55 protein-coding genes, 1 tRNA gene and 1 pseudogene are annotated in these 52708 nt (G+C 37.8%); 50 read left to right on the forward strand and 7 right to left on the reverse strand.

Annotated features, from left to right (window positions below; genetic code table 11):
- Positions 1-24: 24 nt before the first annotated feature.
- The 22 genes from spoIIIAC to spo0A all read left to right on the forward strand — a co-directional run bounded on the left by spoIIIAC (position 25) and on the right by spo0A (position 20102).
- Positions 25-231: a stage III sporulation protein AC gene (gene spoIIIAC / locus ACHABW_RS10230; protein WP_110936596.1), complete on the forward strand. Its 207-nt coding sequence runs from the start codon at positions 25-27 to the stop codon at positions 229-231.
- A 15-nt stretch (positions 232-246) separates the two neighbouring features.
- A complete protein-coding gene (gene spoIIIAD / locus ACHABW_RS10235) occupies positions 247-651 on the forward strand; it encodes a stage III sporulation protein AD (protein WP_110936595.1) in 405 nt (134 codons plus the stop codon).
- Positions 651-1841, forward strand: coding sequence for a stage III sporulation protein AE (spoIIIAE, locus tag ACHABW_RS10240; RefSeq protein WP_435755217.1), 1191 nt, complete (start codon positions 651-653; stop codon positions 1839-1841). The genes spoIIIAD and spoIIIAE overlap by 1 nt, the downstream gene beginning before the upstream one ends.
- 18 nt (positions 1842-1859) lie before the next feature.
- The gene (gene spoIIIAF, locus ACHABW_RS10245; RefSeq protein ID WP_435755218.1) at positions 1860-2513 is read left to right on the forward strand and encodes a stage III sporulation protein AF; all 654 of its coding nucleotides are present in this window, start codon (positions 1860-1862) and stop codon (positions 2511-2513) included.
- The gene (gene spoIIIAG, locus ACHABW_RS10250; RefSeq protein WP_223292288.1) at positions 2506-3183 is read left to right on the forward strand and encodes a stage III sporulation protein AG; all 678 of its coding nucleotides are present in this window, start codon (positions 2506-2508) and stop codon (positions 3181-3183) included. The genes spoIIIAF and spoIIIAG overlap by 8 nt, the downstream gene beginning before the upstream one ends.
- Positions 3180-3794, forward strand: coding sequence for a SpoIIIAH-like family protein (locus ACHABW_RS10255; RefSeq protein ID WP_435755219.1), 615 nt, complete (start codon positions 3180-3182; stop codon positions 3792-3794). Before spoIIIAG ends, ACHABW_RS10255 begins: the two co-directional genes overlap by 4 nt.
- A gap of 319 nt (positions 3795-4113) precedes the next feature.
- A complete protein-coding gene (locus tag ACHABW_RS10260; protein ID WP_435755220.1) occupies positions 4114-4437 on the forward strand; it encodes a hypothetical protein in 324 nt (107 codons plus the stop codon).
- Between the two features lie 205 nt (positions 4438-4642).
- Complete coding sequence (gene accB / locus ACHABW_RS10265) at positions 4643-5164, forward strand: acetyl-CoA carboxylase biotin carboxyl carrier protein (RefSeq protein ID WP_110936590.1); 522 nt, start codon at positions 4643-4645, stop codon at positions 5162-5164.
- A 12-nt stretch (positions 5165-5176) separates the two neighbouring features.
- Positions 5177-6541: an acetyl-CoA carboxylase biotin carboxylase subunit gene (accC, locus tag ACHABW_RS10270; RefSeq protein WP_435755221.1), complete on the forward strand. Its 1365-nt coding sequence runs from the start codon at positions 5177-5179 to the stop codon at positions 6539-6541.
- A 14-nt stretch (positions 6542-6555) separates the two neighbouring features.
- Entirely contained in the window at positions 6556-6963 is a 408-nt protein-coding gene (locus ACHABW_RS10275; protein WP_435755256.1) for an Asp23/Gls24 family envelope stress response protein, read from the forward strand.
- 279 nt (positions 6964-7242) lie between these two features.
- On the forward strand, positions 7243-7644 hold the full coding sequence (nusB, locus tag ACHABW_RS10280; protein WP_110936587.1) for a transcription antitermination factor NusB: 402 nt from the start codon (positions 7243-7245) through the stop codon (positions 7642-7644).
- 40 nt (positions 7645-7684) lie between these two features.
- Positions 7685-8536, forward strand: a complete 852-nt coding sequence (gene folD, locus ACHABW_RS10285; RefSeq protein WP_435755222.1) for a bifunctional methylenetetrahydrofolate dehydrogenase/methenyltetrahydrofolate cyclohydrolase FolD — start codon at positions 7685-7687, stop codon at positions 8534-8536.
- A gap of 12 nt (positions 8537-8548) precedes the next feature.
- On the forward strand, positions 8549-9901 hold the full coding sequence (gene xseA / locus ACHABW_RS10290; RefSeq protein ID WP_435755223.1) for an exodeoxyribonuclease VII large subunit: 1353 nt from the start codon (positions 8549-8551) through the stop codon (positions 9899-9901).
- 11 nt (positions 9902-9912) lie between these two features.
- Complete coding sequence (locus ACHABW_RS10295) at positions 9913-10146, forward strand: exodeoxyribonuclease VII small subunit (RefSeq protein WP_110936584.1); 234 nt, start codon at positions 9913-9915, stop codon at positions 10144-10146.
- A 3-nt stretch (positions 10147-10149) separates the two neighbouring features.
- Positions 10150-11040 carry a polyprenyl synthetase family protein gene (locus ACHABW_RS10300; protein WP_435755224.1) on the forward strand — a complete coding sequence of 297 codons (891 nt, stop codon included), beginning with the start codon at positions 10150-10152 and terminating at the stop codon, positions 11038-11040.
- A gap of 696 nt (positions 11041-11736) precedes the next feature.
- A complete protein-coding gene (locus tag ACHABW_RS10305; RefSeq protein ID WP_435755225.1) occupies positions 11737-12351 on the forward strand; it encodes a hypothetical protein in 615 nt (204 codons plus the stop codon).
- Between the two features lie 9 nt (positions 12352-12360).
- A complete protein-coding gene (gene dxs / locus ACHABW_RS10310; RefSeq protein WP_110936582.1) occupies positions 12361-14250 on the forward strand; it encodes a 1-deoxy-D-xylulose-5-phosphate synthase in 1890 nt (629 codons plus the stop codon).
- A 3-nt stretch (positions 14251-14253) separates the two neighbouring features.
- Positions 14254-15066, forward strand: a complete 813-nt coding sequence (locus ACHABW_RS10315; RefSeq protein ID WP_435755226.1) for a TlyA family RNA methyltransferase — start codon at positions 14254-14256, stop codon at positions 15064-15066.
- 160 nt (positions 15067-15226) lie between these two features.
- Positions 15227-15676, forward strand: coding sequence for a transcriptional regulator AhrC/ArgR (ahrC, locus tag ACHABW_RS10320; protein ID WP_110936580.1), 450 nt, complete (start codon positions 15227-15229; stop codon positions 15674-15676).
- Between the two features lie 32 nt (positions 15677-15708).
- Positions 15709-17433 (forward strand): DNA repair protein RecN, encoded by a 1725-nt coding sequence (recN, locus tag ACHABW_RS10325; protein ID WP_435755227.1) that lies wholly within the window; start codon positions 15709-15711, stop codon positions 17431-17433.
- 167 nt (positions 17434-17600) lie between these two features.
- The gene (gene spoIVB / locus ACHABW_RS10330; protein ID WP_435755228.1) at positions 17601-18881 is read left to right on the forward strand and encodes a SpoIVB peptidase; all 1281 of its coding nucleotides are present in this window, start codon (positions 17601-17603) and stop codon (positions 18879-18881) included.
- Between the two features lie 423 nt (positions 18882-19304).
- A complete protein-coding gene (gene spo0A / locus ACHABW_RS10335; protein WP_435755229.1) occupies positions 19305-20102 on the forward strand; it encodes a sporulation transcription factor Spo0A in 798 nt (265 codons plus the stop codon).
- A gap of 76 nt (positions 20103-20178) precedes the next feature.
- On the opposite strand, the gene ACHABW_RS10340 is transcribed toward spo0A, so the two are convergent.
- Entirely contained in the window at positions 20179-20418 is a 240-nt protein-coding gene (locus ACHABW_RS10340) for a DUF2627 domain-containing protein (RefSeq protein WP_110937670.1), read from the reverse strand.
- A gap of 179 nt (positions 20419-20597) precedes the next feature.
- On the opposite strand from ACHABW_RS10340, the gene ACHABW_RS10345 reads away from it, so the two are divergent.
- The 13 genes and pseudogenes from ACHABW_RS10345 to ACHABW_RS10405 all read left to right on the forward strand — a co-directional run bounded on the left by ACHABW_RS10345 (position 20598) and on the right by ACHABW_RS10405 (position 33828).
- On the forward strand, positions 20598-22664 hold the full coding sequence (locus ACHABW_RS10345) for a sigma 54-interacting transcriptional regulator (protein ID WP_435755230.1): 2067 nt from the start codon (positions 20598-20600) through the stop codon (positions 22662-22664).
- A 272-nt stretch (positions 22665-22936) separates the two neighbouring features.
- The gene (gene bcd, locus ACHABW_RS10350; RefSeq protein ID WP_110936575.1) at positions 22937-24037 is read left to right on the forward strand and encodes a branched-chain amino acid dehydrogenase; all 1101 of its coding nucleotides are present in this window, start codon (positions 22937-22939) and stop codon (positions 24035-24037) included.
- 129 nt (positions 24038-24166) lie between these two features.
- A pseudogene (locus ACHABW_RS10355) lies at positions 24167-24324 on the forward strand (butyrate kinase); the annotation flags it as partial.
- A gap of 177 nt (positions 24325-24501) precedes the next feature.
- Positions 24502-25926 carry a dihydrolipoyl dehydrogenase gene (gene lpdA, locus ACHABW_RS10360; RefSeq protein ID WP_435755231.1) on the forward strand — a complete coding sequence of 475 codons (1425 nt, stop codon included), beginning with the start codon at positions 24502-24504 and terminating at the stop codon, positions 25924-25926.
- Positions 25927-26011: 85 nt separating this feature from the next.
- Entirely contained in the window at positions 26012-27007 is a 996-nt protein-coding gene (locus tag ACHABW_RS10365; RefSeq protein ID WP_435755232.1) for a thiamine pyrophosphate-dependent dehydrogenase E1 component subunit alpha, read from the forward strand.
- 6 nt (positions 27008-27013) lie between these two features.
- Entirely contained in the window at positions 27014-27997 is a 984-nt protein-coding gene (locus ACHABW_RS10370; RefSeq protein WP_110936572.1) for an alpha-ketoacid dehydrogenase subunit beta, read from the forward strand.
- A 17-nt stretch (positions 27998-28014) separates the two neighbouring features.
- Positions 28015-29310: a dihydrolipoamide acetyltransferase family protein gene (locus ACHABW_RS10375; RefSeq protein ID WP_435755233.1), complete on the forward strand. Its 1296-nt coding sequence runs from the start codon at positions 28015-28017 to the stop codon at positions 29308-29310.
- A gap of 216 nt (positions 29311-29526) precedes the next feature.
- Positions 29527-30666 (forward strand): metal ABC transporter solute-binding protein, Zn/Mn family, encoded by a 1140-nt coding sequence (locus tag ACHABW_RS10380; RefSeq protein ID WP_435755234.1) that lies wholly within the window; start codon positions 29527-29529, stop codon positions 30664-30666.
- Between the two features lie 394 nt (positions 30667-31060).
- Positions 31061-31474, forward strand: coding sequence for a BrxA/BrxB family bacilliredoxin (locus tag ACHABW_RS10385; RefSeq protein WP_110937669.1), 414 nt, complete (start codon positions 31061-31063; stop codon positions 31472-31474).
- A gap of 151 nt (positions 31475-31625) precedes the next feature.
- Entirely contained in the window at positions 31626-31976 is a 351-nt protein-coding gene (locus ACHABW_RS10390) for a hypothetical protein (RefSeq protein ID WP_110936569.1), read from the forward strand.
- Positions 31977-32061: 85 nt separating this feature from the next.
- A tRNA-Arg gene (locus ACHABW_RS10395) sits at positions 32062-32136 on the forward strand.
- 162 nt (positions 32137-32298) lie between these two features.
- Positions 32299-33267: an aromatic acid exporter family protein gene (locus ACHABW_RS10400; protein ID WP_435755235.1), complete on the forward strand. Its 969-nt coding sequence runs from the start codon at positions 32299-32301 to the stop codon at positions 33265-33267.
- 51 nt (positions 33268-33318) lie between these two features.
- Positions 33319-33828: a L,D-transpeptidase gene (locus ACHABW_RS10405; RefSeq protein ID WP_435755236.1), complete on the forward strand. Its 510-nt coding sequence runs from the start codon at positions 33319-33321 to the stop codon at positions 33826-33828.
- A 43-nt stretch (positions 33829-33871) separates the two neighbouring features.
- Here the strand turns inward: ACHABW_RS10405 and prli42 are convergent, their stop codons facing one another.
- On the reverse strand, positions 33872-33979 hold the full coding sequence (prli42, locus tag ACHABW_RS10410; protein ID WP_220693795.1) for a stressosome-associated protein Prli42: 108 nt from the start codon (positions 33977-33979) through the stop codon (positions 33872-33874).
- Positions 33980-34161: 182 nt separating this feature from the next.
- Here prli42 and ACHABW_RS10415 point away from each other — a divergent pair, with 182 nt between their 5' ends.
- From ACHABW_RS10415 to ACHABW_RS10435, 5 genes are all read left to right on the forward strand, one after another.
- Complete coding sequence (locus tag ACHABW_RS10415; RefSeq protein WP_435755237.1) at positions 34162-35805, forward strand: acyl-CoA mutase large subunit family protein; 1644 nt, start codon at positions 34162-34164, stop codon at positions 35803-35805.
- Positions 35806-35820: 15 nt separating this feature from the next.
- The gene (gene mce, locus ACHABW_RS10420) at positions 35821-36657 is read left to right on the forward strand and encodes a methylmalonyl-CoA epimerase (RefSeq protein ID WP_435755257.1); all 837 of its coding nucleotides are present in this window, start codon (positions 35821-35823) and stop codon (positions 36655-36657) included.
- A 1-nt stretch (position 36658) separates the two neighbouring features.
- The gene (locus ACHABW_RS10425) at positions 36659-38206 is read left to right on the forward strand and encodes an acyl-CoA carboxylase subunit beta (protein ID WP_435755238.1); all 1548 of its coding nucleotides are present in this window, start codon (positions 36659-36661) and stop codon (positions 38204-38206) included.
- A gap of 170 nt (positions 38207-38376) precedes the next feature.
- Positions 38377-39495 (forward strand): M20/M25/M40 family metallo-hydrolase, encoded by a 1119-nt coding sequence (locus ACHABW_RS10430; protein WP_435755239.1) that lies wholly within the window; start codon positions 38377-38379, stop codon positions 39493-39495.
- A 113-nt stretch (positions 39496-39608) separates the two neighbouring features.
- Positions 39609-40109 carry a transcriptional regulator, SarA/Rot family gene (locus ACHABW_RS10435; protein ID WP_435755240.1) on the forward strand — a complete coding sequence of 167 codons (501 nt, stop codon included), beginning with the start codon at positions 39609-39611 and terminating at the stop codon, positions 40107-40109.
- A gap of 38 nt (positions 40110-40147) precedes the next feature.
- On the opposite strand, the gene ACHABW_RS10440 is transcribed toward ACHABW_RS10435, so the two are convergent.
- A complete protein-coding gene (locus tag ACHABW_RS10440; RefSeq protein ID WP_435755241.1) occupies positions 40148-40345 on the reverse strand; it encodes a hypothetical protein in 198 nt (65 codons plus the stop codon).
- A 214-nt stretch (positions 40346-40559) separates the two neighbouring features.
- Here ACHABW_RS10440 and ACHABW_RS10445 point away from each other — a divergent pair, with 214 nt between their 5' ends.
- From ACHABW_RS10445 to ACHABW_RS10475, 7 genes are all read left to right on the forward strand, one after another.
- The gene (locus ACHABW_RS10445; RefSeq protein WP_435755242.1) at positions 40560-41837 is read left to right on the forward strand and encodes a DNA polymerase IV; all 1278 of its coding nucleotides are present in this window, start codon (positions 40560-40562) and stop codon (positions 41835-41837) included.
- A gap of 183 nt (positions 41838-42020) precedes the next feature.
- Positions 42021-44390, forward strand: a complete 2370-nt coding sequence (locus ACHABW_RS10450) for a hypothetical protein (RefSeq protein WP_435755243.1) — start codon at positions 42021-42023, stop codon at positions 44388-44390.
- On the forward strand, positions 44387-44686 hold the full coding sequence (locus ACHABW_RS10455; RefSeq protein WP_183040892.1) for an EscU/YscU/HrcU family type III secretion system export apparatus switch protein: 300 nt from the start codon (positions 44387-44389) through the stop codon (positions 44684-44686). Before ACHABW_RS10450 ends, ACHABW_RS10455 begins: the two co-directional genes overlap by 4 nt.
- A gap of 85 nt (positions 44687-44771) precedes the next feature.
- A complete protein-coding gene (gene fliS / locus ACHABW_RS10460) occupies positions 44772-45194 on the forward strand; it encodes a flagellar export chaperone FliS (RefSeq protein WP_435755258.1) in 423 nt (140 codons plus the stop codon).
- A gap of 20 nt (positions 45195-45214) precedes the next feature.
- Positions 45215-46063 (forward strand): flagellin Hag, encoded by an 849-nt coding sequence (gene hag / locus ACHABW_RS10465; protein ID WP_435755244.1) that lies wholly within the window; start codon positions 45215-45217, stop codon positions 46061-46063.
- A 290-nt stretch (positions 46064-46353) separates the two neighbouring features.
- Positions 46354-46791 carry a YaaR family protein gene (locus ACHABW_RS10470; protein WP_435755245.1) on the forward strand — a complete coding sequence of 146 codons (438 nt, stop codon included), beginning with the start codon at positions 46354-46356 and terminating at the stop codon, positions 46789-46791.
- A 22-nt stretch (positions 46792-46813) separates the two neighbouring features.
- Entirely contained in the window at positions 46814-47245 is a 432-nt protein-coding gene (locus tag ACHABW_RS10475) for an SRPBCC family protein (protein ID WP_435755246.1), read from the forward strand.
- 144 nt (positions 47246-47389) lie between these two features.
- Here the strand turns inward: ACHABW_RS10475 and cbpB are convergent, their stop codons facing one another.
- The gene (gene cbpB, locus ACHABW_RS10480) at positions 47390-47851 is read right to left on the reverse strand and encodes a cyclic-di-AMP-binding protein CbpB (RefSeq protein ID WP_435755247.1); all 462 of its coding nucleotides are present in this window, start codon (positions 47849-47851) and stop codon (positions 47390-47392) included.
- A 201-nt stretch (positions 47852-48052) separates the two neighbouring features.
- On the opposite strand from cbpB, the gene ACHABW_RS10485 reads away from it, so the two are divergent.
- On the forward strand, positions 48053-48307 hold the full coding sequence (locus ACHABW_RS10485; RefSeq protein ID WP_435755248.1) for a hypothetical protein: 255 nt from the start codon (positions 48053-48055) through the stop codon (positions 48305-48307).
- A 214-nt stretch (positions 48308-48521) separates the two neighbouring features.
- Here the strand turns inward: ACHABW_RS10485 and ACHABW_RS10490 are convergent, their stop codons facing one another.
- The 3 genes from ACHABW_RS10490 to proC form a co-directional block, all read right to left on the reverse strand.
- On the reverse strand, positions 48522-48821 hold the full coding sequence (locus ACHABW_RS10490) for a MerR family transcriptional regulator (protein WP_435755249.1): 300 nt from the start codon (positions 48819-48821) through the stop codon (positions 48522-48524).
- A gap of 374 nt (positions 48822-49195) precedes the next feature.
- Complete coding sequence (locus tag ACHABW_RS10495) at positions 49196-50011, reverse strand: ion transporter (protein ID WP_110936551.1); 816 nt, start codon at positions 50009-50011, stop codon at positions 49196-49198.
- A 194-nt stretch (positions 50012-50205) separates the two neighbouring features.
- Positions 50206-51021, reverse strand: a complete 816-nt coding sequence (gene proC, locus ACHABW_RS10500; protein WP_435755250.1) for a pyrroline-5-carboxylate reductase — start codon at positions 51019-51021, stop codon at positions 50206-50208.
- Positions 51022-51181: 160 nt separating this feature from the next.
- Here proC and ACHABW_RS10505 point away from each other — a divergent pair, with 160 nt between their 5' ends.
- The gene (locus ACHABW_RS10505; RefSeq protein ID WP_435755251.1) at positions 51182-51976 is read left to right on the forward strand and encodes an SDR family NAD(P)-dependent oxidoreductase; all 795 of its coding nucleotides are present in this window, start codon (positions 51182-51184) and stop codon (positions 51974-51976) included.
- Between the two features lie 141 nt (positions 51977-52117).
- Positions 52118-52681 carry a DUF2179 domain-containing protein gene (locus ACHABW_RS10510; RefSeq protein WP_435755252.1) on the forward strand — a complete coding sequence of 188 codons (564 nt, stop codon included), beginning with the start codon at positions 52118-52120 and terminating at the stop codon, positions 52679-52681.
- Positions 52682-52708: the final 27 nt, after the last annotated feature.

The following is a 52708-nucleotide window of genomic DNA, read 5'->3' on the forward strand; positions in this document are numbered from 1 at the left end:
GGAAAGCAGTGAGGGGGAAGTCCAATGGCCAATGATGTAGGTCTAATATTTCAGATAGCCGGGGTTGGAATCGTTGTTGCCATGATTCATACCGTATTAAAACAGATGGGGAAGGAAGAAATTGCGAATTGGGTGACGCTGATCGCATTTGTCCTTGTTCTTTACATGGTGGCAACAGTGATTGATGATTTGTTTACGAAAATCCGCTCTGTGTTTTTATTTCAAAGTTAGGAGGGAGGTAGTGGGATGGAAATCATTCAAATAGTAGGTTTAGGAATGATTGCCACCTTCCTAGCTATCATCGTCAAAGAACAGAAACCGGTGTTTGCTCTTCTTATTACCGTCTTTACAGGAGCAATAATCTTTATTTTTTTGATCGATAAAATAGCAGTTCTTTTTCAAACTCTGGAAGAATTGGCGGAGAATTCAAATGTAAATATGATTTACGTCCAGACTATCTTTAAGATTATTGGAATTGCATATATCGCAGAGTTTGCTGCTCAGATCGCTCGAGACGCTGATCAAGGTTCCATCGCCTCTAAAATAGAATTGGCTGGGAAAATACTCATATTGGTTATGGCAATCCCAATTATCAGTGTCATTATTGATACGATATTAACGCTTATTCCGTCGGCCATGGGGGACGTTTAATGAAATATTTATTCGCTATGTTAGGATGTGCGATTATTTTTCTTCTGAGTGAAGGTTGGACAAGTATTGTCTTTGCAGAGGAAGAAACAACTCCAATAACAGAAGAAGAGATGGTGGAAAAGCAGTTAGGTTCGTTAGATATTAGTGAGGTAATGAATTTTTGGGACAGTCTTCAGGATGAATATGGAGGTTTTTTACCGGAAATTGAAAGAGATAATCTTAAGGACCTAATGGGAAACACTGATAATTTATCATTCAAAGGCTGGTTAACCGGGTTCGCTTCCTATTTTCTTCATGAAATAGTAGCCCAAGGAAAACTACTTGGAACCTTAATCTTGCTCACTGTATTCAGTATGATCCTTGTCCAGCTTCAGCAAGCTTTCGAAAAACATCAAATTAGCAAAGTCGCCTATGCGGTTACGTACATGGTATTAATCATCATTGCCTTAAATAGTTTTTATTTAGCGATGGAATTAGCGGAAACAACAATTTCTACGATGAGCAATTTCATGATGGCGATTATCCCTCTCATATTAGTTTTGATGGCCTCGGTTGGAAGCGTCACGTCCGTTGCTCTTTTTCATCCGATCATCATGTTTATCGTTCACACGACTGGTTTATTTGTGCAGTATTTTGTATTACCTCTTCTACTTTTATCAACGTTACTTTCGATCGTTAGTACGATGACGGAGCATTATAAAGTGTCTAAACTGGCTGTCCTTTTAAGAAATATATCGATTGGGAGTCTGGGGATTTTCCTTACTGTATTTCTAGGAGTTTTATCTGTGCAAGGTGCGACAGCCGCTGTTGCAGATGGGATAGCGATTCGAACGGCTAAATTCGTTACAGGGAATTTCATTCCAGTAGTAGGAAGGATGTTCACGGATGCAGCAGATACTGTAATGGGAGCTTCGTTATTATTGAAAAATACAATCGGGGTGCTCGGTTTGGTGATGCTGTTACTCGTTTGCATTTTTCCCGCTTTGAAAGTCTTGGCGTTAGGAATGATCTATTCTTTTTCAGCAGCTGTATTACAACCGCTTGGCGGGGGTCCGATCATCGAATGTTTATCTATCATAGGAAAAAATGTGTTATTGATTTTTGCAGCTTTAGCAGCAGTTTCATTAATGTTTTTTTTATCTATTACGATCATTGTAATATCCGGAAATCTATCCATCATGATGAGGTAATAAAGAGGTGATGTGCGAGTGGCACTTATAAACAGTTGGATAGCAAATATCATATTGTTGATTTTATTTGCTACTATTTTAGAGTTAATGTTACCTAATTCATCTACTCACCGTTACGTCAAGCTTGTTATAGGGTTAATGATACTTGTAGCAATGCTGCAACCAGTTATATCTATTTTCCAAGAAGATCCAGAAAAAGTTTTAGAAGAACTTGTTCAATTTGAAACTGGAGTTAAAGAAGATCAATCAATTATTAAAGAATTAGAAAAAACAGATATAGAATCAGAATCACTTGCATATATTTCTGAAAAAGTGGCTGTCCAACTAAAAGCTGATGCAGAACCTTTTATGCTAGAGGAGTTTGACAAGCAAATAGTTTCGATCGAGGTTTCGTTTGAAGCATTGCATGCAACAGAAGAAACGGACAATCTTAATAATCTTCATGTCATCCTCGAAGATTCACAAAAGATTCAAGTGGATGAGGAAAGTAAGAATAACGAGATTCATGTGGAGCGGATTGAAATTAAACGGGACTCTGAAAGTTTCGAGACAGAGGCAGTAGAAGAGGAATTGGAGGGACAAATCCAAATGATAGATCGTCTTTCAGAAATATGGCAAGTACCAGTAGAAAAAATAACAATTCAAGATAAAGGAGAGAGCCTCGTTGATTAAAAAACCTAACCCAAAATCATTGTTCGCCTCCTTTTCTTTAAATAATAAAGGAAAGAAAGTCCGACTAACTTATCTCGTTGTATTGGTATTTCTAGGAGTCACTTTTATGCTCTTAGGCAGCTTTTTTCAAAACGATGACCCGTCACAACCTTCCATGTCTCTTGAAACGGAAGAACTTGAGGATAAGGAGGGCGAAGATATCGAGCCAGTTTTCCGATCAGGCGATAAGGAGCAGGATCAAGATCCAGAACAAGATGAAAAGCATGAGAGACATTTAGAAGATCAATTGAAAAATGCACTAGAACAAATGAAAGGGGTAACGAACGTTTCTGTTATGGTAACTGTTTCTGGGACTGAAACACATATTTTCGAAAAAAATACACAGTCGAAAGAACAGCAGACAGAGGAGACGGATCGTGAAGGGGGGACAAGAGACGTAAGGGACTCCACGAAGGACGAAGAAGTTGTGATCATACGCAATGGTGATAAAGAAGAACCGCTTCTCGTTCAGTCGAATAAGCCGGATATTAAAGGTGTTTTGATTGTGGCAAACGGTGTAGACAATATTCAAGTAAAGACCTGGGTGGTAGAAGCTGTAAGTAGAGTGCTTGATATACCATCACACAGAGTATCTGTCATGCCAAGAAAACAAAAGGAGGATACAACATGATTTTAAAAAGACAAACGGTGTGGTTATTGACGATGTTAAGTTTAATTATTGTACTGTCTGTATATTATATTTCAATGGATCGAATTGAAAATCAGCAGGCATCCATTGAAGAGGTAGAAGAAGTTAATTCGATGGAGGACATGGATCTAGATAAACTAACGGACGAGTTGGAGATAGAATGGTTAGAAGGCGATGAAGAAACATTTATCGAGTTAGAAGAGGCAGAAGATGTTATCGGAAATGTTTCCGGTGATATGAGTGCAACAGAAATGTTCGATACGATTAAGTTACAACGGCAAGATGCTCGCAGCAAGTTAAATGAAGAGTACGTTAGCGTGATAGCAGCTGCAGAAACCAATCCGGAGATTCAAGTAGAAGCAATGGAAAAAGTGGAATCACTTCAAAAAATGTCACAGCAAGAAGAAATGGTAGAAACGATTATTCGTTCGCAGGGATATGAAGATGTTCTTGTTATGTCTGATGAAAACCAGGTTAACATTTACGTTAGAGCAAATGAGCTATCTAAAGAAGAGGTTGTAGAAATTAACCAGTTAGCTTATGAACACTTAGGCATAGAGACAGTGCGCGTAGGATTTCAACCAGGTAATTAAAGGAGGAGCTTAATGCTCCTTTTTTTCTTTCGAAAAGAGGTGTTTTGCATCCGCTCTAGGCGGACGCTTTCCACGGTCAACTTCTTCAGCTATTGCTTTTCCCGAGTCGCCACCTTCGCTACTTCGATCTTTTTAAAAAATATAAAGGTTAAGAAGGCATTTTTAAAAAAGAGGGTGCGTTTTTCTTTGTTTATATAGGTATATAATTAAAGCGGAGTATGAAATAATAGTAATACATGATTTTTACTTTCAGTGGTGGTATAATACCCTATTGTAATCATTTATGGAACAATATGCTTTACAGAGGGAGAGATTTTTAATGGAATGGTCTGAGTTAACTGAGGGTGCGAAAGTAGTTTTGGAACAAACTAGAAACATAAAAAATGATAAAATCCAAATTGTAGAATTTGAAGTTGGTTTTGTTCAAACGGAAGAAGAAGCAGGAGATGGAGAACCTGTATCCATCAAAGAAGAAGATTACCAGAGTTTAAAGAAATTCGTGGAAGAGAATAACTATGGAGATAAGTATCATATGGCAAAAAATAAAAATATCGTCAAACTAATTTTATTAGTAGATGAGAAAATTCCGGATAACTTATCAGACTTCCCAATATTTCGTGACTATAAAAACACAGCTGAATAATTGCACTGATTAAACCTTCCTCGCCATGGCTAACCTTCGAAGGAAGGTTTTTTATATGTTCAGTTTATACATAGGACCAGAAAAAAAGGTTCCCTTTTAGTCTTTTTTAAGGTAGCATATTTTTTAGGACTAAGTCATAAAAAAACTGCAATTATAAAATTAACTTCTATTGATATGATGAGAAAAAAAGAATGGAGTGGAAGGAATGTTGAAGATTCAAGAAATTCGTGAACTAATTAAGTTAATTGATGAATCTAGCATTAATGAATTTAAATTTGAGCAAAATGGCTCTAAAGTAACGATGAGAAAAAACATCTATGGAAAAATGCAGTCGTCGCAGGTGAATGACGAAGCAAATTCAAGGGTGATTTCCCAGGAATCATCAGAGGTCCAATCTGAGAGGCCACCAGCTACTGATTCGGACAGCGAGCAACAGTCACTAGTAATGGGTAACGAAGAGGAAAAATCCGTAAATACAAATGCTGGTTTACATACGATTACATCACCAATGGTTGGAACATTTTACGAGGCTGCATCACCTGACTCTCCAGTTTACGTTAAGTCAGGCGACCAAGTAAATAATGAGAGTGTTGTTTGTATTATCGAAGCCATGAAACTTATGAATGAAATCGAGGCGGAAATAAAAGGGGAAATCGTAGAAGTTCTCGTAGAAAACGGACAACTAGTTGAGTATGGGCAAGAACTTTTCTTAGTGAAGCCTGAATAGGAGATGACAGCAATGTTAAAGAAAATTCTTGTAGCAAATCGGGGAGAAATTGCTGTTCGAATAATTCGAGCGTGTAAAGAACTGAATATAAAAACAGTTGCCGTTTTTTCTGAGGCTGACCATGACGCACTTCATGTAAGAATTGCGGATGAAGCCTATTGTATTGGGCCTGTTTCTTCCACAGACAGTTATTTAAATTTCACGAATATCATGAGTGTGGCCACGTTAACAGAAGTAGACGGTATTCATCCTGGATATGGTTTTCTTTCTGAAAATGCCGACTTTGCGGAAATTTGTGGGGCGTGTAATATCACTTTTATTGGTCCAAGTCCTTGGGCAATTAATCAAATGGGTACAAAGGATGTAGCCAGGACTACAATGGAAAAAGCAGGTGTTCCTGTTGTACCTGGATCAAAGGGGATCATTCAGTCTCCTGAAGAAGGTGCCGAAGTAGCCGGAAGTATTGGTTACCCTGTTATCATCAAAGCCACAGCAGGCGGCGGAGGAAAAGGGATTCGGGTAGCACGTAATGAAGACGAACTTCATAAAGGAATATCGATTACGCAAAAAGAGGCACAAGCCAACTTTGGTAATCCAGGTGTTTACTTGGAAAAGTATATTGAAGATTTCCGTCATGTCGAAATACAAGTATTAGCGGATAATTACGGAAATGTCATCCATCTTGGTGAAAGAGATTGTACCATTCAGCGCAGGCTGCAGAAGTTGGTAGAAGAAAGTCCGTCCCCGGCCCTTGATGAAAAAATCAGAGAACAAATGGGGGAAGCTTCTGTTAAAGCTGCTGAAGCAGTAGAGTATACAGGCGCTGGAACTATTGAATTTATTTACGATCACCATCAGAAGAACTTCTATTTCATGGAAATGAATACCAGGATCCAGGTAGAGCATCCCGTAACCGAAATGGTAACTGGCATTGATTTAATTAAAGAACAAATCTTAGTTGCTTCTGGTAAAAAGCTTTCCTATACTCAAGAGGATGTAAGATTTGAAGGCTGGTCGATGGAATGCCGGATAAACGCGGAAAACCCTAGCAAGAACTTTATGCCATCACCTGGCAAGATTGAAATGTACTTGCCTCCTGGCGGTTTAGGTGTGAGAGTTGATAGTGCAGTTTTTCCGGGTTATACTATTTCACCTTATTACGACTCGATGATCGCTAAAGTCATCACTTATGGAAAAGATCGCGATGAGGCAATGGCAAAGATGAAACGAGCACTAGAGGAATTTATCATAGAAGGTGTCCATACGACGATTCCTTTTCATTTACGTTTGTTAGATCATGATGTATTTAAGGGTGGGGATTTCAACACGAAATTCTTGGAAACATATTCGATAATGACAGAGGGTCCTAACGAATAAAGGAGGAATTTATGATGTCGGAAAATAAGGTCGTTCATATGGCAGAAGATAACAATGAATTAGGCAAAATAGAAATTTCGCCAGAAGTTATCGAAGTTATAACGGGCTTGGCTGCGTTGGAAATTGAAGGTGTTGGAATGCTGCGGGGTAATTTTGCTTCCGGTGTTGCAGAGCGATTCGGAAGAAAAAGTTCTCATGGCAAAGGAGTAAAAGTAGACCTTAAGGACGCCGGGGTATCACTTGAGGTTTATGTTATTACTAATTACGGTGTCTCCATTCCTGATGTTTGCCAAAAGATGCAAGAAAATATTATTCAAACATTGAAAAATATGATCGCGATTAAAGTACTGCAGGTAGACGTTCATGTCGTAGGAGTACATTTCGAAGGCAAAGGCGATCTTGAACCTAGCAAGAAAGATTAAGGACTCTAAGCCAAAGATAATCTTTGGCTTTTTCTTATTTTATTATTGTTTAAGTAAACCTTGTTCTTCTGGGAAAAACTCGAAGAAGCTTCGAGTTGTCTCGACGGATGCAAAATAATTGACTCAAGATACATGATAACCTTGCATCACTCCTGTTTTCCAACGGGAAGTTATGCTATGATTTAGAGTGGATAAAATAGAATAACTCCTCATAAAAAGGGGAGGATGTATGTAGTTTGTTTAATCAAACTAGCAAGATATAAAAGGAGATAGAAAATCATGAACCGCAGATTAGCAAGAATTAGAACGATACAAGCACTTTACCAAGTTGAAATGACAGATATTGATCCTTCTATGGCAATCGAATCCGTACTGGAAAAGGGGGACAAGCAAGACGATTTTTTAGATTCACTCGTCAATGGAACGTTAAAGTATACGGATGAAATCGATTCGTTTCTCCATGGTGCATTAGAGCATTGGTCCCTTGAGAGGATTTCGAGAATAGAGAGGGCTATTTTACGAATGGCTGTGTACGAAATGAAGTATGTAGACGATATTCCGATAAATGTAAGTTTAAATGAGGCGATTGATTTAGCAAAAGGTTTTATCGGCGAAGAAGAATCAGGGAAATTTGTAAACGGAGTTCTCTCAAATGTAGCGAATGTGTTGAAAAACTCATAATACCAATAAATCAGTAAGACCATTAAAAGGGGGATTTTTGATGTCAGCAACGATTATTTCCGGAAAAGAATTAGCAGCACAAAAAAGGCTAGAAATGAAGAAAGAAGTGGAAGTGTTAAAAGAAAAAGGAATGACGCCTGGTTTGGCAGTGATCCTTGTAGGAGAAGACCCAGCTTCACAATCCTATGTAAAAGCAAAAGCAAGAGCTTGTGAAGAAACAGGAATCCATTCTGAATTAGACATTGTACCCACGTCAATTTCCGAGAAAGAATTACTAAAGAAAATTGAAGATTTAAATAAGGCATCTCATATACATGGTATTCTTGTTCAACTACCTTTACCAGATCATATATCGGAGAAAAAAGTGGTGGAGACGATTAGTCCGGATAAAGATGTAGATGGTTTTCATCCAATAAATATCGGTAGAATGATGACGGGACAAGATGCATTTTCCCCTTGTACACCTGCTGGAATTATTGAAATGGTTAAATCCAAAAGTATTGAAATTGAAGGGAAACATGTTGTCGTAGTTGGACGGAGCAATATTGTCGGGAAGCCTGTCGGTCAACTGTTTTTAAATGAGAATGCAACAGTAACCTATTGCCATTCCCGGACAAAAAATATGAAAGAAATTACGACATCAGCAGATATTCTTGTAGTAGCTGTAGGACGGGAAAACTTTATAAATGGTGATTACATAAAAAAAGGTGCAGTTGTGATAGACGTTGGGGTAAACCGAAACAGTGCTGGAAAACTTGTCGGAGATGTGGAATTCGATACGGCAAAGGAAAAAGCATCATATTTAACTCCTGTTCCAGGTGGAGTAGGTCCAATGACGATAACGATGCTGCTGCACAATACAATTATATCTGCCCGAAGATTAGTAGACTAAGGGGTTTTACTGATGACTGAGAATTTTTTAAGCGTAAGTGCACTGACTAAAAAAATTAAACAACTCGTAGATCAGGATTCCCAGTTGCAAAATGTTTGGTTACGGGCGGAAATCTCTAATTTTAAGCGTCATAGTAGGGGCCACATGTATTTCACATTAAAAGATCCTAACTCTAGAGTGCAATGCGTGATGTTTGCAGGACATAATCAATATTTAAAATTCCTGCCGGACAACGGTATGAGCGTGCTAGTCAGAGGAGATATTTCTATTTATGAACCGTTCGGACAATATCAATTTTATGTGAAAGAAATGCAACCAGACGGTATCGGTAATTTGTATTTAGCGTTTGAAGACTTAAAACGACGTCTGGATATGGCAGGGTATTTTGCAGAGGAAAATAAAAAATCTCTTCCGAAAATGCCGCAATCTATTGCAGTAATAACTTCACCCACAGGAGCTGCTGTAAGGGATATTATTACGACATTAACTCGCCGTTACCCGTTAGTAAAGGTCACGTTATTACCTGTCCTCGTTCAAGGGCCAGACGCTCCTGCTTCGATCACAAGGGCAATCATTCAAGCCAATGAAGCGAATAGGTTCGATGTTATCATTGCTGGACGAGGTGGAGGGTCAATAGAAGAATTATGGGCCTTTAATGAAGAAAGTGTTGCAGAGGCGATTTTTCGATCAACTGTCCCCGTCATTTCTGCTGTAGGTCATGAAACAGATATTACAATCAGTGATTTTATAGCAGATTTACGAGCACCAACACCTACAGCAGCGGCAGAACTTGCTGTACCGAATATCCAAGATTTATTAACTACTATTTTTGAACGTAAAGCTAGATTAATTCGAGTAATGGAAGCTAAACTTACACAAAAGCGAGAACGGCTTGCCTCTTTAGATAAATCCTATGCTTTTCGGTATCCAAAGCAATTAGTTGAACAAAAAGAGCAGGAACTAGATCGGTTACAGGATACTCTGAGGCGGGAGTATGCTCGTTTAATAGAAAGATACAAAGAGCAAACTCTATCTTGGGAAAGGCGATTATCGTCTCTTCATCCTCAAGAGAGAATCAAAAAGGAGTTAGATCGTCTCGCTCTTTCCGAGAATGCTGTTAAACGAGGGATGACTGAAGTTATGAAAGAAAAAAGGCATCAATTGTCGATACAAATATCTAAATTAGAACTTTTAAGTCCATTAAAACTAATGGATAGGGGTTACAGCCTTGTATATAATGAAGACAACCAGTTAGTGAAACATATGGAAGAAGCACCGTTAAAAACTTCTCTGACTGTTCAGTTACAAGATGGTCAGCTTGTTTGCAGAGTTGAAAACCACGTGAAGCGAAGCGAAAATTCATAGGAGGCGGGAACATGGCAGAAGAGAAAAAGCAATCATTTGAGCAATCAATGAATGATTTGGAAAATATTGTAGAAAAATTAGAGCAAGGTGATGTACCTCTTGAAGAAGCAATTACGATGTTTCAAGAAGGGATGAAACTATCAAAGAATTGTCACGATCGTTTACAGCATGTAGAAAAACAGATGACTGAAGTTTTGTCTGAGGACGGGGAAATCAGTACATTTGATATAGAAGAGGAGAAGTAAACCGTGAAATCACAAGCAATGATAGAACACTTTTTTCTTGAAGAACGCCAGCATATTGAAGCTAGACTTAAAAGTATAGTCGAGACTCTTACAGGACCGCAATCTCTAATAGATGCGATCGATTATTCTCTTCAGGCTGGCGGTAAAAGGATACGACCTATTTTGTTGCTAGCAACTTTGAAAGGATTAAATAAGCCCTTGCAACTAGGATATGATGTAGCCTGTGCGATTGAGATGATTCATACGTATTCCCTCGTTCACGATGATTTACCGGCAATGGATGACGATGACTTACGAAGAGGGAAGCCGACAAATCATAAAGTTTTTGGTGAGGCACTGGCAATATTAGCCGGTGATGGTCTACTCACTCATAGTTTTAATATAATATCCAGATTAGAGGATATTTCTGATACTACTAAGATTCAATTGTTGCAACGAATATCAGAAGCTGCAGGACCATCCGGAATGGTAGCAGGACAAGTAGCTGATATGGAAGGAGAAGGTAAAATTCTTTCCCTAGATGAACTTGAACAAATACATCATCGAAAAACAGGTGACTTACTAGGAGTTTCTTTGGAATGTGGTGCGATTTTAGGTTCAGCGTCAATGGAAACAATTGCTGAATTAAGCGCTTTTGGTAAACATATTGGATTGGCGTTTCAAATAAAGGATGATGTGTTAGATGTTGAAGGTGATGAAGAAAGTATTGGAAAGCCTGTAGGCAGCGATGCAGAAAGTGATAAAAATACTTACCCAAGCATACTCGGACTGGAAGAAGCTAAAGAAAAATTAGATTATCATATAGATGCAGCAAAATCGCATTTAAGTAACTTGCCTTATGAGTTTGGCCTTTTAGAAGAGATCGCAGACTTTATAAAAAACAGAACAGCATAATTGGAAATCATTCGCAAAGTTGCTAATGATAATTATTGTCTGTTTTAATCATCTCATGCTATAATAACTTAAGAGAGTGGTGCAGTATTCTAGTCGGTTCTACTTTCTCGAAGGCGGGTCTAAAAATCCGCTAAAGGGCATATCGATGAAGTTCCTAGTCTTGGCTTGAGGCGCCCAGCTTTGGGTCCTGACTGGGAGTAAAGGTTGTAGGGCGATCCACAATGGCATGTGGGCGATGACCCTGCAGCCGCGGAGGCCCTAGCATGTGGGTTCGTTATATGCGTTACCTATGTGTTAGGGTATGAACCTGCTTTGCGGATGGGGATCCGTGAGCAGCGTAGCCTGCCTTGAGTGGAGATTGAGGGGATTATGAATGCTAGGTTGTAATGCAATCATTCATATGAAATCTTCTCTGCAAAAGAGGATAGAGATTGTTTTAAGAGCTGTTGGGGAAAACTCCTAGACTGTTCTACTTGACATTTAAAGAGGATTATAGTGTGTTCTAAGTGGTAATCCAGTCTGTCGTATGGCGACAACGGCAAGGGGAGTTTAAAGGGAAACCGTCATAGCGGCGACGCTGTGATACTCGCTTGGGAAAACCAACTGGACCTATGACACAGTTTTTACTCTTTGAATGACCACTCCTTACATATAAATCATAGATATTATGAGTAACTTGAAAGTTTGGATTAGATTATGAAAGAATCGGTGAAGAAATCATTAAACTGGAGTCTGATAATAGCGGCTGTCACTTTGGTGCTGGCGGCTATTTTTTCCGTTGTCTCAACAGCTGTTTTAAGTGGTGTTAATTGGGGAATTGGAATGGTCATTGTTTTATTGATTGTATTATTAGGGGTGTTATCTGATACTATAGGGGTAGCGGCAACTGCTGCTAATGAAAGACCCTTTCATGCAATGGCTGCTGAAAAGCTTCCAGGAGCTAGACATGCCGTTTTGATTACACGGAATGCAGACAGATTTTCTAACTTCACAAATGATGTAATCGGTGACATTGCTGGTATTATAAGTGGTACAGCTTCCGCGTATGTTGTCCTGCAACTGGCATTACAAATGGGACACACGGATGGCAGCTCTGTTCAGTTTGGAATTTCAATATTATTTACTAGTATAGTTGCAGCACTAACTGTCGGCGGTAAATCAGTTGGGAAAACAATAGCGATAACTTTTTCGACAGAAATCATCTATCAAGTGGGTAGATTATTTTACTTAATAGAGGTAAAATTGAAAATAACAATATTTAAAGGAAAGAAGCGTAAAAATAAGAATACCAATAATAATAAGAGAAAGTGAGGGTTTTTCTTGGATTTGCTAAGCATAAAAGAACCTACATTTTTAAGAGAATGCAGCAATGAAGATCTAGAAGACCTTGCTGAAGACATTAGAAATTTTTTAATAGAAAATTTATCTGTTACTGGTGGACATTTGGGTCCTAATTTAGGAGTAGTGGAACTTACCATCGTTCTGCACCAATTATTTGATAGTCCTAAAGATAAATTTCTATGGGACGTTGGTCACCAAGCTTATGTTCATAAAATTCTAACGGGTCGAGCAGATCAATTTGATACATTAAGACAATACAAAGGACTTTGTGGATTCCCTAAAAGTTCTGAAAGCAAGCACGATGTTTGGGAAGCGGGACACAGTTCGACTTCTCTTTCTGCTGCCATGGGTATGGCATTAGCTAGAGATCTTAAAGGTACTGATGAAACAGTCATACCAGTAATCGGAGACGGTGCACTGACCGGAGGAATGGCGTTGGAAGCGCTTAATCATATTGGTCATGAGCAAACAGATGTTGTTGTTATTTTAAACGACAATGAAATGTCGATTGCGCCGAACGTTGGGGCTCTTCATTCGATGTTAGGTCGGATGAGAACAGCGGGGAAATATAATAAAGCTAAAGAAGAGCTGGAAATGCTAATTAAAAAAATACCAGCTTTTGGGGGAAGACTTGCAGCAACTGCTGAAAGAGTAAAGGATAGTTTAAAATATCTGCTTGTTTCCGGAATGTTTTTTGAGGAAATGGGGTTTACTTACTTAGGTCCAGTTGATGGTCATGATTTAGATGATTTAAAGAAAAATATTACCTATGCTAGAAAAACAAAGGGACCTGTTCTCGTTCATGTTATCACGAAAAAGGGTAAAGGCTATGCGCCTGCTGAAAATGATGCAAAAGGAACTTGGCACGGTTTAGGGCCGTACAAAATAGAATCAGGTGAAGTAGTTAAAAAACCTGGTCCTCCGAGTTATAGTGGAGTTTTCACAGACACCCTTAAACGTATTGCAAAAGATGATGAGAGAATTGTCGCGATCACTGCAGCGATGCCAGGTGGTACCGGTTTGGACAAGTTCGCTAAAGAATTCCCTGGCCGTATGTTTGACGTTGGGATAGCAGAACAGCATGCAACAACAATGGCAGCCGGGCTTGCAACACAAGGGATGAAACCGGTGTTTGCTGTATATTCAACGTTTTTACAGCGAGCTTATGATCAATTAGTTCATGACGTATGCAGACAAAATCTAAATGTCTTTTTTGCGATAGACAGAGCAGGTTTGGTCGGTGCGGACGGGGAAACACACCAAGGTGTGTTCGATATCTCGTATTTACGGCATTTGCCAAACATGAAAATTTTAAGTCCAAAAGATGAAAATGAAATGCAACATATGATTTATACAGCAACACAGTATGACGGTGGGCCTATCGCAGTAAGGTACCCTCGTGGCGGTGGATTCGGCGTTCATATGGATAAAGAGTTAAAGGTTCTTCCGATAGGGAAGTGGGAAAATCTAAAAGAAGGAACAGATTTATCCATTTTAGCCTTCGGAACAATGATTCCTGTTGCGATGGAAGCCTCAGAAATTCTGACGAAATTAGGAATTAATGTAGAGGTTGTCAATGCGCGTTCCATTAAACCACTCGATGCAGAGAAGCTAAAAGAGTTAGCTGATAATAATCGTCCTATACTGACGTTGGAAGAAACAGCGTTATTAGGAGGTTTTGGCAGTGCAGTGCTGGAACATTATCATGAGAACCATTACCATACGATGGTAGTTGAAAGAATGGGAATTCCTGATCGTTATATTGAACATGGGAGTGTTCCAGAATTATTAGAGGAAATAGGGTTAACGGCATCAAACGTTGCGGCTACTGTTCAACAGATTTTACCAAGAAAGAGGCAACGGGCATAACAGATGAAGAAAGAACGAATTGATGTATTATTAGTAGAAAATGGACTTGTGGAAACAAGAGAAAAAGCAAAACGAAATGTTATGGCCGGACTTGTTCTAGCTAATGGGGAACGCATAGATAAGCCAGGTGCTAAAGTTGCAGTTGATGCTGAGCTTAAGTTGAAAGGTCACGCGATTCCATATGTAAGCCGGGGTGGATTAAAGCTCAAGAAAGCCATTGAAGTATTTGAATTGGATCTTCAGGATAAGATTGTGTTGGATATTGGAGCTTCCACTGGCGGCTTTACGGATTGTTCTTTACAAGAAGGTGCACGTCTCGTATATGCGCTCGATGTAGGTTACAATCAGCTTGCATGGAAACTTCGAGAAGACAGCAGGGTGGAAGTCATGGAACGGACAAATTTCCGTTACGCGACGAAAGAAAATTTTACAAAGGGGAAGCCAAATTTTGCTACGATTGATGTCTCTTTTATTTCAATCAAGTTAATTCTGCCGGTTCTGAAAACAATCATTACAGAAGATGGTCATATTTCTGTATTAATTAAACCTCAGTTTGAAGCTGGAAGAGATGATGTCGGTAAAAAAGGGATTATTAGAGATAGAAAAATTCATCTGAAAGTAGTTCAAGAAATGGTCGACTTTGCAGAGCAGTTAGGGTTTGTAGTAAGCGGACTTGCACCCTCACCTATAAAAGGAGGAGAAGGAAATATTGAATTTCTCATGCATTTAACATTAGGTGAGAAACGAAATATACCTTTTTCGTCAGATGAGGCGGATGAGGTAGTAAAGGCTGCTCACACTCCAATAAAAGATTAGAAACAGATGTAAGTTAATCTGTTTTTTTTTATTAGGTGAGAATAAAAACGATTATTTCATATGTTCTTCTCCAAAATTCTAATGTTTATTCATTTATTGTATAAATATAAGTAATCGTTTATAATGAATGAAAGAAAAGAACGGTATTGGAGGAGTATAAGTGAACAAGGGACAAAGACATATTAAGATAAGAGATATTATAGCGAACCAGGAAATAGAAACTCAAGACGATTTAGTGACGCAACTTCGTACGTCAGGTTTTAATGTTACACAAGCAACCGTTAGTCGTGATATTAAAGAATTGCATTTAGTGAAAGTTCCAATGATGGATGGAAGATATAAATATAGCTTGCCATCAGATCAAAGATTCAATCCGTTGCAAAAATTAAAACGTGCCCTGATGGATAGCTTTGTATCCATTGATTCTACAAAAAATATGATCGTGTTAAAGACATTACCGGGCAACGCCAATGCTGTTGCTGTTTTAATTGATAATTTAGATTGGCATGAAGTAATGGGTAATATTTGTGGAGACGATACGATCCTTATAATCTGTCGCACAGAAGAAGATGCAGGACCAATCACAGAACGTTTTTTAGGAATGCTTTAAGCGTTTAATGAAAGTTGTGGAGGTGGAAAATTTTGTTAATGGAACTATCCATTCGAAATTTTGCAATTATTGAGGAAACGACAATTTCTTTTGAAGAAGGTTTAACCGTTTTAACAGGAGAAACTGGTGCAGGAAAATCAATTATCATTGATGCAATTGGATTACTTATTGGAGGACGGGGTTCTGTAGATTTTGTGAGGCATGGTTCAAAAAGAGCTGAAATAGAAGGCTTGTTTTCGATAGAAAAATCATCAAATCATGATTTGTTAGTCTTTTTTGAAGAACTGGGAATAGCAGTTGATGAAGAGGAAACAATGGTTTTACGAAGGGAAATTACGAAACAGGGGAAAAGTATATGCCGGGCTAACGGGAAACTAATTACATTAGCTGTGTTAAGAGAAGTTGGCCAATCATTAGTGGATATCCACGGACAGCACGAACATCAAAAGTTACTTCAGACTGACAAACACTTATTATTTCTAGACAGATTTGCAGAAACTTCGCTTCATAAAACAAGGATAGAATATGATAAGTTATTTCGACAATTCACCAAGAAGCGAGAACAACTTTTACAATTAAGCGATAATGAACAAAAAATGGCACAAAGATTGGATCTAATACAGTATCAGTTTAAAGAAATAAATGAAGCAGAGTTAATACCAAACGAAGATAAGGAATTATTAGAGGAAAAGCACCGCTTAGATAATAGTGAAGACCTTTACAGAACAGTTCACGGTACCTATGAGTCGCTTTACGGGGATGGAAAGGGATTAGAGTGGGTAATGGCAGCTATGAATCAAATGGAAGAGGCCGCCACGCTTGATCCAGAATTACATAATCTTCATGAATCGATCGCTAACTCTTATTATTTGTTAGAAGAGGCTTCATTTTCTTTAAGGGACTATTATGAGGATATTGCATTTGACCCTAATCGTTTGAATGAAATTGAAGCACGCTTGAGTGAGATTAATCAATTAAAACGTAAGTATGGAGAATCTGTAGATGACATCCTGGAATTTGCAGCTAATTTAGAAGGTGAAATAGATACCCTGACTAATCGCGAACAGCGGGTCGTGCAGTGGGAAGAAGAATTAGTGGCTTTTGCGGAAGATTTGGTGGTTGAGGGAAATCATTTAACCGAAATAAGAAAGTCTGAGTCAAAAAAACTTAAAGCTGCAATCCAGAAACAGCTAGAGGATTTATATATGAAAGATACGGTATTCGAAGTTGATTTTTCGAATAAAACAGTACCAGATATGACCGCTCAAAATTTAATAAAGTCTTCACCTTTTCACCGGACCGGTATGGATCACGTTTCTTTTATGGTGGCGACCAATAAGGGTGAACCATTGAAGTCACTAGCAAAAGTTGCATCAGGTGGAGAAATATCTAGGATGATTCTTGCTTTAAAATCAATATTAGCAAGACATGAAGGAGTAACGTCACTTATATTTGATGAGGTTGATTCAGGAGTTAGTGGTCGGGTTGCCCAAGCGATTGCAGAGAAAATATATACGATTTCCCAAGGATCTCAGGTACTGTGCATTACGCATTTGCCTCAAGTAGCGGCAATGGCCGATACTCATTTATTCATCTCTAAAGATGAAAAAAAGGGCCGAACGAGCACGAATGTAGATGCATTAGCTTATAGAGAACAGACGGAGGAAATTTCAAGAATGATCTCAGGAGTAGAAATTACTGATTTGACGAGACAACATGCAAAGGAATTGTTAAGTCAAGCCCAAAATATGAAATAATTTTTAAGTTCGTCTATGTATAACACTAGAGCGGTGTAGGATGATAAAACTAACCAAATGAGGTTAGTTTTTTTATTGTTCTCAGGTTATAAATGTGACCGTTCAAGGCAAAATTAGTATTACAGCCATGGTGGAGGTGGAAGGTTTCAAACGAGGAGAGTGAAAAAGTGAGTTATCGCATCATACGAAAGACAGTGGGGATACTTCTCCTTGCAATACTATTCTCTGCTGCATTTTATCCACCTATACAGAACTATGTCCAAATACCAGACGAGGTCGCTGTTTTTGAGGGACAGTCTTTCGAAGTTCCTTCATCAGTCTCCGTATTGAAAATGGACAATGATTCCATTGAAACAGAAGCAGCTTCATCGCAATTATTGACTGGGAAGTCGGCATCAAAAAGTGAGTTGGTCCTGGGCGCTAATGGAATACCCTTCCGCTCAGTTGATGTTACAGTCCATCCTGAACTAAAAGTAATTCCTAGTGGGCAGTCAATCGGAGTTCGTGTTCAAACAAATGGAGTATTAGTAGTAGGTCATCATATTTTGGATACAAATGCAGGAAAGAAATCTCCAGGAGAAGAATCTGGAATACAAGTGGGAGATGCAATTTTAAAAATGGATGGATTAAATATATCGGAAATAAAAGAGATTCAACCATTAGTCCAAAAAGCTGGTGAAAATAATGAAACAATTTTATTTGAAATTAAGCGTGATGGAAAAACGATAGAAAAAAAACTGAAACCTATAAAAAGAGACGATGATGAAAATTATCAATTAGGTCTCTATATACGGGATTCTGCTGCAGGTGTAGGAACGCTAACATTTTACGAACCAAAATCGAAAAAATATGGTGCTTTAGGTCATGTCATTTCGGATATGGAAACGAAAGAACCAATTGAAGTCTCGGACGGAGAGATTATTTATTCGGATGTGACCTCTATAGAAAAAGGACTTACAGGTGAACCGGGAGAAAAACTAGCTAGGTTTTCAAAGGACTCACATATATTAGGCAATATTACCAATAACACGGATTTTGGAATATTTGGCAAGCTTCATGGGGATATTAGAAGTAATCAAAATATGGAACCAATGGAAGTTGGGCTTGCTCAGCAAGTAAAAGAAGGTCCGGCAGAGATTTTAACCGTAGTTGATGGGGAAGAAGTACAAAGATTTGATATTGAAATAGTCAGTAGCACTCCACAAAAGGGTCCTGCTACAAAAGGAATGGTCATTAAAGTTACGGATGAGGATCTCTTGAATAAGACAGGTGGCATTGTTCAAGGTATGAGCGGAAGTCCAATTATTCAAAACGATCGAATAATAGGAGCGGTCACACATGTTTTTGTGAACGATCCATCGTCAGGTTACGGTTGCCATATTGAATGGATGCTTCGGGATGCAGATATATCACTTGATAATAAATCGGAGTTGAAGGAAGCAAGTTAAACGAAAGCTGGATAGATGGAGTGAAAGGGCACTGAAAAAGGTTGTTTTGAACTTTTTCAGTGCTCTTTTTTGCTGTATTTAAAAGACGGCTATGCCGTTTTTCTTACAAGATAATTTATAAAATTATTGGTTATTTAGAAATTGTTGTTTTCGTCGAACGAAGAGGATCGAATCCGAGGTCCGACATTGTCTGCTTTTTTTTGGTATAATCAAAATAAAGATTATTCGACAAACGGTAAGAAATCACACTTTTAAAATCGAATGAAGTCGAATAAGGTAGCATTAATGATTAAACAAGAGAATACGTAAGATTTAAGCAAAAAAATCGAAAAAAATTAAAGGGATCGTTAAAGCTCTGTCGAATATGTCAAAGAGGAAGATATAAAACATCCATTACAAATTAAGATCGAGGAGGAAATAATTTTGGAAAAAGTGAAAGTGTGCGTTGCAGATGATAATCGTGAACTGGTGAATTTACTTGAGGATTTCATACAGTCTCAAGAAGATATGGATGTGGTGGGGACTGCATACAATGGTCAAGAATGTTTGGAATTAGTTGAAGAGGCTCAGCCGGATGTACTAATCCTTGATATTATAATGCCACATTTAGATGGACTTGCTGTATTGGAAAAACTGAATGATCGTCAACTTGAGAAGCGCCCAAATATTATTATGTTAACTGCTTTTGGACAAGAAGATGTAACGAAAAAGGCGGTGGAATTGGGAGCGGCTTACTACGTATTAAAGCCTTTTGATATGGATACATTGATGAATAAAATTAGAGATGTGTCCGGTCAGGGAACACCTTACACAAGAAATTCTATGGTTAATGAATATAAAAGGGAAAATAAACCGATGAATTTAGACGCGAGTATAACAAGTATTATCCATGAAATCGGTGTACCAGCACATATCAAGGGTTATATGTACTTAAGAGAGGCCATTACGATGGTGTATAAAGATATTGAATTGCTCGGTTCGATTACTAAAGTACTCTACCCAGAGATAGCGAAACATTTTAACACTACTGCCAGTAGAGTGGAAAGGGCTATTCGTCATGCGATTGAAGTAGCTTGGAGTCGCGGTAATATTGATTCTATATCTAAAATGTTTGGTTACACTGTAAGTGTATCAAAAGCAAAACCAACTAATTCAGAATTTATCGCAATGGTTGCTGACAAGTTACGTATTGAACATAATATAAGTACGCATGCAAACTAGGATGATTGTATAGTGTTTTAGCACTTTTTCAATAGCTTAAAAAACATTAAAAAAAGAGCCGAGTGGCTCTTTTTTTTTACGCTTTTTTTTGAAAGCGCGGTGCTACTTTATTATTTTTTCTGTCCCGATGAAGAATAAATCCTCCAATGAACCAGACTCCGACAACTAAAGCAATAATGCCAACAAAAAATTGTAAGTAGTGTGTTCCATATGGCCAGTTTAATATTTGAAATAATGTATCTCTCATTAATTTAATGCCATACCCGGCAATGAAAATGGGAATTAGTAAAATAACAAGAGCGATAAATCGTTGAATAGTCATGGTTCCAATCCTTCCTAATAGACACTTACTAATCTATTTTATCTGATTATCTCCTTCTAGGCAAACTCTTGAGTAAATATTTTAAAAGAATAAATTGGTGTATAGTAGTGGGGGATAATGAAAAAAATTGCATACCTTAATCAGAAAGAAATAATTTAAGGAGCTGAATATATATGAAAAAAGTTGTTATCATTGGTGTTGGTAAGGAAGGGACTGCTCTTCTAGAAGTTTTAGCTAAAACCAATCAATTACAGGTTATTGGTGTCGTTGACAAAAATCCTGTTTATCAAGGTGAATATAAGTGTGAAAGCGCAGGGATTCCTCTATTTGCAAAATGGAAAGTGGCGTTGGAAAAACTTGCTTCTATTGATGTGGTGATAGAAGCGACAGGTGATTATGAATTATTGGAAGAGATACAAAAGTATGTAAAAGATGAACCTGTGACTGTTATTCCAAGTTCAATAGCATCGATACTATTTTATTTATTAGAAGAAAAAGAAGGATTGATTAAAGAAGTTAAAACTCATAACGAAAAAATAAATAGTATTTTGCAGTCAACCCATGATGGAATGATCGCGATAGATATAGAGGAAAAATTCACATTATTAAATAAACGAGCAGAAGAAATAACGGGATTTAGCGAGGAACAAGTATTAGGGGTGAAAATTAATAACATTCTTCGTTCTAGCGAGCTACCGAGAGTATTGAAAACAAAGAAAATAGAAACGAACCGCAAACAGATAATTTCCAAGGACCTTACAATTGTTACAACAAGAGTACCGATGTTTAATGGAAAGGAATTAATTGGTGCATTGGCGGTATTTAAAGATATTACAGAAATTGAAAAAATGGCGGAAGAAGTAACTAGTCTTAAAAGTATTCAAACGATGCTGGAAGCAATTATTCATTCTTCAAATGATGCTATTTCGGTGGTAGATGAGAGCGGTAAAGGGGTAATGATTAATCCAGCCTACACTAGAATTACCGGTTTAACCAAGGATCAAGTAGTAGGGATGCCAGCAAGTACTGATATTTCTGAAGGTGAAAGTGTGCATATGAAAGTTCTTAAGCGCACAGAGGCAATCCGAGGAACAAAAATGAAAGTGGGTCCCCTTCGAAAAGATGTCATCGTAAATGTTGCGCCTGTTATCGTCGACAATCAATTAAAAGGAAGTGTAGCAGTCATTCATGATATGTCTGAAATGCAGGAATTGACATATAAATTGGAAAAAGCAAAACGGATTATTCGAACATTAGAAGCAAAATATACTTTTAAAGATATTATTGGTGATTCTGCTGAACTTCAATTTGCAATCGAACAAGCGAAACTAGCTGCAATAACACCTGCTACTATTCTTCTTAGGGGGGAAAGTGGCACCGGTAAAGAGTTATTTGCCCATGCGATACATAATGAAAGTAATCGAAAGTATAATAAGTTTATTCGAGTAAATTGTGCTGCTATCTCTGAGACTCTGCTAGAGAGTGAATTATTTGGCTATGAAGACGGGGCATTTTCGGGAGCAAAGCGCGGAGGCAAGAAAGGATTATTTCAAGAGGCGGATCAAGGAAGTATCTTTCTTGATGAAATAGGGGAGGTTTCTGCTAATATGCAAGCAAAACTTCTTCGTGTATTACAAGAGCAAGAAATTGTTCGAGTTGGTGGTACAACACCTATTCCAATTGATGTCCGAATTATTGCGGCCACCAATGTAAATATAGAAATGAAGATGATAAACCAAACTTTTAGAGCAGATTTATTTTACCGTTTAAATAGAATGCCTATTTTTATTCCCTCCTTACGTGAACGGAAGAATGATTTATATAAATTATCCTTGTATTTAATTTCCAAGTTAAACCAGGATTACGGTAGAAATATAGTTGGAATGACAATGGAAGCGTTAGAAAAGCTAATGCAATATGAATGGCCGGGTAATATAAGAGAATTAGAAAATATTTTAGGTAGGGCAATCATCCACATGGGCTACACCGAGCTAAACATTACAGAGGCTCATCTACCCATTTTGTTCAAAGAAGAAATACAACCAAATCATCAACAAGAACCAGTGAATATTGAATTTCAAGAAAAACAAACATTGCAAGACATGATGGACAAGCAGGAAGAAAAGATTTTATTAAATGCTTTAAATCATAACAGTGGAAATAAAACAAATACTGCAAAAATGTTAAGTATTTCAATTAGAAATCTTTATTATAAACTTGATAAATATGGAATCAAATAGGCAATAATTTGCGTGCAATTTATTGCAGACAATGCAATTTTTTGCACAACTTTTTTGAAGAATTTAAGATTATGTGAACGATTCTCTTCAGAATCAGAGTTGGCATAATAATTGCATTAAAGCTAAGTGTGGATTCTTAATAAAACGCAAAGCGTCTTTATTGACCCGGACAGGTAATGATAATGATAGATGCTGCAGAAAAGCTTTGAAAGCGAATGATTTTTACATCATCCTGTTAAAAGTTCAAAAAATACTAGTAGGGGGAAAATAAAATGGAATTATTTAAGTATATGGAATCGTATGATTACGAGCAGGTTGTCGTATGTCAAGATAAAGAGTCGGGACTAAAAGCAATTATATCTATTCATGATACAACGTTAGGTCCTGCTTTAGGTGGAACTAGAATGTGGACATACGATTCTGAAGAAGCTGCCTTTGAAGATGCCTTACGATTATCAAAGGGGATGACGTACAAAAATGCGGCGGCAGGACTTAATTTGGGTGGAGGGAAGGCCGTAATTATCGGTGATCCAAGAACAGATAAGAATGAAGCGATGTTTCGAGCTTTCGGAAGATTTATACAAGGTCTAAACGGACGTTACATTACGGCAGAAGATGTCGGTACTACTGTGGAAGATATGGATCTTGTATATCAGGAAACGGATTATGTAACAGGTATTTCACCGGCGTTTGGGTCTTCTGGTAATCCTTCACCTGTGACTGCATATGGCGTTTACGTGGGGATGAAAGCAGCTGTTAAGGAGGCATTTGGGGATGATTCATTAGAAGGGAAAACGGTTGCTGTACAAGGTGTAGGAAATGTGGCTTATAATCTTTGTAAACATCTTCATGAAGAAGGAGCAAAGCTTATTGTCACAGATATCAACAAGGCAGCTGTAAACCGAGTAGTTGAAGAATTTGGTGCCGAAGCAGTTGATATTAATGATATTTATTCAGTAGATTGTGATGTTTATTCTCCTTGTGCATTAGGGGCAACGATTAACGATAAAACGATTCCTCAACTAAAAGCGAAAGTAATTGCTGGAGCTGCCAATAATCAATTGAAAGAAAATCGTCATGGGGATATTATTCAAGCAAACGGGATTGTCTACGCTCCTGATTATGTCATTAATTCGGGTGGGGTAATAAACGTAGCGGATGAATTAATCGGATACAATCGTGACAGAGCGATGAAAAAGGTTGAAACAATTTATGATAGTATTTCTAAAATATTTGAGATTTCCAAACGTGACCGTATTCCTTCATACGTGGCAGCCAACCGAATGGCTGAAGAAAGAATTGAAACAATGAGGAAATCGAGAAGACAATTCTTATCTAATGAAATGAATGTGCTTAGTCGTGGAAGAGGATAGATAATGGAAGGCGGGGTGGTCTACTCCGTCCAATTCCAGTTGGTACATACAAAGTAAATGCTTTAATGTTAAAGGATCTTAGAGACGAATTTTCGGGACAGATGCATTGAATTTAGGCGGATTAGTACAGCCTATGGAAAAGAATTTGTCTATAAAATCATCTCTCGTGTAGAATGGTTATCAAGGTAATTGTAAAACCAGGTGAGAATGAAATGCAGGCTTTAATCCCAGGTATGTTAAGAGTTTTACGAGGAATTGAAGAAACAAAAGATTATTCCATTGTATAAACATCATATTTATTGGTAAAATCAGTGAATACAAATCTTTTTTTGAATTCTATTGATCATAAGACCGAATGTGTAAGGGGTCATAAGAATTTTTAGTATCTCTCTGCACTTCGGTTAATATAATATTTTATCAATACTATTCTTTTATCTTGTCAAAATAAAGAATGGGGGTTTATCATGACTAAAGAATATGATCTGGTCATATTAGGAGCTGGTACAGGTGGTTATGTTGCTGCTATACGTGCTAGTCAGCTTGGTTTGAAGGTAGCGGTAGTAGAAAAAGAAAAACTCGGTGGTACATGTTTACATCAAGGGTGTATCCCAAGTAAAGCTTTATTACGAAGTGCTGAAGTATTTAAAACTGTCCAGAATGCAGAAGAGTTCGGTGTTATGACAGAAAATACTTCGTTGAATTTTTTAAAGGTGCAAGAAAGAAAAGCCGCAGTTGTTGAACAACTATATAAAGGTGTTCAATATCTTATGAAAAAAGGTAAAATCGATATTTTTGAAGGATTCGGCAGGATCTTAGGGCCATCAATATTTTCACCTTCAGCAGGAACAATTTCAGTTGAAAATAATAGTGGTTCTGAGAATGACATGCTCATTCCAAAAAATGTGTTGATTGCAACCGGAAGTCATCCAAAGTCACTTCCAGGTTTGACGATGGATGAAGAACATATACTTTCTTCAGAAGGTGCTCTTCGTTTAGAAAAGCTGCCAGAGACAATTACGATCATTGGCGGAGGGGTTATTGGAGTAGAGTGGGCTTCGATGTTTGCAGACTTCGGCGTAGAAGTTACGGTACTTGAATATGTTGACCGCATTCTTCCATTAGAAGATGAAGACATATCTCAAGAGATGGAGCGAGCATTAAAGAAAAAGGGAGTCAACGTCTTAACCGCTGCGAAGGTGTTATCTGAAGAAGTAACGATAACAGATGGACAAGTCCTTGTAACTTTCGAACACGATGGAAAAAAGAAAACTGTCAAAGCCGAGAAAGCTTTGGTCTCTGTTGGACGTTCTGCTAACATAAAGGATATTGGTCTAGAGAATACAGACATCCAAGTGAAAAATGATGTCATCGCAGTGAATAAAAAATACCAAACGAAAGAATCTCACATATACGCAATTGGTGACGTGATTGGTGGACTACAACTAGCTCATGTAGCTTCACATGAAGGTATCGCTGCTATTGAACACATGGCTGGAGAAGAAGCACACCCTGTCATAGAAGAGTTCGTTGCAAAATGTACATACTCATCTCCAGAAGTAGCAAGTATCGGGTTAACGGAGCGGACTGCAATAGAACGTGGCTTTGAAGTAAAGACCGGTAAGTTCCTGTTTAAATCAATTGGCAAGGCGCTTGTTAATGGGGATAGCTCAGGTTTTGTAAAATTTGTATCTGATTCTAAAACAGAGGATTTACTCGGGGTTCATATGATAGGTGCGCATGTGACTGATCTGATTTCAGAAGCTGCATTAGCAAAAGTCCTGGATGCCACGCACTGGGAAGTGGCTTCAACTATTCATCCCCATCCTAGTTTATCAGAGATTATGGGAGAAGCTGCGCTGGCGGTAGACGGAAAAGAAATACACGGTTGAAAACAATTGGAATGCGTAATGGATTCTCATGTAAACAGACGACAAAAAAATAGATAACTTTTAAAAACAAGGGGAGGTAGTTCTTATGAGTGAACTTCAACACCATAAAGCTGGATTAACGGATGAAGAAGTTTTGAAAATGTATGAAACGATGCTTTTAGCACGAATGATCGATGAACGAATGTGGTTATTAAACCGCGCAGGGAAAATTCCCTTTGTTATATCTTGCCAAGGGCAGGAGGCGGCGCAAGTCGGAGCCGCAATGGCATTAGATAAAACGAAAGACTATATATTGCCATATTACCGTGACATGGGGATCGTTCTTCATTTTGGAATGACTGCAAAAGACTTGATGCTTTCCAACTTTGCGAGAGCAGAGGACCCTAATTCAGGAGGTCGACAAATGCCTGGACATTTTGGTCAAAGGAAAAATCGGATTGTAACTGGATCATCCCCTGTAACGACACAAGTCCCGCATGCAGTTGGATTTGGACTGGCCGCTAAAATGAAAAAAGAAGATTTCGTCGCTTTTACCACATTCGGAGAAGGTTCTTCAAATCAAGGAGATTTTCATGAAGGCATTAATTTTGCCAGTGTGCACGATCTTCCGGTTATTTTTATGTGCGAGAATAATAAATATGCTATCTCAGTTCCGCTAGATAAACAGCTGAACATTGATAAAGTTTCTGATCGCGCAGCAGGATATGGTATCCATGGAGAATCAGTAGACGGGAATGATCCTATCGCCGTCTATGAAGCGATTTTCAAAGCAAGAGAACGGGCTGTAAAGGGTGAAGGGCCTTCGCTTATTGAGACGGTTACATACCGTTTAACACCGCACTCGAGTGATGATGATGATAGTAAGTACCGTGAAAAAACAGAAGTAGATACAGCAAAAGAACAAGATTCGATTCACACTTTTGGAGCATATTTAACTGAAATTGGCTTATTAACAAAAGAGAAAGAAGAAGCGATTCGTGCTAAATTTCGTAGTGAAATCGACGAGGCAACGGATTATGCAGAAAAGGCGCCTTATGCTGAACCTGAATCGATGATGAACCACGTTTACGGAGAGGAGTGATTATATATGCCAGTAATATCGTATATCGAATCAATAACTAGAGCAATGAAAGAAGAAATGGAACGAGATGAAAATGTCTTTGTGCTTGGAGAAGATATTGGAAAACACGGGGGAGTCTTCAGGGCAACAGCTGGACTCTATGATCAGTTCGGAGAAAGCCGTGTGATGGATACGCCTTTAGCCGAATCAGCAATTGCCGGAGTTGCAATTGGTGCAGCCATGTATGGATTGCGTCCTATTGCAGAAATGCAATTTGCAGATTTTATTATGCCCGCAGTGAACCAAATTGTTTCAGAAGCAGCGAAGATTCGTTATCGGTCAAACAATGATTGGACGTGTCCGATTACTTTCCGTGCTCCTTACGGTGGTGGTGTTCATGGTGCACTATATCATTCACAATCGATTGAAGCGATGTTTGCAAATGTCCCTGGTTTGAAAATAGTTATGCCTTCGACTCCTTATGACGCGAAGGGTTTATTAAAAGCTTCTATTCGTTCAGACGATCCAATCTTATTTTTGGAGCATAAACGAGCGTACCGATTAATAAAAGGAGAAGTACCAGACGAGGATTACACGCTGCCAATCGGGAAAGCTGATATAAAACGTGAAGGAGAAGACATCACAGTTATTACTTACGGTCTTTGTGTTCATTTTGCATTGCAAGCAGCAGAAAGTCTGGCTGAAGATGGATATGAAGCACATGTATTAGATCTTCGAACAGTTTACCCCTTAGATCAAGAAGCTATTATAAATGCAGCTAAAAAGACAGGTAAAGTTCTTTTGATCACGGAAGATAACAAAGAGGGAAGCATTATTAGTGAAGTAGCAGCTATTATTGCTGAGAATTGTTTATTTGAATTAGATGCACCAATAAAAAGATTAGCGGGAGCAGATATTCCTGCAATGGCCTACGCACCTCCATTGGAGAAAAACTTTATGATTAATCCTGAGAAAGTGGAAAAAGCTATGCGGGATTTAGCGGAGTACTAGAATAGGAGGTTATATAGATGGTAACAGAAATTACAATGCCTCAATTAGGTGAGAGTGTTACAGAAGGAACGATTACAAAATGGCTTGTGAAGCCAGGAGATAAAGTGAATAAATATGATCCTCTTGCGGAAGTAATGACGGACAAAGTCAATGCAGAGGTTCCTTCCTCATACACGGGGGTTATTAAAGAATTAATTGCACAAGAAGATGAAAAAATTGATGTTGGGAAAGTTATTTGTTATATGGAAGTAGAAGGACAAACTGTGAAACAGGAAGAAGATAGTCCCTCCTCTGAGGATAAAAAAACATCAGATGCTGTTCAGGAACAAACTAGTTCCTTACAGGAGGTTGAAGATTCCTCTCATAAAAAGCGTTATTCACCCGCTGTGCTTCGATTATCACAAGAACATGGTATTGATCTCACTGAAGTCAATGGCTCAGGAAAAGGCGGCAGAGTGACCAGAAAAGATCTGCTTGCGCTTATTGAGAAAGGTTTTACGCCAGAATCAAACGAAATATCCGAATCTTCAACCGCTGCTAAACTGTCTGCAAAAGACAGTGTTGCTGACGCTGAAATTTCGAACTATAAAAAGTCAGCTACTTCTTCTGACGATAGGGTAATCGAGGTTCCCGTAAGTGGGGTTCGTAAAACGATTGCTGAAAATATGGTCAAATCTAAACATGAGGCACCTCATGCATGGATGATGATCGAAGTAGATGTAACGAACCTTGTTCGCTATCGGGAAAAAATAAAAGGTGATTTTTTAAAAAATGAAGGAATTAAATTAACTTTTTTACCGTTTTTTATGAAAGCCACAATAGATGCGTTAAAAAAATATCCTGAAGTAAATTCGAAATGGGCAGGAGATAAAATCATTCAATATAAGGATGTTCATCTTTCCATGGCCGTTGCTACTGATAACGGATTGTTTGTGCCTGTCATTAAACACGCTGATGAAAAGAACATCAAAGGGCTTGCCCGTGAATTGAATGACATTGCCAAAAAAGCGCGAAACAATTTATTGAAGCAAGAAGATGTGCAAGATGGAACATTTACTTTAAATAACACAGGTTCCTTCGGTTCGATTCAATCACAGCCAATTATAAACTCACCTCAAGCAGCGATTCTTTCGGTGGAATCGATTGTTAAGCGTCCAGTTGTTCTGGAAAATGATGCGATAGCTATTCGTCATATGGTGAATTTATGCATGTCATTAGATCATCGTGTATTGGATGGTTTAATCTCCGGTAAATTTATGGGGCACATTAAATATGTATTAGAGAATATGAATGAGAATACATTGAATATGTAAAAAACTGAAAGATTCAATAGAGTGTTTTAATAACGCATAGAATGAGCGCGAGAAGCGTATCTTTCTGTGTGTTATTTTATTGTTCTTGGACTTAAGAAATAAGGAATACATATTTAATCATGAATCGTAATCATTATTATTTACAAATCGTAATTTGTACGATATACTTCTGTTTGTAAATAAAACAAAACGTAATAGTTACGAAAGGGGAAGAAAATGAAGAAACGAATAATTATTTTTTCTGTTCTTTTAGTTACAGCAGTGATGTTATCCGCCTGTGGAGATAGCCAAAACACTGTGAATTCAAACAACAATGGGGAAGACGAAGCAAATGAATCTACCGAAACGATAGAGATTATGACGACGTTATTCCCTCTGGAAGAGTTTACAAACCGCATCGGCGGTGAGCACGTAAATGTGACTAACATCGTCCCAGTTGGAGCAGATGCACATACGTTTGAGCCTACTGCTAATCAAATGATCGAAATTGCTGAATCGGATTTATTTATTTATAATGGTGCAGATTTCGAGGGATTTGCAGATAGTATTAAGGATGCGGTTGACTCTCAAGATGTGAAAATACTAGCTGCTTCAGACGGAATAGATCTAATTGGGTTTGATCATAGTCATGATGAAGCAAGCCATGAGGAAGAAAACAATCATGCACATGAGAACAACGAAGAAAACAATCACGCACATGAGAGCAACGAAGAGAACAGTCATGCACATGAGACCAACGAAGAGAACAATCATGCACATGAGAGCAACGAAGAGAATAATCATGCACATGAAAATAATGAAACAGACACTGAAAGTACGGAGCATGCTCATGGGGAAGAAGATCCTCATGTTTGGTTGGATCCAATCCGATCAATCCAGCTTGCAGAAAATATTAAAGACGCTTTAGTGGAAATTAATCCGGAAATGGAAGAAGAATTTACTGGGAATTTTGAAGAACTTAAATTGGAGTTAGAAGAATTAGATGATTCCTTTCAACAAATGGCTAATGAAATAACTCAAGATACAATTATTGTTTCTCACGCTGGTTACGGGTACTGGGAAGAGCGTTATGGTATTAAACAATCTGCTATTTCCGGTCTTTCATCAACAAACGAACCGTCGATTCAACAAATTCAGGATGTAATCGATTTTATGGATACTAATAAGATTAATTACGTAATGTTTGAACAGAGCATCCCTACAGATATTGCCGAAACAGTTCGGACAGAAGTTGGAGCGAAAGAGTTATGGTTACATAACATTGAAGCACTAACAGAAGAAGATGTCGAAAATGATGAAGATTATTTTTCCCTTATGGAGCAAAACATTGAAACACTAAGAACAGCTTTACAATAATATAACGGAGGTGACAGCAAGTTTCCATTACTTGCTGTTACTTTTTTAACAGGTAAGAATTTATAAATTTTTAGAGAATGTTGTATGCTTCGATCAAAGGAATCGAATCCGCTATAAGGGGACGCTTTGCGCGGGCAATGCTTCAGCCTCCTTGATAACAAAGCAACAAATTCAAGGCTACACACGCTGCACGACTGTTCTGAGAAAACCATTCCAGGCTAAGACAATGCAGCGGTTTCGCTCATTGCATATAGGATGTTCAAAAAGGTGAAAAAACTACCTTTTTGAACATCCTATATAAATAATCAAACAATATATTGGTAAACAACCGTCTAACGATGTAAAATAGAATTACAGTCCAACTATAGAAAGGGTGTAACTTGTGGAATTTCAAATGTTTATGAATGATGTAGTGCAAGCTGCTCGTAACGATATGATTGAAGCTGGATATCAGCAACTGGAAAGTCCAGAAGACGTAGAAGATGTTTTTAATAAGCCAGGAACTTCCGTTGTGCTTGTAAATTCTGTCTGCGGATGTGCAGGGGGCATTGCAAGACCTTCTGCAGCCTATATGAAGAACTTCGAAATCAAAGCAGATAATTATCTAACTGTGTTCGCTGGACAAGACAAGGAAGCTACAGAAAAGGCTAGAAGCTTTTTTAAAGGTTATGCTCCTTCATCTCCTTCCTTTGCACTTTTAAAAGACGGGGAAATCAAAATGATGTTAGAAAGACATGAAATTGAAGGTCATGAACCAATTGAAGTAGTCCAAAAACTCGAACAGGGATTTGAGACATACTTTAAGTAAACCCTTTAAAATAACAATTTATTGAAGAGACGGTGGAAACCGTCTTTTCTTTGTGGTATAATATTTCCGGTCGACTGATTTCACATATAAATGCACGCTATCACGGAATTTTTCATACATATTAAATTTTATCTAGGTAAGGAGTGTTAGGATGGAAGAATTATATAAACAAATCCAAGTTTATTTGAAAATGGAAGAGGAAATTCCATTTGATGAGTTTGAAAATTATTATAAAAAGATTATCAAAACATTTAATGAACAAGCGGATCAGTTTGCAGAAGAGGACGTTTGGAAAGCATTATTTATTTCCGAAAATGTTATGTCAAACGCAGAAGACCGCTCAAAACAGGAAAAAGGACAAAAAGCGAAAAAGTTTGCCAAAATGTCACAAAGACTTACCTTGTGGGCAAAGAATTTTGCCGGAAGACTTGGGGAGTTAGGCTATAACGAAGAACAATTGAACGAGCGTTTTGAGAAAATGTTTGAAGAAAAAGCAGAGTAATCTAAAGAAATTGTTAGAAATGGTTGATTTTTTTGAATGAAGTTGCTATACTCCTATAGTGCGGATGAAGTTCTTCCGCACCTTTGCGCCTGTAGTGAAATGGATATCATACGAGATTTCGGCTCTCGCGTTCCGGGTTCGAATCCTGGCAGGCGCACCATATACATATATTACAAAAACTTCAGTTTAGATACTGAAGTTTTTTTTAATTAACAGCAGAGAAATCTTTACATATCGTTTTAAAAGAATATATAGTGTAGACTTACAAAAAATACGGATAGAAAATAAAACTGTTTTATTTAGTAGAAATCAGGTGAACTACATGTTTAGAATCGGTTATCGGACAGTCAAAACAGCAGTTGGGGCATCGATTGCAATCATGATTGCTCAAGCATTTCAATTAGACTTTTTTGCATCAGCGGGAATTATTACTGTTTTATGTATTGAAAAAACAAGACGTAAATCAATTTCTATATCCTGGGCTAGATTCTTAGCAGCATTAATAGGAATTGCCTTTGCAGTGTTGATCTTTGAAACGATTGGTTACACTCCTTTGAGTGTAGGAATCGTGTTACTAGTGTTTATTCCTACGACGCTTTTGTTAAAGGTCAAGGAGGGAATAGTCACAAGTTTTGTACTTATGATGCACATATATACAGTATCTGATTTTAGTTTTGAATTGTTTTTGAATGAATTAGCACTAATATCAATTGGTATTGGTATTGCATTAATCGCAAATTTGTATATGCCCAGTAAAGAAAAGGGTCTTGAAAAACTTCAGTCTGAAATCGAAGACTGTTACGGCAAAATATTTCATGAATTTGCAGCGTATATTCGTGTAGGTGATAACATTTGGGATGGCAAAGAAATTACAGAAGCCACCACGATACTCCAAAAAGGTAAAAATCATGCTTTGCAAAATTTAGAAAACCATGTCCTCCGTTATGAAGATGTCTATTATCATTATTTTAAAATGCGTGAAAAACAGTTGGATATTATTGAACGAATGATGCCACTTTTAACATCTATGGACTATCAGGTTATTCAAGGTGATATGCTCGCGGATTTTATGGATGATTTGGCCGACGGAGTACATCCAAAGAACACGGCACATATTTATATCGAAAAAATTGAAGAACTTCGGGAATCTTTTAAAAATATGCCCTTACCTACAACAAGGGATGAGTTCGAAGCTAGATCTGCTCTTGCACATCTCGTAAGAGAACTAGAACAATACTTAATAATAAAAGAGCAATTTAAACCAATCAAAGAATATAAAGTGTTTCGTTGAATAAGAAGCATTGAAATGATGGAGAATAAGCGTAAAAAGGACTGAGACTTGATGTTTTCTATCTTTCTTGCTGTACTATATGTTATTTCACCCATTTGGCCGTTAGGTGAGAATCCTCTTGTAGGGGATCCTTATATCATAGTAAACACAACTTCTCACGAGCTTGCCTTTATAGATGATGGAGAAGTGAAGCAACAATTTGAGGTAGCAATTGGAAAGAATGGTGAGGATACCCCGCAGGGAGAGTTCACTGCTAGTGTAAAGGCAAAAAATCCTTATTATCGAAAAATGGATATTCCAGGCGGTGATGAGAAAAATCCACTTGGAACCCGATGGATTGGTTTCGATGCCAAGGAAACAGACGGCAGGGTTTATGGTATTCACGGGACAAATAGACCTTCTTCAATAGGGCATAATGTAACGAATGGCTGTATTCGATTAAAAAATGCAGATGTGGAAATATTGTTTGAAGAGATTCCATTAGGTACAAGAATTTTGGTTACATCCAGTGAAAAATCAATGGAAGAGCTAGGAATAGAGAACGGAGCTTTAAGCAGATAGAAAAAAGGGCAGCCAATTGTGGCTGCCCTTTCGTATGTCAATATTACAATGAGATTCCCATTAAAACAGTACCTAAAAACATGACAATAATCATCATGTACACGATTGCTTTTCGAAATTTACGGGGCATGTTTCTTCCCTCCTCTAACATTTCTCCTTTATATACTATAGTGTTATGAGCAATTTTTCAAGTAGATATGAAAAGAAAATCAAAGGAAACATGAGAATGACTGAAAAAAGAAAAGAAATACTTCATTCTTAAGGGGAGTCATGATATGTTATATTCAGATCATTCTTTTACCACTAAAGTAGGGCGTGAAGGAGGACAAAGCAATGGAAGAGGAAAAAAGTGAACTTCGAAAATGGCTGGAAAGCATCGAAAAAGAGTTAATCAACCGCCCTGAAAGAGAAAAAACATTCCATACTTCGTCTAATATTACAGTTAATAGAAGTCATTTTCCGAGTAAAATTGACAGCGCTTACATTGATAAAATTGGTTTTCCTGGCGAATTTCCTTATACAAGGGGGATACGTGGAACGATGTATCGCGGTAAGCACTGGACGATGAGGCAATATGCGGGTTTTGGTTCAGCCAAAGAAACGAATAAACGATTTCGCTACTTATTAGATCAAGGGCAGACAGGATTATCGGTAGCATTTGATTTACCGACTCAAATCGGATACGACTCAGATGATCCAATGGCGCTAGGGGAAGTAGGAAAAGTTGGTGTAGCGATTGATTCGTTAGAGGATATGGAAATGCTCTTTGATCAAATTTCGTTGAACCAAGTGAGCACCTCGATGACGATTAATGCTCCGGCTGCTGTATTACTGGCAATGTATATTGCTGTGGCAGAGAAGCAAGGGGTTCCGACAGAAGAAATTCAAGGGACGATACAAAATGATATTTTAAAAGAATATATTGCTAGAGGCACATATATTTATCCTCCTAAAGCATCAATGAGACTCATAACCGATATTTTTGCATATTGTTCAGAGAATGTACCAGCGTTCAATACGATAAGTATCAGTGGTTACCATATACGTGAGGCTGGCTCTACTGCTGTCCAGGAGTTAGCTTTTACGTTAGCCAATGGAATAGCATATGTGGAGGCTGCGATCGCAGCAGGACTCGATGTGGATCGTTTTGCACCAAGATTAGCATTCTTTTTTAACGGCCATAATGGATTTTTCGAAGAAATTGCGAAGTTTCGTGCAGCAAGAAGAATGTGGGCAAATATAATGAGGAACAGATTTCATGCAAAAAAACCGAAAAGTTGGCAATTGCGGTTTCATACCCAGGTGGCAGGATCTACTTTAACGGCTCAACAACCGGAAAATAATGTCGTTCGTGTTGCTCTTCAAGCGCTCGCTGCTGTTCTGGGAGGAACTCAAAGTCTGCACACAAATGGAAAAGACGAGGCTTTATCTCTACCGACAGAAGAATCCGCAAGAATCGCATTAAGGACGCAACAAATCATTGCTCATGAGACTGGTGTTTCCGATACAGTTGATCCTTTAGGTGGTTCTTACTTTATTGAGGCATTAACAGATGATCTTGAAAGAGAAGCACAAAAATATATTAAACAAATTGATGAAATGGGCGGGGCTGTGGCTGCAGTTGAAAAACAATACATGCAAAGGGAAATTCATCGTGCGGCCTATGACACGCAGAAGCGATTGGAAAATCAAGAAGATATTGTAGTAGGGGTCAATAAATTTCAAGTTGGAGACGAACAACAACCGGATTTAATGAAGGTAGACGAAGCTTTTGTGGAAGCTCAATTAAAGCGTCTGACCGCTATCCGTAATCGTCGAAATGAAAAGAAAGTACAAGAATTATTAGGCCAGCTTAGGTTAGCTGCAAGAGGCACAGATAATTTAATGAACGTGATTATAGAAGCGGTAAAAGAATATGCAACGGTTGGAGAGATTTGCCATGCCCTTAGAGATGTTTTTGGAGAATATCAGGGGTAATACAAGGAGGAGTCTATCGTGGATAAGATACGGGTATTAATTGCTAAACCAGGATTAGATGGACATGACCGAGGAGCTTTAGTTATCTCTCAAGCGCTGCGTGATGCAGGAATGGAGGTTATTTATACTGGACTGAGACAATCACCGAAACAAATCGTAAAAGCGGCTATTCAAGAAGATGTAGATGTCATTGGTTTATCGAGTTTGTCAGGAGCGCACAATGTGCTTTTTCCAGAAGTGCTTAACGTTTTGAAAGAAAATGAAGCCGAGGATATTCTAGTTTTTGGAGGTGGAGTTATTCCTCTGGAAGATGTCAAAACACTTGAAAAAAAAGGCATTCTCAAGATTTTTACTCCAGGGACGTCTACAAAAGTCGTGGAAACTTTTATAGAACAAGCTGTCAGAAAACATCGCGGAGAATATACAGGGAAAATAGATCCGCCCAAAAAAATTGATCATATAGGAATAGCCGTCCATTCATTAGAAGAATCGACAGCTTTTTATGAAAATCATTTTCAACTTAAAGTCCAGGAAATTATTGAAGTACCGGAACAAGGAGTCAAAGTAGCCTTTTTACCGATTGGAAATATGAAATTAGAGCTATTAGAGCCGCTTGGAAATAACAGTCCTATCCAGAATTTTTTAAATAAAAGAGGGGAAGGGGTCCATCATATTGCGTTGGCAGTAGATAACATTCAGGAGCGGTTAGAGCAATTAAAAGCTCAAGGAGTGTCGTTAATTGATGAGGTGCCAAAACAAGGTGCTGCAGGCTATCCAATAGCTTTTTTAAACCCTAAGAGCACACATGGCGCATTACTCGAACTTTGTGAAACAAAGAAAGGGGGCGAGTAATATGGACATGTACGATAAAATTAACGAGTTATATGATAAGCGGCGAAAAATTGAGATGGGCGGGGGAGATGACAGAAGAGATAAGCAGCATAATAAAGGAAAGCTCACTGCAAGAGAACGCATTGATATACTCGTAGATGAAGGAACTTTTGTGGAACTAAATCCGTTTATGGAACACCGATTTGATGAAGATGGCATGAAAAAAGGGTCAGCACCAGGAGAAGGTGTTGTTACCGGCTATGGTCAGGTGAATAAGCGTAAAATTTTTCTTTTTGCGCAAGATTTCACGGTTTACGGTGGCGCACTTGGTGAAATGCATGCTAAAAAAATTGCAAAAGTGATGGATTTAGCTGTGCAGAATAAAGCTCCTTTTATTGGATTAAATGACTCAGGAGGAGCACGGATTCAAGAAGGAGTGCTTTCTCTTGATGGATATGGACATGTTTTTTACCGAAATGCAATTTATTCTGGAGTCATTCCACAAATTTCAGTGATCATGGGACCTTGCGCAGGCGGAGCAGTGTATTCGCCGGCTATAACTGATTTTGTTTTTATGGTGGAAAATACGAGTCAGATGTTTATTACCGGCCCTAAAGTTATCGAAACAGTGACAGGGGAAACTATTTCTGCAGAACAGTTAGGCGGAGCATCTGTTCATAGTGCCAAGAGCGGAAATGCTCATTTTTCCTGTAAAACAGAAGAAGAAGCACTTCTTGAGGTCCGATCATTGTTAAGTTATTTACCACAGCATCAAGGTGAAAAACCTCCTAAAACAGCTTTTAAGAAAAAAGACGACTTTCTTTTTGATCTACTTGACCTTGTACCGATGGATCCTAGTAAGTCCTATGATGTAAGAGGTATCATTAAAGAGATTGTGGATCCTAACACGTTTAAAGAGGTACATAAAAATTTTGCTAAAAATGCAGTGGTTGGTTTTGCGAGAATGGAAGGATATTCGATAGGGATTATAGCCAATCAGCCGAAAGTGATGGCAGGTGGTCTCGATATTGATTCATCAGATAAAATAGCAAGACATATACGTTTTTGCGATAGCTTTCAAATCCCTCTTATTACATTTGAGGATGTAACCGGATTTTTTCCTGGGGTACAACAAGAGCACGGAGGGATTATACGTCATGGCGCTAAAATACTTTACGCCTATTCTGAAGCGACTGTACCAAAGATTACCGTGATTACGAGAAAGGCTTACGGAGGGGCTTATGTTGCGCTTAACAGTAAAGCGATTGGTGCTGATATCGTTTATGCTTGGCCGAATGCTGAAATTGCTGTAATGGGACCTCATGGCGCGGCAAATATTATATTTGCAAAAGAGATAAAGGACAGTAATGATCCGTCTAAAACGCGCGAAGAAAAAATAGAAGTATATCGGGAGAAATTTGCAAACCCATATATAGCCGCGGCAAATGGGATGATTGATGATGTCATAGATCCGCGGGAGACTAGAATAAAGCTTATCCAAAGTTTAGATATGCTAGCTGATAAAGAAGAAACTCGTCCGCTTAAGAAGCATGGAAATATACCTTTATAGTTTTTACGTGTTTTGTTTATAAGTGACGTATAGACTCAGGGCTCTCTGTGCGCCGAAAATACAATCTATTAATAGCATTTACTACCGAGATTTCTTTATAATTGGGAAGGGATCAAATAGTTTGCTACAATAACAAAGCAAACTATTTTCACATTGGAGGGAAATTACGGATGGTAAATGAACAACGATTAATCGAAGAGTTTTTAGAACTGGTGAAAGTGGATTCGGAAACCCGTTATGAACGCAAAATTGCAGATGTTTTAAAGAATAAATTTGAGAATTTAGGAGTGATTGTAAAAGAAGATGAAAGTACTGCTATTACTGGACATGGTGCAGGAAATCTGATTTGCACGTTAGAAGGAACTTTGCAAGTTGATCCAATTTATTTCACTTCTCATATGGATACAGTAGTACCAGGCAAAGGGATAGAACCCCTAATAGAAGACGGTTACATAAAAACGGATGGTTCAACGATTCTTGGAGCAGACGATAAAGCTGGCTTAGCAGCGATGCTGGAAGCAGTTCGTGTCATTAAAGAAAAAGAAATTGCGCATGGAACGATTCAATTTATTATTACTGTTGGTGAAGAATCAGGATTGGTAGGAGCGAAAGCTTTTAAAGCAGAGGATATCATAGCTAAGTATGGTTATGCGCTTGATAGTGACGGAGATGTTGGAACGATCATCGTGGCTGCACCAACTCAAGCAAAAGTTAAAGCAGTTGTACACGGAAAAACAGCTCACGCAGGTGTCGCTCCTGAAAAAGGTATTTCCGCAATAACCATAGCCTCTAAAGCAATTGCAGCAATGCCACTAGGAAGAATTGATGACGAAACAACAGCGAATATCGGTCGAATCGAGGGCGGAAGTCAAACAAACATCGTTTGTGATCGTGTTGAGATTCTTGCAGAGGCGAGATCATTGCTTCCCGGGAAAATGGAAGCGCAGGCACAAGCAATGAAACAAGCGTATGAAACAGCGGCGACTGAAATGGGTGGTAGTGTAGATGTTGATATCCAGCTAATTTATCCAGGTTTTAAGCATATGGAAGGCGAACAGGTCGTTGAAATTGCAAAAAAGGCGGTTTCTAATATAGGAAGGCAGTCAACATTGAAACAAAGTGGAGGCGGCAGTGATGCTAATGTATTTGCAGGTTTTGGGATTCCTACAATTAATTTAGGAGTTGGTTATGAAGCAATCCATACAACGAATGAACGACTTAAGATTACGGAATTGGTGAAAACTGCAGAACTAGTGGTTGCTATTACCCAAACGGCCGCAAAGCAATAACAGTCAAAGAGGAGTTCGATGAGTGATCGGCTTATGAGAATGTCCTCTTTCTTTTTTTTTATGAAATATATGGTAAGATACTTGTAATATACCATTAGGAAGAAGGGAAGAAGATGGACGAAGGAATGCTGGAGCACCGCATTTTAAATTATGTACGGGGGATAGGAAAAGCATTAGAGGATGAGTGGCAATGTAAAGCAAAAGAGTTAGGTTTAACTTTTGCCGAACAGCACGCCATGTGGATTATCTTTTCTAAGCAAAAAATTTCTATTTCGGAGATTGCAACATTAGGGTTGTGGAACCGGTCCACAGTCATGCAAATGATGACGAGACTCGCAAAAAAAGAAATAATATCCATGTCAAAGGACGCAAAAGATCTGCGAGTAACCTACGTTGAATTAACGGAAAAAGGAGATAAGAAGAGAGAAGAATCGCTACATAAAGAGTTTAAAGTACTAAATTTCATTAAAGAAAAGTGGGACAATGATCCGGTCATGATGGAATATGTTGCGGAGTTCAGCAGAGAATTTAATCTGCATTTTCATGGCAAAGAGTTTGTAGACTGGGTTGGGAGTGCTACGAAAAGTAATAGTACTAACTTAAAAGATAAATAGAATACTAATAGATGTAAGAAAAAAGAGCCCCACTCTCTTTATTGCAACAGGGTGGCAGGCTCGATGGTACCAAATTCTATTGATTCAAGAATTACTTCCTCGGAATAACCTATCTTGGATGAAAGTTGTCGTATGGTAGGTGATGGCCATTCCTTTCTTACGTAATCAGTCACTACCTCCACTACTCGGATTAAAACCAGATCATAAGTGGATGTTTTTCTGACAAATTGCGGCATAGTTCTGACCACCTCTCAACTATATTAATCATTATAATAACACATATTATAACTGGAAGAAAAGAAATAAACGTTCATATGTGTAAAAATGGAAAGCCAACTCTGTTTACTAAGGAGTGAGGTTTTTATTTTTTTGGAAACGTTTGTTCGTTGATTTATTTGTTCAAAAGAGGCAAAATAGAAAGAGAGATTTATTGAGAGCGGGTGTCAGATAATGGCTAAAGGAAGAGTGCTTTTTCATGTCGATATGAATAGTTTTTACGCCTCTGTAGAAGCAGCTTATGACCCAAAGCTTTTAGGTAAGCCTTTAGCCATTGCGGGAAATGCTAAAGAAAGAAGAGGGATTGTTGTGACGGCCAGTTACGAGGCAAGAGCAAGAGGAGTTAAACCGCCGATGCCTCTTTGGGAAGCATTAAAGAAGTGTCCCGAACTTATTGTACGGGAACCAAATTTTGACCGGTATCGTCAGGCTTCTAAACAAATGTTTCAACTATTATATGAGTACACACCGTTAGTAGAACCAGTCTCCATTGATGAGGGTTATATGGATGTAACTGACGCAAATATTTCCTTAGAAGCACTAGAACTAGCAAAACATATCCAAGTTCGCATAAAAAAAGAATTAGCGCTTCCCAGTAGTATTGGTATAGCCCCAAATAAATTCCTGGCTAAAATGGCTAGTGATATGAAAAAACCGATGGGAATCACCATTTTACGAAAGCGGGAAGTCAGCTCTATTCTGTGGCCGTTGAAAACGATAGAAATGCATGGAGTTGGCGGTAAAACTTCAGAGAAATTAGAAAAAATGGGTATTTATACAATTGGTGATATTGCCAACGCAGATCCGGAAAAGCTTCAACGGAAACTAGGAATAGGCGGAATGCGAATTTACGAAAAAGCCTATGGAATTGATGATCGTCCTGTGGATCCGGATTCTGTGAATGAATTTAAAAGCATCGGGAACTCCACAACATTACCAAAAGACACAACGAGTCAAGCTCTTGTCCGAAAAGTAATCATGAACCTTTCCGATTCTGTTGGACGTCGTTTACGGAGAAAAAATGTTTATGCCGGTAATATTCAATTGACGATTCGTTACCATGATCACAATACGATAACAAGGTCACATAAGCTTATTTATCCGGTTCATTCGCACGATGATATCTTTACAGCCGCATGGGAGTTATGGGTGAAATATTGGAATGGAGATCCGATACGGTTGTTAGGTGTGACTGGAATGGATTTAGTTGAAAAAGGATCAGCATATAAACAATTAGATTTATTTGCCTATGATAAAGAGGAAAAAGAGGACAAATTAAACGGAATAGTCGATGCCTTGAGAAATAAGTACGGTGAGAGTGCATTATTAAAAGGAACCCAAATAGGAAAATCAGATCGAAGCGATCAATTACGAGACAGAAAGAGACGGGGAACAAGTCTGGAAAAGGATTTTTTACGTAATGATTTATTTAATAAAGAAGAAGAGAATTAGCAAAAACGTCTACAGAATAACTGTTGACGTTTTTTTGTGAGATAAGAATTTATAAAAGACGGCTATGCCGTTTTTCTTACGTGGATTTGGCTAGTTACAGATTTCTTATATTGTCTTAACATCCTGCACCTATAAACCGATAATGTATATGAAAGTAGAGATGTATTGGGAGGAGAATCACCCATGGAAATACAAAATCAACCATTGAATATACAAACAAAAGGAAACGAACGTCCTGCTCAATTAAGAGAAGGCGATATATATAAAGCAAGAGTGGAATCAAGAATATCTGATCGGGAAGCTGTTTTATCGATTCGAGGACAAGAGGTTCGCGCAAAGTTTGAAGGGAAAGTTCCTGAAAACGATCGAATTAATATCCAAGTCCAAGAAAAATCAAATGACGGAATAAAAGTAAAAGAGGTTCAGGCTGATACTGGGCAATCAAAAGGGACGGCAACAAACAACCCTAGTGGACAATCTGCTGAGCGCGTATTACGGGATCTAGGACATAAGGAACCTAGTAAGGAACTTGTACAATCAACACAAAAGCTGCTAGATCGAGGGGTACCTTTAACGAAAGAATCAGCGAATGACCTGAAACAGTATGTAGAATCTGGACGTGGAACGCAAAAAGAACGAGGTCAAACGATTGAAATGATGGCACAAAAAAGATTGGAACCGAGTTCTTCTCAACTTCGGGCGGTGCATGAAGCTTTACACGGACCCAAAGTAACGGACCAGATAAAAGAGATGACTAAATCTGTGAATAGAGAGCCTGTTACTCAGACTGGATCATTGAGGGAAGCTAACAGGGTGCCTTCGAGAGAAGCAGTTATACGCGCAATAGACAATGTTCGCAGCAGTTTGCAATCGGGACAAAATGTGCGGCAATCGATCGAGCAATTGCAGCAAGTTGTTCAGCAAACTGGTGACCTAAAATTGCGTCTAGAGGTAAATCAAGCACTTCGGGAAATGATTGTTACGCAAGCGAAAGCAGGAAGGGAAGCAGCGGCAGATCGAATGCTTCAATTAACTCAGCAGCTACAGAAAACATCTCTAAGTAATCAAACACACTCAACTAACCAAGTGCAACAAAGTATACCTACAGTTACCAATTGGCTCGGAATGATTGAAAATGAATCTGACTTATCAAAAGCAATTGCAACGGTTAAGTCAGAGATGCCACAGGCGAGCCTTTCTGCTCAATCCACCCAACAATTAAATCAAGGGATGTTACAAGCAACGGACCGTCTTGAATCAGGGAGAGAGCTAAAGGCAAGACAAATAATGGTAGAAACTCTTCAACAAGTGGAACAATCCATTCCAAAAGAAGGACAAGCTCAATTAATAACCGATTCTAAAACAGAGATGCAACAATATATGAAAAATGATTTTTTACAGTCTTCTCCAATATCATCAAAAAGTTTTCTCGTTACAGAAGTAACTGAACGTCTAGCGCAAGCAACAGATCAATTCAAGGAATTTCAACGTGATATGTCAAAACAATTGGGTCGAATCGACACAATGATACAACAATTCCGGCAAAATTCAGTTCAACAAACTAGACCGATGCTTGAGAATGTTATCCAACAGTTGGATCGGTCAATTATGAAAAATGACTGGATGCTTTTTGCGGATATGAAGACAGAAAGAAAAATGTTAGGAGCTAGCAGTGATCTTGCTCAAGCGAAAAATTTGTTGGCAAAAGGGAATTATCAGGAAGCAAGGCAATTAGTGAGAAGTGTGCAACAAACGATGGATGCGATGCAATTTAAACCATCGAATCAACGCGTGCAACACTTTTTAACGCAAGAACAAGAATGGAGACAACCACAACCTACTGTGCATAGATTATCACAACATATGGACCACGTTTCTCGGTCTTTCGTGACGCAAGAAGGATCGGGACGTCAAGTATTTGAAGGCGTGAGAGCGATGGGGATGAACCGGGAAACGGAGCTTGCACAATTGTTGGCGGCAGGAAAAGAAGTTCCGCCAGATTTACAGCAACGAAACATGAAATCTATTTTAATGCAGTTGGCAAAAGGGGAAGAGGAAGGAAGCCGAAGCCACCAGCAGGCTCAGCAAACACTTCAACATTTGGCAGGACAGCAATTAATCAGTCGAAGTGATTCTCAGCAAAACATGCATACGTTAATGCTTCAAATACCCATCATGTTAAAAGGAGAAGCCGAGAATTTACAAGTATTTGTGAATTCTAGAAATGAAGGAGAACAAGTAGATTGGGAGAATTGTAACCTTTATTTCCATATTGAAACGAAGAAACTTGGGGCGTTAGGAATTTCCTTGAACGTTTCTGATCGAACACTGAATGTGACGTTAAAAAATGATTCCCAGGATTTCAACGAGAAAGCGGAAGCAATAGGTCAAAAATATCTAGAAAACCTTAAAGAGGTTGGTTTCCATATCAATGCTATTAAAACGAGTACAATGTCACCAGCAGAAGAAGCGAAAAAACCGGCCGAGACGCCGCAAGAAGAAACTCCAATGCTGCCGTTTATGACTAAGGAAGGATTTGACTTTAAAATATGATGATCTCGAAGCATTTTAATCATGTAAATCGGCGAAAATTAAATGGTCCTTCTGCAGCGGTCATTCGTTATGATGAAGCGAATGGAGAGGAACCTCAAATTGTTGCTCAGGGGAAAGGATATGTTGCTCAAAAAATTATTGATCTTGCCAAGGAGAACAATATCCACCTGGAAGAGGACACGATGCTACTTGAAAATTTATTGGATTTGGATTTGGGAGACAATATCCCTCCTCAGCTGTACGCGGTTATTGCTGAAATGTTATTACTCATAGAAGAAATGGAAAGAAACTATTAATTATTTATAGGAAGTAACCGATAATACTATTAGAGACACGGATGGATACGAAAACATACATGGATGTGGCGATGTTTTCATGGAGGTGAACGAATTGATTTCAAAAGAAGCTTTACATAAAAAATCTCCTCAGGAAATTACGGCACTTCTGTATGAAGCCTGCCTAAATAATCTGGAAGATGCGAAGCAAGCTATAGATGAAAAAAACTATTTTGTCGCTAATGAAAAACTTCAAAAAACAAACGATATCTTCCAACGATTAGGGGCGGGGATTAACTATGAAGCTGGGATAATAGCAGATCAGTTAGATGCACTCTATAATTATTTGGCAGATAGACTTGTTACAGCAAATTTTAAAAAAGACACAACCATTATTGATGAAGTAATCACAACTATTGATTCATTAAGTGAAGCCTGGGCGAAGGCATTAAAGTCAAACGATGACCCTTCTCAGAAAACATTGAAGATGAAAAATAGTGCTTATGAACAAAATATTAAGTACGAATAAATTTAAGGGGTGCTCACGTAATGAAAATCAATAATAATATACAAGCTCTAAATGCATACAGGAACTTGAACCAAAATCAAAACGCTACATCAAAAAACTTAGAGAAACTTTCTTCTGGTTTAAGAATAAATCGTGCTGCTGATGATGCGGCTGGGCTTGCAATCTCTGAAAAAATGCGGTCTCAGATCCGTGGTTTAAAACAAGCAGAAAGAAATGCGATGGACGGTATATCTCTTATCCAAACTGCAGAAGGCGCATTGACTGAAGTTCACTCGATGTTACAAAGAATGAGAGAGTTAGCTGTACAGGGTGCTAACGATACAAATACACAAGAAGACAGAGAGCAAATTCAAAAAGAAATTGATGAATTAGTGAAAGAAATAGACAGCATTTCCGACAAGACAGAATTTAACACACGAACTCTATTAGATGGTAATGATAATAATTTATTCTTTCAAATTGGAGCCAATTCAGGTCAGAACGTTGAGATAAATATACCAGAAATGAGTTCTGATATCTTAGGTACAAACGAAGAGTTTACTACCACCACTATTAAAGACATTAATATTGCAAATGAAGATGAATATGCAAAAGGCGAAGACCCTATATCTGTTTTGGACAGAGCAATTAGTTATGTATCTGATACTCGCGCGCAACTAGGTGCTTTACAAAACCGAATGGAGCATACAATAAATAATCTTCAAGTGACCCATGAAAATCTATCGAGTGCAGAGTCTCGTATTCGTGATGCAGATATGGCCCTTGAAATGACGGAATTTACTCGGAACAATATTCTTAATCAATCAGCAACAGCAATGCTTGCTCAAGCCAATCAGCTGCCACAAGGTGTTCTTCAATTATTACAGTAGAATTCGACTAAGAAAGGCTGCCTCGGTAGTCTTTCTTTTATTTGTAAAGTAGGTTGCAATAGAAGGTAGCTGATAGGATACGATTAAAATACAATGCAACTGAATGCTTCTTTAAGATTTTGATAAAGATTTATTGAAGAAACCCTTCCAAAAAGTTTACTTTGTAAATAGAATAAAGTTCATGATATTCAAAGAAACTGATAGGATATATACAAGATGGTCTCTATCTAATTTAATAAAAATTTTATATAATGAAGAAACGAGAACCACTTAAAGAGGAGAATTCTAAAATGGATGTGCAACGTGTTGGACGAGCCAGTTTAAATAAGATAGATCAAAAAAAAGCCATTACGGAGGCGAAGGTTTCTTTTCAAGAAATTATGAAACAAGGTCGTAATAACGCTCAGTATGAAAAATTGAATGAGCTGCTGACTAAGATAGATGATCAGGGAAAGACGTTATCTGAATCGAGAACAATAGATGAACTTCGAAAGTACAAGCAATTGGTTAAAGAGTTTATGGATGATGCTGTTAAACTAGGATTGAGTCTGGAGGAGCGAAAAGGTTTTAATAGACGAGGAAGGACTAAAGTTTATAAAATTGTAAGAGAAGTGGACCAAAAACTCTTGAATTTAACGGACGCTGTTCTTAATGAACAAAAAAAAGGGTTAGATATTCTGAATATGGTTGGAGAAATACGCGGCTTACTCGTGAATGTTTATGCGTAAATAGCAGGAAAAGAGGGTGTCTATGTTTCGTCATACTTTTTATTATAAAACTGAGCTTCCACGTTCGATTTCGGAGGTTTGGTCATTTTTTCAGACGAATGAGAATTTAGCTAGTATTACTGCCTTTCCAAAGATAGATATTCTTGGAGATAAAGATGTAAAAGAAGGAGCTTCGGTACATCTTCGTTTAGATTTTATTCTGCTGCGGCTACACTGGAAAGGGAAGATTACTAAAGTAGTTCCAGAAGCTTATTTTATGGATGAAGGAGAAAAATTACCTTTTCCATTCAAAACTTGGCGCCATGTGCATGCATTTAAAGAGCTAGGTCCTAATAAAACAAAGATGATTGATCGAGTAGAATATGAATCATTCGTGCCTCCTTTCATTGTAAACCTTATGTTAAAAGGGATGTTTTCTGATAGGGAAAAACAGTTAACTAAATTTATGAATTAAATTTAGTTGTGGAAATGATATAGCATTCATAAGTAAGGACCTCACATCATTCACATAACGTGAATGATGTGAGGTCCTTTAATGTCGAAATAGAATTTAACACAAAAAAGACCGAACTAGGTTTCAGTTCGGCACATAACTTAATTACGGACGTTCTAGCTTTCTTTGTTCATGAAAATATCCATTAAGGTACGCTAAGATTTTACTTCTTGGAATGATGCCAAGAAAGGCTTTATGTTCGTTTTCAATACATACAAAGGGATGATTAATGGAGTATGATAAAACTCGTTCAAATGATATGTCTTCATCGACACAAGCAATATCTGTTGTCATAACATCTTTAACTTTCCATTGATCTAATTTTTCCAGTTCAATTCGTTCCATTCCTAATATTGAATCCAATATTTGTGCTTTACTTATTAATCCACTTAGTTTAAAAGTTGCATCTAAAACTGGTATTGCGGTATAGCCTGATTTTACCAGGACTAGTAAGGCGTGCTCTAAGTTATTGTCAGGCTGAACATGAGCAACCTCTTCAGCTGGCAATATTAAAGTATGAATAGGGTGACTCAATATTTTTCCATCTTCTAAATTTTGCAAATTCATGCACACTTTCCTTGGTAAGATTTGACCTTCTCCTAGCTAACATCATTCAAACCTTTTTGATACTCTCTTATATTATAGTAGACAAATAATGTTGAAAAGTCAAATGAAATGATATCGCTTACACGCCTGTTTTTTCAATTCTATGATGACAACGTTTATTTATTTTAATTTTATGACATACTAGTTCAGAGGTGATCAGGCGTGCATAGTAAACAAACAGTTCGGTACATTTGTAAAAACTATATCTCGGGCTACTCCTATTATTTTAAACAAGAAATTATTGCATGTCATTCGTGGGAACAGCCAGAAACCCTTATCTGGGGAGCACTGCGACCAATAACTAAAAAAACATTTATGAAACGCAATGAAGAGGGTTATAAATGTTATAGCTATCAAATGAAAACATCACCAGCAGACGTGATCCCTTTCCCGAGCATGACCGGACAAATGTCCTAAGTAAAGAAGGAACATAAAAAGAACATTGTGAAAACCACAATGTTCTTTTTATTCAGTTTTTTTAAAAGTTAATCCCAGCTTTTCTGAATCGAAAATTCTATAAAGAATAAATACTATTATTCCATGAAAATGAATTTTGCTGAATGATACTAAAAATCTTGCTAAAAACAGTGTATGAAAACCCAAAACATTGTCACATTTTTCAGAGCACAAACTATTTTCTGATTTTAAATGCAGCATTTAATTGTCCACGTAGCATTTTATCACGAACATCTGTTTTCTTCATTTCTTCGCGGCGAATCTCAAAAGTCTGCATACCATCTTCCATTTTATTCGCAATATCTACGAGTCTTTCTACATCATCAAATGAATACTTTCGCGTACCACCTTTACTTCGATCAGGAAATATAAGTTTTCTTTCTTCATAGTATCGAATTTTGCGTTCAGATAAACCAGTTAACTCACTGACAATACCTATTCCTATAACTTTTTTGTCTTTGTACGAAAATGCCAAAGGAACCCCTTCCTTCTCCATCGTTTTTCATACTATATCATGGAATAGCTAGAAGGAAATAATTTTCGTTAGATAATCTGACAATCGATCCTTATTGGGTATATTTTCTTCATCCTTAATAAACGGAATATTATATCAATTTTGCTTATATACCGTGGAAATACGCCGATTTCATAGTTGTTGGATGCATTGTCAGAGAGCATATTCTCTATAGAGGAACATTATTCTTGAATAAAAATAATGTTCTTTTTAGCAAGATAATTTATAAAAAATTATTGGTTTTTACTAAAAAAATTTGGAAATGCTTTAAGGGTATTTTCTAAAAGAATGCTTATTTTTCAAATGAACGATCAGATATTGAAATGAGGGCATCTTTACTTTTTGGAGAATTCGGTTTTAATTAGTTCTGTGAGCTCTTTTACTTCTTTACGTAATTCTTTCACTTCTGCATGTGTGTCTTCTGTTTCTTCTTCATTATTCTCTGCCTTATCTACGTTGTTAACAATAACGCCTATAAACAAATTAAAGACAACAAAGGTGCCGACTAATACAAAACTCACAAAATAGACCCACGACCATGGGAGCTCCGCAAAAATAGGCCTCATAACCTGGCTTGCCCAAGATTCCAGAGTGACTACCTGGAAAAGGGTAAGAAGTGATAATTGTAAACTTCCGAAGTATTCAGGCGCGACTTGTTGAAAAAGCATTGTTCCGATGACTGCAAAAATATAAAAGATAATTCCCATCAATAACAGGATGTTACCTAAAGCCGGAATAGTCATTAACAAGGCATCTACTAGTTTTCTTAGTGATGGTATGACAGAAATAGCACGGAATACTCTCAAAACACGTAAGACCCTTAAGACGGTGACAAAGTGTGCCCCTATAAATAAATGACTGGCACCAACTATGAGGAAATCAAACCAGTTCCAATTGTTTTTAAAAAACTGTTTTAGACTTGGCGCTGCCAGTAACCTTAAAGCTATTTCGACTGTGAAAATCCATAGAAGAACAGTATCAGCGGCCCAAAACCAAGAGCTGTATTCCTCATAAATAGTAGGATAGGTTTCTAAGCCTACTATAATTGCATTTATTACTATTAACGTGATAATGATGCTGATGAAAAGAGTGCTTTCTACAATCTTATGCAATGTATGTTTCCAGATTTTTTGCGGTTTTTCTTCTGTCATTATAATTTCCTCCGAAGGTCATTTGATTGTGTAATAGTCAAATACTCTTCAATTTTACTTGAATGGGATAAAAGAAGAAACCTCCAATGTTTTCATCATTGGAGGTGGTGATGCTCATTTAAATAAAAGATGTTTCTTTTAGATTGTTGCTTTGAATTCGCCTAGAGTTCGTTTTTCCAGCCTTTACTTTGGTTTCACTTATTCCCCAACTCTTGTGAACGTTCATAAGCTTTCTCAATGCATTCGACCATAGCATCTTGAACGCCGCGTTCCTTCAGTACGTTAAATCCTGCTTCTGTTGTTCCACCCGGACTCATGATTTGCTCATAAAGTGACTTTGGGGAGAACACGTTTTCTTGCACCCGAATACTAGCGCCTAGTAATGTTTGCGAAACAAGGTGACGAGCCAATTCTGGATCGATGCCAATTTTCTCGGCGGCTTTTTCCATTGATTCCATTAGATAATAAATATAAGCGGGTCCAGTACCTGTTAAAGCAGTCATCGCGTCAATCTTCTCTTCAGGTACTTCTGCGATTTGTCCAACAAATTGAAGCAAATGCGTTACTGCTTTTTTGTTTTCTAGGCTGATCCACTTTCCGATTGAATAAGGAGTCATCGAGGCTTGAACGATGGCAGAAGTATTTGGAATACTTCTTATGACTGGGATAGCATGATCCCCAAAGAAATTTTCCATGGATTGTATGGTTACTCCTGCCATCACGGACACTAATGGAGTACCTTGCTTCATGGTAAATCGAAAGGGATCTAAGGCTTTTTCCCAATCTTTTGGTTTACATGCTAAGAAAACAACATCAGCATGTTCGGAGAGTTTATCTACCGATCTAGATATTGAAATACCGTATTTCTTTTTAAGCTCTTGAAGTTTAAAATCATTGCTATAGTTAGTGACCATAATGCTGTCAGGGGAGACCTTGCTATCTTTTACCCAACCACCGATTAGTGCCTCAGCCATAGAACCAGCACCAATCATTGTAATATTCAATGTCATTAAGATTCCACCTTTTCTAAACTTTCTGATTATTTAAATTCTCCTTATTATGGATGTGCTTAAGAAGTATGTCAACTTGAAATAATATATTATTTTCGACTAACGTTGAATTGACAATTATAATATAACCAACTTGAATATAAGAAAGGATGTTGTCTGCGTGACAAAGAAACTTTTAGATGAACTAGTAGCTATCTCAGGAGCTTCGGGAGGAATAGGTGAAGAGATGGCATTTGAGGTTGCGAGAAGAGGCGGCACTCCAATTTTGCTAGCCAGATCAGAGGATAAGTTAAAAAAAGTAGCCGAAGCTATTTTTGATGAAACAGGAATAACAGTCCCTTTTTATAAATTGGATGTGTCTAATACAGAAGATATCCACTATACTTTCCAGCACATTTATGAAAATATTGGGATGATAACGACATTAATTAACAATGCAGGCTTCGCCAAATTTGATCTTGTAGAGGATGCGGATATAAATGATATTGAAGCAATGTTTAGGGTAAACGTTTTAGGAACGATTGCCTGTACGAAAGCAGTTCTTCCTTATATGCTTGAAAAAGGTTTTGGACAAATAATTTTTATCGGTTCACAAGCAGGAAAACTGGCTACACCGAAATCAAGTGCATATTCAGCTAGTAAACACGCGGTGTTGGGTTTTGCTAATGCCTTAAGAATGGAACTTCATGATAAGCCGATCTACGTTAGTGTTGTGAATCCGGGCCCTGTCCAAACTGCTTTTTTTGAGCATGCAGATAAAACCGGACAGTATGAAAAAAGTGTGAAGAAATTCATGCTTGATCCTTATGTTGTTGCTTATAAAATAGTTCGACTCATAGATAAACCTAAAAGAGAACTTAATTTACCTTTGTGGATGGGGATAGGTTCGAAACTCTATCAGCTATTTCCATCTCTAATTGAGAAAGTAGCAGGTAAACAGCTCCACCAAAAATAGAAATATTTTGATGAAAAATAACCTTTAAAAAAAGACAGAAAAATCGTTGCCAAAATTTCTCGAAAACTTTTTTATAAAAACTATATCTTTTTCTCTATTCTCTGTATAGAATATATTTGGAATTAGAAAGAGGTGGATGTTATGTTATTAGAAGCATTGTTAATATTTTTAGCACAACTTTTGTATGTGCCAATCTTCACGTTGCGTACGATAATGATGGTAAAGTCTCAAAAAGGTAAGGCTTCTGGACTTGGTATTTTAGAAGGTATGATTTACGTGGTTGCAATAGGAATCGTTTTAAGTGACTTATCAAATTATTACAATATGGGAGCCTATGCATTAGGTTTTGGTGTTGGTTTATATTTAGGAGCATTAATTGAAGAAAAACTGGCTATTGGTTATGTATCCATTGAAGCAAACATTCCAAGAAAGAACCAGGAATTAATAAATAGACTTCGTGAAGTTGGATTTAGTGTATCTACTTCTTCTGTCGAGGGAATCGATGCCGATAGATATTTACTCTATTGTACATCTAGAAGAGATCGTGAAAAAGAGTTCTATCGATTAATTGATCAATATGAAGAGAAGGCATTTGTCGCTTCTTATGAGCCTCGGAATTTCAAAGGTGGCTATATAACGAAGGGGATGAAAAAACGTCGGGAACTGTTTCTGAAAAAGAGAAGAGAAAAGCAAGAATCTGCATAACTAGAAATAAGAGGGACTAGTGATAAC

Origin of the sequence: Salipaludibacillus sp. CF4.18 (assembly GCF_051262595.1) — a bacterium.
GTDB lineage: Bacteria > Bacillota > Bacilli > Bacillales > Salisediminibacteriaceae > Salipaludibacillus > Salipaludibacillus neizhouensis.

Coding starts and splice junctions, on each gene's coding strand:
- ACHABW_RS10425 (WP_435755238.1), top strand. CDS start 36,659: ATGGACATGTACGATAAAATTAACGAGTTATATGATAAGCGGCGAAAA.
- hag (WP_435755244.1), top strand. CDS start 45,215: ATGAAAATCAATAATAATATACAAGCTCTAAATGCATACAGGAACTTG.
- ACHABW_RS10365 (WP_435755232.1), top strand. CDS start 26,012: ATGAGTGAACTTCAACACCATAAAGCTGGATTAACGGATGAAGAAGTT.
- ACHABW_RS10495 (WP_110936551.1), bottom strand. CDS start 50,011: ATGACAGAAGAAAAACCGCAAAAAATCTGGAAACATACATTGCATAAG.
- ACHABW_RS10390 (WP_110936569.1), top strand. CDS start 31,626: ATGGAAGAATTATATAAACAAATCCAAGTTTATTTGAAAATGGAAGAG.
- spoIIIAD (WP_110936595.1), top strand. CDS start 247: ATGGAAATCATTCAAATAGTAGGTTTAGGAATGATTGCCACCTTCCTA.
- nusB (WP_110936587.1), top strand. CDS start 7,243: ATGAACCGCAGATTAGCAAGAATTAGAACGATACAAGCACTTTACCAA.
- ACHABW_RS10510 (WP_435755252.1), top strand. CDS start 52,118: ATGTTATTAGAAGCATTGTTAATATTTTTAGCACAACTTTTGTATGTG.
- lpdA (WP_435755231.1), top strand. CDS start 24,502: ATGACTAAAGAATATGATCTGGTCATATTAGGAGCTGGTACAGGTGGT.
- ACHABW_RS10305 (WP_435755225.1), top strand. CDS start 11,737: ATGAAAGAATCGGTGAAGAAATCATTAAACTGGAGTCTGATAATAGCG.
- ACHABW_RS10295 (WP_110936584.1), top strand. CDS start 9,913: ATGGCAGAAGAGAAAAAGCAATCATTTGAGCAATCAATGAATGATTTG.
- ACHABW_RS10345 (WP_435755230.1), top strand. CDS start 20,598: ATGAAAAAAGTTGTTATCATTGGTGTTGGTAAGGAAGGGACTGCTCTT.
- accC (WP_435755221.1), top strand. CDS start 5,177: ATGTTAAAGAAAATTCTTGTAGCAAATCGGGGAGAAATTGCTGTTCGA.
- ACHABW_RS10440 (WP_435755241.1), bottom strand. CDS start 40,345: ATGCCGCAATTTGTCAGAAAAACATCCACTTATGATCTGGTTTTAATC.
- ACHABW_RS10400 (WP_435755235.1), top strand. CDS start 32,299: ATGTTTAGAATCGGTTATCGGACAGTCAAAACAGCAGTTGGGGCATCG.
- accB (WP_110936590.1), top strand. CDS start 4,643: ATGTTGAAGATTCAAGAAATTCGTGAACTAATTAAGTTAATTGATGAA.
- ACHABW_RS10405 (WP_435755236.1), top strand. CDS start 33,319: ATGTTTTCTATCTTTCTTGCTGTACTATATGTTATTTCACCCATTTGG.
- ACHABW_RS10255 (WP_435755219.1), top strand. CDS start 3,180: ATGATTTTAAAAAGACAAACGGTGTGGTTATTGACGATGTTAAGTTTA.
- ACHABW_RS10450 (WP_435755243.1), top strand. CDS start 42,021: ATGGAAATACAAAATCAACCATTGAATATACAAACAAAAGGAAACGAA.
- ACHABW_RS10315 (WP_435755226.1), top strand. CDS start 14,254: ATGAAGAAAGAACGAATTGATGTATTATTAGTAGAAAATGGACTTGTG.
- spoIIIAE (WP_435755217.1), top strand. CDS start 651: ATGAAATATTTATTCGCTATGTTAGGATGTGCGATTATTTTTCTTCTG.
- proC (WP_435755250.1), bottom strand. CDS start 51,021: ATGACATTGAATATTACAATGATTGGTGCTGGTTCTATGGCTGAGGCA.
- folD (WP_435755222.1), top strand. CDS start 7,685: ATGTCAGCAACGATTATTTCCGGAAAAGAATTAGCAGCACAAAAAAGG.
- ACHABW_RS10275 (WP_435755256.1), top strand. CDS start 6,556: ATGTCGGAAAATAAGGTCGTTCATATGGCAGAAGATAACAATGAATTA.
- ACHABW_RS10435 (WP_435755240.1), top strand. CDS start 39,609: ATGGACGAAGGAATGCTGGAGCACCGCATTTTAAATTATGTACGGGGG.
- ACHABW_RS10430 (WP_435755239.1), top strand. CDS start 38,377: ATGGTAAATGAACAACGATTAATCGAAGAGTTTTTAGAACTGGTGAAA.
- bcd (WP_110936575.1), top strand. CDS start 22,937: ATGGAATTATTTAAGTATATGGAATCGTATGATTACGAGCAGGTTGTC.
- ACHABW_RS10260 (WP_435755220.1), top strand. CDS start 4,114: ATGGAATGGTCTGAGTTAACTGAGGGTGCGAAAGTAGTTTTGGAACAA.
- ACHABW_RS10375 (WP_435755233.1), top strand. CDS start 28,015: ATGGTAACAGAAATTACAATGCCTCAATTAGGTGAGAGTGTTACAGAA.
- ACHABW_RS10445 (WP_435755242.1), top strand. CDS start 40,560: ATGGCTAAAGGAAGAGTGCTTTTTCATGTCGATATGAATAGTTTTTAC.
- ACHABW_RS10470 (WP_435755245.1), top strand. CDS start 46,354: ATGGATGTGCAACGTGTTGGACGAGCCAGTTTAAATAAGATAGATCAA.
- ACHABW_RS10380 (WP_435755234.1), top strand. CDS start 29,527: ATGAAGAAACGAATAATTATTTTTTCTGTTCTTTTAGTTACAGCAGTG.
- spoIIIAC (WP_110936596.1), top strand. CDS start 25: ATGGCCAATGATGTAGGTCTAATATTTCAGATAGCCGGGGTTGGAATC.
- ACHABW_RS10370 (WP_110936572.1), top strand. CDS start 27,014: ATGCCAGTAATATCGTATATCGAATCAATAACTAGAGCAATGAAAGAA.
- cbpB (WP_435755247.1), bottom strand. CDS start 47,851: ATGAATTTGCAAAATTTAGAAGATGGAAAAATATTGAGTCACCCTATT.
- ACHABW_RS10415 (WP_435755237.1), top strand. CDS start 34,162: ATGGAAGAGGAAAAAAGTGAACTTCGAAAATGGCTGGAAAGCATCGAA.
- xseA (WP_435755223.1), top strand. CDS start 8,549: ATGACTGAGAATTTTTTAAGCGTAAGTGCACTGACTAAAAAAATTAAA.
- ACHABW_RS10475 (WP_435755246.1), top strand. CDS start 46,814: ATGTTTCGTCATACTTTTTATTATAAAACTGAGCTTCCACGTTCGATT.
- prli42 (WP_220693795.1), bottom strand. CDS start 33,979: ATGTTAGAGGAGGGAAGAAACATGCCCCGTAAATTTCGAAAAGCAATC.
- ACHABW_RS10455 (WP_183040892.1), top strand. CDS start 44,387: ATGATGATCTCGAAGCATTTTAATCATGTAAATCGGCGAAAATTAAAT.
- ACHABW_RS10385 (WP_110937669.1), top strand. CDS start 31,061: ATGTTTATGAATGATGTAGTGCAAGCTGCTCGTAACGATATGATTGAA.